Here is a 56,677-nt window from a genome sequence, read left to right as displayed (position 1 = left end):
CAGACAGAACCGGGACGATCAGAAACGCCTCATGCTCGTGTTCGCCTTCATCCCCCAGCAGAAACAATGTCGTGACGATGGCAATCATGACAACGCCGCCGGCCAGACCAAGCCCCCACGTTTTCAGAAAGGCATAAATCGTGACGGCGCGGTGCGGGCCAAATACCGCAGATAGAACGTTCAGCATGGCAAGTCCGTGAAAAAAGCCCCAGCCGTCATGGCCGAGGCTGTTTGCGCGTTACGGACGAAGATCGTCTTCGTCTTCGTCATCCGCCCCACCCTTGGGCAGGTTGAAAAAGCTGTCTGCGTCGATGATCGGCTCGTCTTCTTTCTCTTCCGACGGCTCGTCGGACAGCGAGAAGGTTTCCAGACCTTCAATTGCGGTCGGGATTTTCGGCGCTGCGTCCATTTCCAGCGACTGCTCGGTCGACACCAGCTTGCGACGTTCGTCATCGCTCATCACGCCGCCTTCAGCCGCTTTCTTGGCCGCCGCTTTCTGCACGGCGGTGTCCAGTTCGGACTGTTTGCACAGACCCAGAGCAACAGGATCAATCGGCTGCATGTTGGCGATGTTCCAGTGCGTGCGTTCGCGGATCGACTGGATGGTGGGCTTGGTGGTGCCCACCAGCTTGGCAATCTGGCCGTCGCTGAGTTCCGGGTGGAACTTGACCAGCCACAGGATCGAGTTCGGACGGTCCTGGCGTTTCGAAAGCGGCGTGTAGCGCGGGCCACGGCGCTTTTCCTCGCCGGCGGCCGATGGGTTGAACTTTAGCTTCAGCTTGTGAAGCGGGTTGTTCTGTGCCGCGTCGATTTCTTCTTGGGTCAGCTGGTTGTTGGCGATCGGGTCAAAGCCCTTGACGCCGGCGGCGACGTCACCATCAGCGATACCCTGCACTTCCAACTCGTGCATTCCTACGAAATCCGCGATCTGCTTGAAGCTGATCGTGGTGTTGTCCACCAGCCATACGGCGGTTGCCTTGGCCATAAGCGGTTTTGCCATCAGCCCGTCTCCTATACATACATCTGTCCCGTCGCCGGAATTCGGCGGCCCCTTGGTTTTGGGGCAGGTTTCCGTTGTCGGGGAACTTGGCCCGTATATAGTCGCGCAAAGGCAAGAAGGGAAGAGGCGAATGCGCCAAGGGATTACGGGGCTGGTTTTGTGGGTCTTGAGCGCGGTCGCTGCGCTGGCCGAGGGCGAAAAGGCGGGCGAGTTCGATTACTACGTGCTGTCGCTCAGCTGGTCGCCCAACTGGTGCGCCCGCGAAGGTGACGCGCGCGGCTCGGATCAATGTGACGATCGGCATGATCACGGCTGGATACTGCACGGGTTATGGCCACAGTTCCATCAGGGCTGGCCGTCCTACTGCCGTACCCCCGAAAGCCCACCTTCGCGACGCATGACGCGGGAAATGAAGGATATTCAGGGCAGCTCCGGCCTTGCGTGGCATCAATGGAAGAAACACGGCACATGCTCGGGATTGTCGGCATCCGACTACTTTGCCTTGTCCCGGCGGGCTTATGAAGCGGTCAAGAGCCCTGAGGTGTTCCGCAAGCTGGATTCATCCGTCAAACTGCCGGCTTCGGTGGTCGAGGAGGCATTCCTGAAGGCCAACCCGGAGTTGGAGCGCGACATGATCACGATCACCTGCAAACAGGGCTATATCGAAGAAGTCCGCCTGTGCCTGTCCCGCGATCTTGATCCCGTACCCTGTGGCCGCGACGTGATCCGTGACTGCACCGCCAAGGACGCGCTGTTCGATCCGATTCGTTAGAGCTTTTTGTTCTGGCAGTCCCGCGCATAGTCCAGCGCCTTGGCGGTGCCTTTCAGATCGATGGCCATCACCACTTCACCTGCCGGATTGTAGACGGTCATCGTTTTGTTCTGAGCGATGGCGTTCACAAAGCTCCGGTCGGTGAAAAACACGGTTGCGCCCGGCACGTCGCGTTCGTTGAACCCGATGGCCGTCGCATCATAGCTTTTGCCGTCCAGATCAAAGCGGATCGGATAACTCTCACCCTGTTTAATGTCGCCCCATGCCTTGTTGTACACGGCGAAATACCCACGGTTGCCCAACGCATCATAGCCCAGCCGCACCACCGAGAGATCCTGATACACCGTCTGGATCAGGCACCCGTTGCCAAGCGCTGGGTCCATCATGATGTTCCAACCTTCGACAAAGCCCTTGTCCACAAGGTCCTGCGACAGGGCGGCGGTTGCAGCGAACGTGGCGAAGGCGAGGGCGAGAAGGCGGGCCATAACGTATTCCAATCAAAGGGATCAAGTCCGAGGCATTCTACTACGCGCGCACGGAAGGCAAAGCCCCTTTTGCTTTGTAGCGAGTATTTTATCTCCGGGTCATGACCCATGCAGCGGGGTGAACCCTGCTATGAAGGCATGGGAAGCAACTTGAAAACTAAACGCTGTCCAATAGTTTTACGTCTTAGCAGATTAAGGAGCCTTCTATGTCTCAGTTTCCAAGGACTTTTTCACATATCGGGTTGTCCGTTCCAAACGTGGACGAAGCCGTGAAGTTCTATTCCGAGGTCTTTGGTTTTTACGTCATCATGCCGCCCACGGACGTGGTCGAGGATGACTCGGATATTGGCGTTATGTGCACGGATGTTTTTGGCCCGGACTGGAGGAAACTGCGTATCGCGCATCTCGCGACAGCGGACAGGATTGGAATTGAACTCTTCGAGTTTGACGGGAATTACGCGCCTGAAAACAACATCGATTTCCGCAGAAATGGCACGTTTCACTTTTGCATTCAGGACCCTGACGTCGAAGGTCTGGTCGAAAAGATTGTGCAGGCTGGTGGAAAGCAGAGGATGCCGATACGGCACTACTATCCCGGAGAAAAGCCTTACCGAATGGTCTATGTTGAAGACCCCTTTGGTATCGTATTCGAAATCTACAGCCACTCGTATGAGCTGACCTACTCGTCTGGCGCATATACCTGAAGCCCGTGAGCCCGCGTTGATACGTGCTGGGGCGATGGCGCAGTTATCGCCCCGATCCTCCGAGGTTAGCTAGATTTCCTTCCGCGCCCGCAGCGCGGCCGTGATCGTCCCGTCGTCCAGATAATCCAGTTCTCCGCCAATCGGCACACCTTGCGCCAGTGAGGTCAGGCGCACCTGCCCCTCCAACTGATCGGCGATGTAATGGGCTGTGGTCTGGCCATCTACGGTGGCGTTCAGCGCCAGGATGACTTCGGAAATCCCTTCGGACACAATCCGGTCCTTGAGGCGGGGAATGCGCAACTCGTCGGGGCCGATCCCGTCCAGCGCCGACAGCGTGCCGCCCAGAACGTGATAGCGCCCTTTGAACACTCCGGCACGCTCCATCGCCCAGAGGTCGGCGACGTCTTCGACCACGCACAGCTCGCCGGTTGCGCGGGCCTCATCGTTGCAGATGTCACAGATATCGGTGGTGCCCACGTTGCCGCAATTCAGGCATTCGCGGGCGGTCACGGCGACTTGCTGCATGGCATCAGACAGGGGCGTCAGCAGCAGGGCGCGTTTGCGGATCAGGTGCAGCACAGCGCGGCGGGCCGAGCGCGGGCCCAGGCCCGGCAGTTTGGCCATCAGGTCGATTAGGTTGTCTATATCGCTATTGGAACTCAACCCGGGCTCTCCTGCAAACAGGCCGGGCAGGGGTGCCCGGCCAATGATCCGTCAGGAGTATGTATCAGAACGGAAGCTTGATGTCTGCTGGCAAGCCCATGCTTTCGGTCAGCTTGGCCATTTCTTCCTGTGAACGTTCAGCGGCTTTGGTCTGCGCATCCTTGATGGCGGCCAGGATCAGGTCTTCGACCACTTCCTTGTCATCGCCGTTGAAGATCGACGGGTCGATATCCAGACCTTTGAGTTCACCCTTGGCTGTCGCCGTTGCCTTGACCAGGCCTGCACCGGATTCGCCGACAACCATCATGTTGTTCAGCTCTTCCTGCATTTCGGTCATCTTGGTTTGCAGGTCCTGCGCGGATTTCATCATCTTGGCCATGTCGCCCAGACCGCCAAGCCCGCCGAGTCCTTTCAGCATAGTATTCTCCTGTGTCTCCGTTTGCGCTCTAGATACGGGCAGCAGCCACATGGCACAAGGGTTCTCCCGCCGGTCGGAGGCTCTATCGTTCCGGCCGGCATGTTGATCGGCGCAGGCGTCAGCAGGATCGTGCCGCCCGTCTGCGACGCCATATTCGCCTGCAGGTCCGACACGCGCGGATCGTCCTTGGCGCGCATATGGCCTGCTGCCGAGACTGATCACACAGGGCAAAGAAAATCTGGGCGTGGTTCGAATGGCTACGCGGCATCCGGATCAGAATTGTCACGGGCCGCCTTCCGTTCGCCGGTGTTGCAACGAACGATCTGAGACATGCGGGCGGATGTGTTCGATCGAAACCTCGATCTGTTTCGTTTGAAACAGGGGGTGACGGGCGGTGAGGTCAGTCTTCCTCGAACGGGTCCCACTCGTCTTCAACCTCGGGAAGCGCTTCGGTCTCGACCTTGGCGGCGCGTTGCTCCGGCGTTTCGATCCTGGTGATTTTCGCCTTTGGGAATTGCGCCAGTACCGCCTGCACCAACGGGTGTTTTTCGGCCTCGGATTTCAGAGCCAGCTCGGCCTCGTCCCGTATTTCTGCAATTGTGGGGGCTTCACCGTCCGAGACGATCGAGACAGCCCACCGATTTCCTGTCCAGCGTTGCAGGGCAGAGCCCAGTCGTGGCGCCAGATCGGCCGGTGCCTCGGCGGCAGGCGTGAATTCGATTCGTCCGGGTTGATAGGAGACGAGGCGCACGCCGTTTTCCACCTCGACCAGCAACTTCACGTCGCGATTGGTCCGGATCAGTTCCACCACGTGGTCGAAGGTTGGGTACCGGGCAAGAGCCGTCTGGGCATCCTGCGCCAGGGCTGCAACCGGTGCGCCACCGGCACCGCGAGGGGACGGCGCATAGGCAGGTGGATGGGCCGCGCCAGCCGGCGCCGGACCGGTGCCCGGTCGGGATATCGAAACGCCGCCATTGGGCCCGCCCGGCGGCGGTGGCGGGGCATCTTGCAACCGTTTGATCAGCTCTTCGGGGCTGGGCAAATCCGCCACATGGGTCAGGCGAATAACGGCCATTTCAGCGGCCATCATGGCGTTGGGGGCAGCCGAGACTTCCTCGAGCGCCTTCAGCAGCATTTGCCACATCCGGGTCAGAACCCGCATCGGCAGAGCCTCGGCCATCTGTTGGCCCCGGGTCCGTTCGTCCGGAGAAACCGTCGGGTCCTGGGCCGCGTCAGGTGTGATCTTTACGACGGACACCCAGTGCGTGATCTCGGCCAGATCGCGCAGCACCGCCAGCGGGTCCGCGCCTTCGGCGTATTGGCCGCTCAACTCGGTAAGTGCTCCGGCGGCATCACCGCGCAGGATCATATCCATAAGGTCCAGAACCCGGCCACGGTCTGCCAGTCCAAGCATTGCACGGACCTGATCGGCGGTCGTCTCGCCAGCCCCGTGCGAAATCGCCTGATCCAGCAACGAGGTCGCATCCCGGGCCGATCCTTCTGCTGCTCGGGTGATCAGCGCCAGCGCGTCTTCGGCGATCTGGGCGTTTTCCGCTTCGGCGATCTTGCGAAGCAGGCCAATCATGTCTTCGGGTTCGATCCGGCGCAGGTCGAAACGCTGACAGCGGGACAGCACGGTGGCAGGGACTTTGCGGATTTCAGTGGTTGCGAAGATGAACTTCACATGCGCGGGCGGTTCTTCCAACGTCTTGAGCAGCGCGTTGAACGCGCTGGTCGAGAGCATATGAACCTCGTCGATGATATAAATCTTGTAACGCGCGCTGGCGGCGCGATAGCGAACACTGTCAATGATCTCGCGGATGTCGTTGACGCCCGTACGGCTGGCGGCGTCCATCTCCATCACGTCGACATGGCGGCCTTCCATGATGGCGACACAATGTTCACACTGACCGCAGGGTTCGGTCGTGGGGCCACCGGTTCCGTCGGGTCCGATGCAGTTCATGCCCTTGGCGATGATCCTTGCGGTCGTGGTTTTGCCGGTGCCGCGAATGCCGGTCATGATGAAGGCCTGCGCGATCCGGTCGGCCGCGAACGCGTTTTTCAGGGTGCGCACCATGGCATCCTGACCCACCAGATCGGCAAAGGTTTCCGGGCGATATTTGCGGGCGAGAACCTGATAGGCGGGGCTGGAGCTGTCTGTCATGTCTTCTCGTTGGGATTCGGTGCTTGGGCACAGCGTAGTGGCCACCGTTGCCCGCGTCCACAGCGGGGCGCGATGATTTTTGATTTAGAAACGAGTCGCTTTCGCACTAAACTGCATCAGCGGATTTAATGGCTCATTTTGTAAAGAGTTCTTTGGGGAGGACAGGATTCATGTCGCAGTTGGTGATCTACGCCCTGCAAGTCGGTGGCGGAACGCTGGCGCTGACCTCAATGCCCGGACGCGGCGGAGATTACTCCAGCGATCTGGATATGATCGCAGCCTGGCAGCCGGGGCTTGTTGTTTCGATGACGACGGATGTCGAAATGCTTCAGGACGGGGCGCAGGAATTTGGCAGCGATGTTCAAAGCCGCGCCAGCCGATGGGTTCACCTGCCGATCGAAGATTTCGGAGCGCCGACAAAAGCGATTGATGACGCGTGGCCGTCCGTCAGCGCCGCGGCCCGGCACGCGCTGTCAGGCGGAGGTCGCGTATTGGTGCACTGCCGCGGGGGATGTGGCAGGTCAGGTATGGTTGTCCTTCGGCTTATGGTCGAATGCGGCGAACGCGCGGACACGGCGCTGCAACGATTGCGGGCGGTGCGCCCTTGCGCCGTCGAAACGGATGCGCAACTGGCCTGGGCCTCTCGGCGCGCCCAGGCACAGGTCAGTCTGGATTCAGATTGAAATCTGCACGGGCGCGCAAGCAGGTTTCCGAGGCCGGATCGTGGAAACTTCGATCATCGCGCAGGGTGGGGTTTTCACGACGCCGGATGGCATCGCACTGAACGTGTTTCCGAAGATCAGGTCGGCATAGCCGTTCAGCGGCTCAATTGCGGTTTCGGGCTGCGTCCCGCAAAAGACACGAATGCTGTCTGATCGCGCGCGGAAAATTGCATGACATCCGTCGGTGCAATGTGACAGCTCGCTGCTGCCCTCAATCTCGAAATCGTCACTTGTGGCCGAGGTCGCCTGGGCCATGGCTTCGGAAATCGAGCGCGCCAGCCGCGCCAAAGCGGGGCAGGTTTTGCCTGTCCGCTGACATACTGTTGCACTGAATTCATGTGTTTTTGTCTTCCAGATCATCCTGCGCCCTCCGCGCTTGGTGGACAGGATATTTGGGACAGGTGGGACAGCGTGATGCCGTCAGGACCTGCCCGGACACCCCGCCCGAGTTTCGGTTTCGTTTCCGATGGCAGGTCTCCTGACTTGCGGGTCATCGCTTCGCCGACCTTCCCAGCCTTCGGGGCCAGTGGTGTTTCGGCATCGCTTACCGCTTACAGTTGCGGGGGCAGTCGCGGATTTGGTTGTTGCCTGCATGACCAGACATTACCGCACCGTGTTCCCTTTTCATCCCGACCCCTTGTGGAGGCCGGAAACCATCACACAACCGCTAGCGTTTGAGCACGCATCGAGTCAAGCCGATCTTTTGGCCGGACGCTTGGTCATGCTGGATACGATGTTGGTTCATGCATAGTGTCGAGGGCGTTGAGGTTCGGAAACCGGATTTACCAAGCGCAAAGCCAGAGATCATGTTGGACACAGAGCAAACGGTATTGACCGAAGAGTTTCGCTTTCCGTCCGGGCAGAAAACACTGTCTGCCCGGTTGTACAGCCCGCTGACCTCGCCCGAAATCGTCGTCGTGCTGAACAGTGCAACGGGTGTGCCGCGCGATTATTACCGTCATTTCGCACGATGGCTTGCTGCCAAGCAGGGTATGGCCTGCCTGACCTATGACTATCGCGATTACGGGCATTCCTTGACTGGCCGCCTGAAAGACTCGCGTGCGACGATGACGGATTGGGCCTTGATCGACATGCCCGCGGCAAGGGCGGAAATGCGCAGACGGTTTCCCGATTCGCAGCATTGGACCATCGGTCATTCGATCGGCGCGATGTTGGGGCCTGTGCAGCCGGATATCGATCTGATTGATCGCATGATCTGTGTGTGTTCGGGGCTGGTAACCCTAAGCGACCACCCGTGGCCCTATCGGGGTTTGGCAGGGTTGTTCTGGTATGGCCATGCGCCGCTTTTGGCCCGAGCCCTTGGCTACCTTCCCGGAAAGGCGATCGGGTTCGGCTCGGATCTGCCGGCATCGGTCTATTGGCAGTGGCGCAAATGGTGTACCGCGCCTTTGAATTATGTGCCTGAAATCGGGCATGAGTTACCTGCGGCGCAGTGGAAGGATTCTGGAACGCCCGTGGATTTGTTCACCTTCGAGGACGACCAGATGGTGCCGCCGGACGCGGTTTGGCGGCTTGCGGATCTTTACGGCCCCGATGCCAACCGCCACCTGCTGAGCCCCGCCGATTTCGGGTTGCCCGAAGTTGGTCATATCGGAGCATTTGCCCGGCGCAATGCAGCGGTTTGGCCGCGACTGATCGCTTGATCAGACGCGGCGCAGAACGGGCCAGGCCCCGACCCGCCATCACCGGTTGCGAAGTTTCTTTTCCTTCATGACGCCACGGACCATCTTGCCGAACGCTTTGTCCCGCGCCCGGGACTGCGCGACGGTCTCAGAATTGCGCTGATCTTCGCGCCAAAGCTTGCGCCACCGGTCCAATCGAGCCGGATCAAGCATGCCGTGGCTTATTGCCTTTTGCACGGCACATCCGGGCTCGGAGCTGTGCTGGCAATCCGAAAAACGGCAGTCCCGGCTCAACTCGGCAAGGTCCGAGAAAACGTCGTCGATCCCATCCTGAGCGTCCAGCAGGCGCAACGCGCGCATTCCAGGTGTATCGATCAACCAGCCGCCGTTGCGCATCCGGTGCAGTGCGCGTGCGGTCGTCGTGTGTCGGCCCCGCGCGTCATCCTCGCGAATGTCCGAGGTGGCAAGATCCTGATCGGTCATGTTATTGGCAAGTGTCGTCTTGCCAACGCCCGACGAACCAACCAGCACTCCGGTCTGGCTTTTGGGGCACCAGGACAGCACCTTTTCAACCTCTGCCGGGTCCAGTGCGTTGATCGTCAGAACCGTCAGGAACGGGTCCAGTGATTGCACCTGTCCCGAGAAACTGTCAGGGTCCGCCGATTTGTCGGCCTTTGTCAGAACGACGACCGGGTAACACCCGGCCTGATACGCAAGCGCCAGATATCGTTCCAGCCGGGGCAGGTTGAAATCGGCATTGCAGGAGCTGACGATGAACAGCACATCGACATTGGCTGCGATCAGTTGCATTGCGGCGCCTGTACCGGCGGCGCGTCGGTGCAGCAGGCTGCGCCGGTCGAGCAAATGGCGCACGCGTTTGTCGTCATCGGCGAGAACCCAATCGCCAACAGCATAGCTGCCGGTCGTTTGATCGGGGGTCAGCAACGGGACTTCGCCGTCAGGGTTCAGCCCGATCAGGCGGTCCCGATGAACGGAAGTGATGCGAAAAGGTGTGCAGGAAGGATAAGCCGCGTGTTGCGCAGCAAAGTGAGAGGACCATCCCAGGTCCGAAAGTGCAAGAAACATTGGTTTGCCTGTCGTCAGAAACAGCACTCCCGACGGATGGCAATCGCTCATCCCCGGGTCATGTGTTCAGGCAGTCAGTCGATACCGTGAGGTCAGAACCGTGCTGCCCGAAGGGTCTTTGCTACAATCATAAAGCCCTCCTGCGGCCAAGGTTCGTAAAGTGAGAGGTTGGACATCGACCCAAGCGGGGCTCGTTGTGGCTGCTTCCTTCCGGACCTGACCAGGTTGGCGAGGCGCTCGCCCGCGCCAACCTCTCGACTCTGGATATAGGGAAGGCTTCGGCAAAAGACAACCCGTCAGAGCGTCAGCCGAATGCGTGCAAAACCGTTTTCGTCAGGGTCCAGAATCTTGGGGGCAAACCTGTTCAATTCGTCGACATACTTCAAAGCACCGGGACCGGTCCGAAGAATGGTCGTCATCCCCGATTTCGGCATCAGAGAGAACGGGTAAGGTTGCCGGGCCAATGGGTCGGGTGGCAGGCGGTGCGTCATGTAGTCCCGCAAAATGTCCCGGATATCCAGCGGGGGCAGATCGATGGCCGGGGCCGATGACACATGCGGGAAATGTCCGCCCCCGCTTGCGCGATAATTATCGAGCGCAACGACAAATGCCTGATCGGGTTGCACGGCCTGGCCTGCGCAAGTCAGATGATGCACCCGCCTGTGGCCGGGATGGATCATTTGCCCCCCGACATCGTAACGCGCCGGTTGCGACGGGTCGATCTGATAGGACAGGCCAAAGATGACATCGAAATTGTATCCCGCCCGATCCCGGTCGAACAGCTCTGCCTCGGCGTCGGGGAATTGTTGGTTGAATGCGCTGGCTGACATCTCCAACCACTCCAGCAGCTGCGCGCCCGTGATCTGAACCGCGCGCAACTCGTTGGGAAAGACATGCAGGTCCGCCACGTGACGCAGACAGATTTCACCGGGCGGCACGTCCGTATAGTGCTTGGGGCCAGAGCGTCCGCCGCATTTGGCCGGTGACGCGGCTGACAACAGCGGCAGCTCTGCAAGCGTGGTGCCGTGTAAAAAAGGGCGCAACGCGGCTGCCTGTGCGGCTGCCACAAGCGTCAATCCACGATCCGGCGCACAGAAACTGAAATAGCTGTGCAATGTGTCCGAGACGCGCGCAACGGGCGCGGCCATGTCCTGACGGGTCTGCTGATGTGCGGGTTCAACCAGATGCGCGATTTCCAAATCTTCGCCAATCGCGGTGCCGCCCACCGAAACCGGGCGCAATTCGGCGTGGCTGTCGACAACACGCAGCCCCGACTGGGGCTGTAGGGTAACGGCCAGATCGATTACTCCAAGATATGCGCCTGCCGAGCCGGGCATGACAACCGGCGTTCCATGCACCAACCCTTTCACGTAATCCACATTCGGGGTTTGCGCGCCGATGCGTGCGGGAAGGTTCAGGTGAGTGTGCCCGGCGACAACAGCGTCGATGCCCTCAATCGCGGCCAGGGGAATAACGGCATTTTCAGTGTCGGTCGCTGCGTCCGGGTGTCCAAGCCCGGAATGAGCGAGCGCCACGATCAGATCGCACCCCTTTTCGCGCAAGATACGCGTCAGGGACCGTGCCGCGACAACGATGTCGTCCGCCGCTACGGTTTCGTTCAGATTGTGTTTTTCCCAACGCGTCGTCTGCGGCGGCAGAACCGAAAACACGCCGACGCGAATGGGCACATCCTTGTTTCCCACTCTCACGACACGGTCAAGGATCGTAAAACGCTGCCATGATTGTTGTTCTCCGGACCGATGAAGATTGCCGCACAGAACCGGGCACGGGGCTTGTGCAAGGGTCTTGTCCAATGTCGGCAGCCCGAACCCGAAATCATGGTTGCCCAGACCAATCGCATCATAGTCCAGCGCCTTGAATGCCTGCATCATCGGGTGGGGATTGTCGTTCCGAACGGCCCATTCGCCCATCGGCGTTCCCTGAAGCGAATCCCCGTTGTCGAACATCAGCACCAGCGCGTCTGTGGCCTCGTGTCGGGCCTTGCGGATCAGGCTGGCGGTGCGTGTCAGCCCAAGCGTCGGGTCCGGTGTGTCCGCGTAATAGTCAAAACCGGTCAGATGCATGTGCAGGTCGGAGGTGGCAAGAATACGAATACGCGCACGGTCTTTTGTGGGTTGAACCTGCGTCGATGGGTTTTGCTTCACTTTTTTTGTTCTGCTTTTGAATGTGGTAATGGGCTAAAATCATCAAAGCGCAGTCTAGATGATTTTTCCGAGGCCGCCATGCGGCTTTTCGGCGGCGCGTCTCTGCGTTTTGCGTCTTGAATTGCCATTGCAACAGGGCCTGAGACATGGCAGCCCTGTGCGCAAGACCAGAAGGAATTCCAATGAAAAACGCAGAGCAGGTGACTTTCGGTGGCTCGGGCCTGAATCGGGCAGCGCATCTTCGTGGGGATTCAGAGAAGCTGGCCGAGATGGCGCGCGACCCTGCTGCGCGATGCATATTGCTGTGGCGAGGCAAGCTTTTGGTCGTGGGCGCGGCGCTGGATCAGCTTGCCCTGACGCAGATGACCCACCCGCTGGTATGCGATGGCCCCGGCGGCGTGATCGAAGCACCGGTTTTTCTGGGCCTGAACGCAGAGGGCGCACCCCTGTTTGCCGCGGATATCTCGGCCTGGGGGGCAGAGGGATTGGATCTGACCGGCCTGGGAGAGTTCGTGGACAGATCCGAACAGCAGCACCCGGATTTGCCTGAAGGGCATGTTTTCGCCGAGCTTCGCCGGATCATGGCGCGATTGTCGCCTCGTGATGCCGAACTGGCCGCATCCGCCAAGGCGGTTGTCGGTTGGCACGAAACACATCGCTTCTGCGCTCGCTGCGGCGCCGCCAGCGATATGTCGCAAGCGGGATGGCAGCGCAGTTGCCCGTCATGCGGCGGGCAACATTTTCCGCGCACGGATCCGGTTGTGATCATGCTGATTACGCATGGGGACAATGTGCTTATGGGGCGGTCTCCGGGTTGGCCCGAGGGAATGTTTTCCTTGCTGGCGGGATTTGTCGAACCCGGCGAAACGCTCGAAGCGGCGGTGCGCCGCGAAGTGATGGAAGAGGCAGGCGTACCTGTTGGCGCGGTGTCTTACCTGTCCAGCCAGCCCTGGCCGTTCCCGGCATCCCTGATGTTCGGATGCGCCGGCGAGGCCCTGTCGCGCGACATAGTTATCGATCCGGTCGAGATCGAAGAGGCGATGTGGGTCAGCAAATCCGAAATGATGCAGGCATTTGCCGGCGAACATCCCCGGTTGTTGCCGGCTCGCAAGGGAGCTATCGCTCATTTTCTGCTTCAGAACTGGCTTGCGGATACGCTGGACTGAGGAAAAACTGGTGAAGCCATAAACAGCAAAGGTCATAATGCAGTTTTCAGCGCGCGAAGATATCGAAGCCCCGATCAATTCGGTGTTCGACATGGTGTCGGATTTCGAAAGGTTCGAACGTATGGCGATGCGTCGTGGTATCGACGTGCGGCGTCTGGAGGCTGATGCAATGGTGGTTGCCGGCACTGAATGGAAAACCGAATTCAAGTTGCGTGGAAAGCCGCGCAAGATGTCGGTGGTGATGACGGATTACGACAAGCCGTCGCAAATGCGGTTCGAGGCGGCCAGCAAAGGGATGACCGGCCTGACGACAGTTGATTTTCTGGCCCTGTCTCCGCGCCGGACACGCCTGAGCATCGAAATGTCCTTGGCCGCAAAGTCCTTGCCCGCGCGGTTGCTGTTGCAGTCCATGAAGCTTGGACAGTCAAAGTTCCGCAAGCAATTCCAGGTGCGGTTCAGCGAGTTTGCGCGTGAACTGGAGCAGCGTCACCTGCACGGGGCGTGAACGGCGTCTGCTGGGCTGATCGGGGCAAGGATTGGAAAAGAAACCGCAGATGTCGCACATCATTTTTCTGCATGGCGCATCAAGCAGTGGTAAATCGACGATCGCGCAGGCTTTGCAACAGAAGATAGCGAAGCCGTTCTGGCATATCTCGATCGACCACTTGCGAGATTGTGGTGTTCTGCCGCTGGATCGCTATCGCCGTGGCGAGTTCGATTGGTCCGACGACCGATCGGCAGTCTTTGATGGGTTTCATCAGTCGCTGGCTGCCTACGCGGCCTCGGGCAACAATCTGATTTTGGAACATATTCTGGATACGCCGGGGTGGGACAAAGATTTGCGCGACCTTTTCCGCCCGTTTGATGTTCTGTTCGTGGCTGTCCATTGCCCGGTTCCCGAGCTGAACGCGCGCGAACGATTGCGCGGCGACCGCCCGGTGGGAAGCGCCCAACGGGACCAATCCATGATCCATGCTGGTAGAGTTTACGATATCGAGATTGTTTCGATGGACGGCATTGAGGCCAACGTGAAGGCAATTCTTCAGGCATGGCGCAGTGACCTGCGCCAATCGGAATTCAGCCAGTCTTTCACGTGACCTGTCAGCCGCGAGGATGGGCCGCAGGGTAGACGCCAAGAACCTCGACATTGGTCGTGAAGTGTTCCAGTTCGTCCATTGCCAGCTGCACGTTGCGGTCTTCGGGATGTCCAACGATATCCGCATAAAACTGCGTTGCAGTGAAGGACCCGTCGACCATATAGCTTTCCAGCTTGGTCATGTTGATCCCGTTGGTGGCAAAGCCACCCATGGCCTTGTACAGCGCGGCCGGGATGTTGCGGACCTGAAACACGAAGCTGGTGATCATTCCATACTCACCCCGACGTGACAGATCCGCCTCTCGTGACATGACAAGAAAACGGGTCGTGTTGTCGTCATTGTCCTCGATATGGCGGGCCAGCACGTTCAGGTCGTAGATTTCAGCCGCAAGCTCGCTGGCCAGAGCGGCGGAATGCAAATCCCCGATTTCGGCCACTTCGCGCGCGGCGCGGGCATTGTCGGGACTGACACGGCCGCGAATACCGTGTTCTTTCAGAAAGCCGGAACATTGCGGCAGCAGCACCAGATGCGAATGCGCTTCGGTGATGTCTTCCAGTTTTGCGCCGGGTACACCAAGTAGGTTGATGTGAACACGCACGAACGCTTCATCGATGATGTGAAGCCCGCTATGGGGCAACAGCCGGTGAATATCGGCAACCCGACCATAGGTCGTATTTTCGACCGGCAGCATCGCCAGATCGGCCGCGCCCGAGCGAACTGATTCGATCACATCCTCGAATGTGCGGCAGGGCAGGGCCTCCATTTCGGGTCGTGCGTTGCGGCAGGCCTCGTGACTGTAGGCGCCGGGTTCGCCCTGAAAAGCAATGCGATTGGTCATTTGGTCGATTCCATGCAACAAGTTCGCGATTTGGTCGTTTCGTCGCGGTGTCTATACCTTGCCTCTCGCAAGTGGAAGCCTTAGACACCTGCGCAGACAGCTGAAATGGACACGCGATCAATGTTCGACACGATGACAGTTACGAAGGCCGCCGCAGGCCTGTTCGGCACTTTCCTGGTGCTGCTTCTGGCCAAATGGGGGGCTGACATCCTCTATTCTTCCGGTGGCCATGGCTCGGCTGAGGCCGCCTACATTATCGAAACCGAAAGCTCGGGCGAAAGCGCCGACGGCGAAGAAGTGGTCTTTGAAGATCTGCTGGCCGCCGCTGACGTTGAGAAGGGCGCGAAAGTATTCCGCAAGTGCACCGCGTGCCACAAGCTGGAAGACGGGGCGAATGGAACCGGCCCTTACCTGTATGGCGTAGTTGATCGCCCGGTTGCCTCGGCAAAAGGTTTCACCGGTTACTCAGCCAGCATGCAGGCCCATGGCGGCAACTGGACGCCCGAAGCGCTGGATGCCTTCCTGGAACGCCCAAGCGCCTATATCTCGGGAACATCGATGAGTTTTGCTGGCTTGAAAAAACCTCAGGACCGCGCGGACTTGATTGCTTATCTGCAGACAATTGGCAACTGATTGCCTGAGAGACCATTGAAGTTCAGAGCCGCTGCCCCGCGCAGCGGCTTTTTTTGTCTGAAGGGAACTTCACAAAGCGCTCACGCATTCTAAACTTGAAACTGTCAGCGTTGGCACTTTAGCTAGCGTATGCGACATAAAAGATTACAATAACCCAGAGGATGAGCCCCATGATATCCCTAATGCCTGCTGCACGTGATCTTAAGGTCAGGCCATTGGCTGGCATATTCGGGCTTTGTGCTGTTCTGCTCTCACCGCAAGCCGCTTTGGCATTGGATGAGGGGGTTACCCGCAGTCATGGATATTCGTATTTCGGCAATCTGGATTACACTGCTGACTATCCACATCTGAATTACGTGAATCCAGATGCGCCCAAAGGTGGTGAGTTGTCCTTGGCGGCTTCGGGGACGTTCGATTCCCTGAATCCCTATTCCCGCAAGGGGCGCGCAGGCGCCTTGACGACGCTGCAATATGATCGCCTGTTCGAAAGCTCTGATGACGGTGTCGGGCAGTATTACGGCGTGCTGGCGGAAAGTCTGGAATATGATGAAGGGCGCAACTACGTCATTTTCCATTTGCGACCCGAAGCAACCTTTTGGGATGGCACGCCGGTGACGGCCGAGGATGTTGTCTACAGCCACCGCCTGTTCATCGAACAGGGCCTGCCTTCGTACGCCCAGGCCGTGGGCCGCATGGTGACGGGGGCCGAAGCGCTGGATGATCACACGGTCAAGTTCACGTTCAATCCGGAAGTCACACGCCGCAGTTTGATCGAGACCGTTGGGTCGACCCCCGTCTTTTCGAAAGCATGGTTCGAGGCGGACGAGTCCCGGCGTCTGGATGAGCCGCGTCTGGAAGTTGCGGTCGGCTCGGGCCCCTACAAACTCGACAGCTATGACATCAATCGCCGTATCGTTTACAAGCGACGCGACGACTATTGGGGTAAAGATCTGCCATTCAATGTTGGTCGTAACAATTTCGATACCATTCGCGTCGAGTATTTCGCCGATCAGACAGCGGCGTTCGAGGGGTTCAAGGCCGGTGAGTACACGCTGCGGATTGAAAGTGATCCCAAGCTTTGGGCGACGGCGTATGATTTTCCGAAGCTGAACGAAGGAGTGATCGTACGGGACGAGATACCGGATGGCAGCCCGCCAACACCGTCAGGCTTCGTCTTCAACCTCGGAAAACCGCAGTTCTCCGACAAAAACGTACGCAAGGCCCTTGCCTTGGCCTTCAATTTCGAATGGGCAAATGAATCCCTGCTGTTTGGTCTGAATTCACCGCGCAATTCCTTTACACAAGGCACCCCGCTGGAAGCGCAAGGCCTGCCCGAGGGCGATGAACTGGCGTTTCTTCAAGCGCTGGGTGAGGTTGTGCCCGAGGACCTTCTTTCAGAACCTGCCGTGACGGTTCACGAGTCAAACCCCGCGCGCCTGAACGATCGCAGAAATCTGCGAAAAGCCGCGAAATTGCTGGACGAGGCCGGGTGGCCTGTCGGCGATGGCAACGTGCGGCGCAACGCGGAAGGACAGACGCTCAAGGTGGATTTCCCCTATCCTTCAAATCTGCCGACTTCGACGGCCACGATGATTGAAACCTATGTCCAGAACCTGCAAGCCATTGGCGTGGATGCGTCGGCGGAAAAGGTTGACCCGGCGCAATACACGCTGCGCAGCCGCGAGCGGGACTATGACATGGTCTATTCCACACGTTACGGGTCTTTTTTGTCGACCGGTGGCGGGTTGAGTCAGATGTACGGCTCGGAAGAGGCCGCATTCAGTCTTTTCAACCCGGCCGGATTGGCAAGCCCATTGGTTGACGCAATCATCGAAGCATCCTTTGATACCGACAATCAGGCGGATCAGGACACGGCGTTGAAGGCGTTGGATCGCGCTTTGCGGTACGAGTTCTTCGTGATCCCCGTAGGATACATCGCTGACCACTGGGTGGCATATTACGATATGTATGAATACCCGGAAAACCTGCCGCCTTATTCCTTGGGCTATCTGGATCTGTGGTGGATCAATCCGGAAAAAGAGGCCGCACTGAAAGCGAAAGGCGCGCTGCGATAACATGGGCGCCTATATTCTAAGACGTTTGTTGCTGATCATCCCGACCCTTCTGGGCATCATGATCGTCAACTTCACGCTAGTACAATTCGTGCCTGGCGGACCGGTCGAGCAGATCATTGCCCAGATCGAAGGTCAGGGGGATGTTTTCGCCGGTTTTGCGGGTGCGGGCGATGCCGGCGCGGGGGCAGAGCCGGCGGGCGGCGTTTTCGACGACAAATATGTCGGTGCGCGGGGCCTGCCGCCCGAGTTCATTGCTGAACTTGAAAAGGAGTTCGGCTTCGACAAACCGCCCTTGGAACGTTTTCTGATCATGATGGGCAACTATCTGACGCTGGACTTCGGCGAGAGCTATTTCCGCTCGATCAGCGTGATTGATCTGGTGCTCGAGAAAATGCCGGTCTCGATCTCGCTGGGCCTGTGGTCAACGCTGATTGCCTATCTGGTTTCGATCCCTCTGGGCATTCGCAAGGCGATCAGGGACGGTTCGCAGTTCGACACGTGGACCAGCGCAGCGATCATCGTGGCCTATGCGATCCCTGGCTTCCTGTTTGCCATTCTACTGCTGGTGCTTTTCGCCGGTGGATCCTATTGGCAGATCTTCCCGCTTCGGGGGCTGACATCCGACAACTGGGACAGCCTGAGTCTCTTTGGCAAGATCGCAGATTATTTCTGGCATATCGCGTTGCCGACCATTGCGCTGACGATCTCGGCCTTCGCGACACTGACGCTGCTGACCAAGAACTCTTTTCTTGATGAAATCAAAAAGCAATATGTCATGACCGCCCGCGCCAAAGGCCTGAGCGAACGCAAGGTGCTGTATGGCCATGTGTTCCGCAACGCGATGCTGATCGTCATAGCCGGATTTCCGGCTGTGTTCATCGGCGTGTTCTTCGGAGGTTCGATCATCATCGAAACGATCTTCTCACTTGATGGTTTGGGACGTCTGGGTTTTGAAGCCGCCGTGGCGCGGGATTACCCGGTGATTTTCGGCACGCTGTTCATCTTTGGCCTGATGGGGCTGGTGGTCGGCATCATCAGCGATCTGATGTATGTGCTGGTCGACCCGCGCATCGATTTTGAAAAGCGGGAGGGGTAAATGGCATTGTCCCCCCTGAACCAGCGCCGCTGGAGCAACTTTCGCCGAAACAAGCGCGCCTTCTGGTCGTTGATCATCTTCGCCGTGTTGTTCGGCCTGTCGCTGTTTGCCGAGTTCATCGCCAACGACAAACCGATTCTGGTGAAATACCGGGGCGAGTTTTACATGCCGGTCTTCAACTTCTACGCGGAAACCGAATTTGGCGGAGACTTCCAGACAGAGGCGATCTATCGCGACCCCGAGGTTCAGTGCCTGATAGACAGTGGCGGGCTTGAGCAGTGTTTTGACGATCCCGAAGGCATTATCGAACAGATCGACGCCGGCACGTTCCAGGCGGAGGGGTTCGAGCGTGGCTGGTCGCTTTGGCCGCTGATCCCTTATTCCTACAACACGTCTGTGGACCGCCCCGGGGCCGCACCTTTGCCGCCCAACGGCCAGAACCTGCTGGGCACCGATGACACCAAGCGCGATGTGCTGTCACGGGTGATTTACGGCTTCCGCTTGTCGATCCTGTTCACGCTGTTGGTGACGGGCGCTGCCAGCCTGATCGGTGTTTTTGCCGGTGCCATACAGGGTTTCTTCGGCGGTTGGCTGGATCTGATCTTTCAGCGGATCATCGAGATCTGGTCAGCGACACCATCGCTTTACGTCATCATCATCATGTTCGCGGTATTGGGGCGAAGTTTCTGGCTGCTGGTCGCGTTGATGATCCTGTTCAGCTGGACCGGGCTGGTTGGCGTGGTGCGCGCAGAATTCCTGCGGGCGCGAAACCTTGAATATGTGCGCGCTGCACGGGCACTGGGTGTGGGCAACATGACCATTATGTTCCGCCACATGCTGCCCAACGCAATGGTTGCCACGCTGACCTTCATGCCCTTCATCGTTACGGGCACCATTGGCGGGCTGGCTTCGCTGGATTATCTGGGTTTTGGTCTTCCGGCTTCGGCCCCTTCGCTGGGGGAGCTCACCTTGCAGGCAAAACAGAACCTTCAGGCCCCATGGCTGGCCTTTACGGCCTTTTTCACCTTTGCCATCATGCTGTCCCTGCTGGTCTTCATCTTTGAAGGCGTGCGGGATGCGTTCGATCCCAGAAAGACCTTCTCATGAGCCTGCTGGATGTAAACAACCTGAAGGTCTCGTTCCGGCAGGACGGTCAGATCAGTGCTGCGGTTCGGGGCGTGTCATTCCATGTCGATCGCGGGGAAACCGTGGCGCTGGTGGGCGAATCCGGATCGGGCAAATCTGTGACCGCGCTCAGCACCGTATCTTTGCTGGGCGACAGCGCGATCGTTGAAGGGTCCGTCACCTATGACGGGCAGGAGATGATCGGCGCCTCGGAGCAACGCCTGATGGATGTGCGCGGCAATGACATCAGCTTCATTTTCCAGGAGCCGATGACATCGCTGAACCCGCTGCACACGATCCAGAAGCAGATGGCGGAATCGCTGGCCCTGCATCAGGGGGTCACGGGTGATGTCGCGCGCGAGCGGATTCTTGAACTGTTGAACAAGGTCGGTATCCGCGACCCCGAAGACCGGCTGGACAGTTATCCGCACCAGTTGTCGGGCGGACAGCGGCAGCGCGTGATGATCGCCATGGCGCTGGCGAACAAGCCGGACATCCTGATCGCCGATGAACCGACAACGGCGTTGGATGTAACCATTCAGGCACAGATCCTCGAGTTGCTGGCCAGTTTGCAGAAATCCGAAAATATGGGGATGCTGTTCATCACCCACGATCTGGGCATCGTGCGGCGCATCGCCGACCGGGTTTGCGTGATGAAGGATGGTGAGATCGTCGAGACCGGCGCGACCGCCGAGATCTTCGACAACCCGCAGCACCCCTATACCCGCAAGCTCCTGGCCGCGGAACCTTCGGGTCAGCCAGATGCCGTTGCAACAGATGCCGAGGAAGTCGCGCGCACCGATCACCTGAAGGTCTGGTTCCCGATCCAGCGCGGGTTTCTGAAACGCACGGTCGGCTATGTGAAGGCGGTGAATGACGCCACGCTGAGCGTGCGCGCGGGTGAGACCTTGGGGATCGTGGGCGAAAGCGGGTCGGGCAAGACCACGCTGGCGCTGGCGATCATGCGTCTGATCGCGTCCGAAGGCGGCATCACCTTCCGCGATCAGGATGTTCGAAAATGGTCCACGCGAGAGCTGCGCCGGCTGCGCAAGGATATGCAGATCGTGTTTCAGGACCCGTTCGGCAGCCTCAGCCCACGCATGACCTGTCAGCAGATCATCGCGGAAGGTCTGGCCATTCACAACATTGATCCTCATCGCGCGCCGCGCGAGCTGGTCGCTGAGGTGATGACCGAAGTGGGCCTGGATCCTGCGGCGATGGACCGGTATCCGCACGAGTTTTCGGGCGGTCAGCGTCAGCGCATCGCGATTGCGCGCGCGATGGTCTTGCGCCCCAAGCTGCTGGTTCTGGACGAACCGACCAGCGCGCTGGACATGACGGTTCAGGTTCAGATCGTCGATCTGCTGCGCGATCTGCAAAAGAAATACGGGCTGGCGTATCTGTTCATCAGCCATGACCTGAAAGTTGTGCGGGCGATGTCGCACAAGGTGATCGTCATGCGAAACGGAGATGTGGTTGAAATGGGCACGGCCGAGGATTTGTTCGAAAATGCCCAGACCGACTATACCCGCGAATTGATTGCTGCGGCGGGCTGAAATCAGCCCGCCACCGTCAGTCCATCAGGCGCTGGCTTTCTCTTTGGCCGCCGTTTTCGGCACCGGCCCGCGCAGTTCTTCATAGTGATCAAAGCTCAGCTTGACCCACCCGGTTCCGCGCGTGGCACTGGCAAGAGTGCGATGCAACTCATCCTCGGCCACGGCGGGAATCAGGGCGTTGAAAATCTCCCAGCCTGATGCGTTTGGGTTGCCCTCAAATCCCAGAACCTGCCCTTGCAGAGAGCTGATCGTCGGCACGAGGTCGCCGACAAAATCAGAAGGCAGGTGGATTTCGGCGTTCAGGATTGGCTGCAAAACAACGGGCTTGGCCTGTGGCAGCGCTTCGCGCACGGCGTTCTTGCCCGCGGTGCGGAAGGCATAATCGGAACTGTCCACGTTGTGATGTTTGCCGTCATGCAGCGTGACCTTCACATCCACCACCGGAAAGCCCTCGGGGCCTTGCTCCAGCGCGTCTCTGGCGCCCTGTTCCACGGATGGGATGTAATTCTTGGGCACCGCGCCGCCCTTGACCACCTCTTCGAACTGGAACCCTGATCCGCGCGGCAGCGGCGCGACCGAGATCACGACATCCGCGAACTGCCCAGCCCCGCCGGATTGTTTGCGGTGTCTGTGGCGATGTTCGACAGGTGTTCGGATGGTTTCGCGATAGGCGGTTTCGACCGGGTCGGCTTCAATCTCGATCCCGAAATCCTCGGCCAGCTTGGCGGTCATGCGTCGCATGTGCTGCGGACCTTGAGACCCAAGAACGGCGTGGCCGGTAAGCTCATCCTGTTGCAGGTGAAGGCCGGGGTCGATCTCGGCCAGGCGGCTCAGGGCGTTTGACAGGCGCACATCGTCCCGCTCATGCGCGGGCGAGACGATCTGACGATGCGCCACCGGATGCGAGGCTGCCCATTCCGGCAGTTCCGTCGCCGAATTGCTGTCGTAGATGTAGCCGGGGTTTAGGTGATCGGATTTCACCGCCAGACCAATCTGCCCGGCCTCCAGCGTGGCGATCTGGGTTTTGGCATCCAGCGTTGTCAGATTGCCGACGGTCTCACCGCCCAAGGCCTCATGGGCTTGCACGCCGTCCCCCAGGCCGCGCAGAACCACGATTTTTCCGATGTGCTTTTTGACATCCGCAAAACCGGCAATGGCGCGGGCGCTGTCTGCGGCCTCGTCGCGCCCGGCGGCGATGTCAAATTCGGGGGCTTCGTGCCGCAGCGCCTTCATCAGACGCGTCAGCCCGTTGCCGTGACTTGCGGCACCCAGACAGGCGGGAATCAACTGATGGTTCTGCAAAACCTGTGCCGCCAGATCATAGACCTCGTCACTTGGCGGCTGTTTGTCTTCGATCAGCTGTTCCAACAGGTTGTCATCGAAATCGGACAGGGTTTCGAGCAGCTCGGTTCGCGCTTCCTGCTCGCGGTCTTCGACGGATTGAGGCAGTTCGATCAGGGCCGAGGGCTGGCCCTCCTGATATTTCCAGGCCCGTTCCGAGATCAGATCAACCGCCCCGATGATCGTATCCCCTTCGCGGATCGGCACCTGACGCAGGGCAATGTGGTGGGTGCAGTATGTTTGCAGAGCGGCGATGATATCGCGGACGCGGCCATTGGGGTTGTCCATCCGGTTGATGAACAGAAAACAGGGGATGCCGGCCTCTTCGACCAATCGCAGGTAGGGCGCGCACAGAACGGCGGCATTCGGGTCGGGGGGCACCACGACCACGGCGGCGTCCGAAATCGCCATTGCAGGGCCGACATAGGCCAGTGCATCGCCGCCCCCATCGACGTCGATCGCGCACCAGGGCTCGTCCAGGTAAGAAAAACCGTGCAAATGCACGGTTCCGGAAACATCGAATGTGGTGGGGCGCCCGTCGAGGCGGCTGATGGCCTCGACAAGCGTAGATTTGCCCGATTGGCTGGGCCCGAGGACGGTGAAAACGCGCATGAGTGTTGTCCCTCTTTCAGGTTGCAGATTGGCTACACGAAAGGGACCGACCGACGCGTTGGCGCCGACAAGGATTGTCTGTATTTTGCCCGCCTCAGACCGCAGAGCGAGACGCCGCCCTACAACATGAGTGTGGGAAAAACCGCAGGCGTGCGTCAAGCCCCTGATGTGTTTTGCGCGTCACGGGCCGAATGTTGCCCGCCGAAAAAGGGTCAGATGGCCGAGCTGTGCCCGGCTTTGCTGAGGTCATAGGCGTCAAAGCTGCGGGCGATCATCCGGGTCAGCGCCCGCGCTTCGGGCGGTATGAAAAGCCCGGCTTCGGTGATTTGCAGCATTCCGTCGAAAGATGCGTTGGCTGCGCGGTACATCTCGTCCAAGTCAGAGGCCGAAATATCGTGATCCCGCAGGATTTCCGCCGAGTCGATCTTGAAATCGCACATCAATGCCTCGATCAGGCGGGCACGCAGAATGTCCTGACCTTTGAAGAGGTGACCTCGGGATGTCGAAAACTGCCCATCGCGAATGGCTTTGGTATGGGCAGAGGTGGCCGGAGCGTTCTGCGCGTAGCCTTGCGGGAAACGAGAGATCGAGCTGGCCCCGACACCAATCAGAAAATCGGCCTGATCGTCGGTGTAACCCTGGAAGTTCCGCTTGAGGCGGCCCGCGCGCAAAGCGTGTGTCAGACCGTCATCCACAGTGGCGAAATGGTCGATACCGATCTCGGCATAATTGTCCCAAAGGAACAAACGTCGGGCCGTGTCGAACAGTTCAAGACGCTGTTCCGGTGTGGGCAGGGCGTCCGACGGAATCAGCTGCTGCCGCTTGGCCATCCAAGGCACGTGGGCATAACCGTAAAGTGCCACGCGATCCGGGTTGAGCGACAGGAGTTTCTGCACGCTTTCCGTCATGCGCGCCTTGGTCTGATGTGGCAGACCGTAAAGGATATCCGCATTCAGGCTGGTGATGCCACGTTCACGGATCATGTCGATGGCGTCGCGCGTGGTGTCGTAGCTTTGAATACGGCCTATTGTTTTTTGGATTTCGTCATCGAAATCCTGCACCCCAATCGAGGCGCGGTTCATGCCCGCGTCTGCCAGCGCATCCAAACGCGCCTCGTCAATCTCGTTCGGGTCGATCTCGACCGAGAATTCGGCATTCGGCCCCATGGGCACGATACCCAGGATGTGTTGTGCCAATTCGCGCATCAATTGGGCGTTCAGCAATGTTGGTGTGCCGCCGCCCCAGTGCAGGCGCGACAGAACCACTCCTTCAGGTAGACGTGCCGCCAGAAGGTCCAGTTCGGCCTTCAGAACATCGACATAGGCGATTACCGGATTATCGGTTTGTGTCCCTTGTGTTCGGCAGGCACAGAACCAGCATAGCCTGCGGCAGAATGGGACATGAATGTACAGCGAAATTGCACTGCCGGGTTTGATCCCGGAAATCCAGTCGCCGAACATATCTGCTCCCACGTCGTTGCTGAAGTGGGGGGCGGTGGGGTAGCTTGTGTAACGCGGTACTTTCGCGTCAAAAAGTCCAAGCTTTGCCAATTGTGGTTTCACTATCATGGCGATACCCTTATGCGACAGGCGACACAGGTGCTTTGATGGAGATCAAGTGGGAACGCGCATGACAGTAAAAGCACAATTTGACCATTCAAATTGCGGAGATTGCCCGATTCGTCATCGCGCCGTCTGTGCCCGTTGTGATGCCGATGAGCTGGAAGAGCTTGAAAGCATTAAATATTACCGAAGTTTCGAGGCTGGTCAGACGATCATCTGGTCTGGGGATCAGATGAGTTTTGTCGGCTCGGTTGTGGCCGGAATCGCATCGTTGACCCAGACAATGGAAGATGGCCGCACCCAAATGGTTGGTCTGCTGCTGCCAAGCGACTTCGTTGGCCGCCCGGGTCGCGATACTGCGCCTTATGATGTTCAGGCCACGACGGATGTCGTGATGTGCTGTTTCCGCAAGAAACCGTTCGAAGAGTTGATGGACCACACCCCGCATATCGCCCATCGTCTTTTGCAGATGACTTTGGACGAGCTTGATGCCGCCCGCGAGTGGATGCTGGTTCTGGGGCGCAAGACGGCGCGTGAGAAGATTGCCAGCCTGCTGTCGATCATTGCGCGCCGGGACGCTTCGGTCAGCCAAAAGGGTCTGACTGGATCTATCGTGTTCGACCTGCCCCTGACCCGAGAAGCAATGGCGGATTACCTGGGTTTGACATTGGAAACGGTCAGTCGCCAGATATCAGCTTTGAAAAAAGACGGGGTGATCACACTTGAAGGAAAGCGACACGTGACCATCCCCGATCTGGGCCGCCTGATGGAAGAGGCAGGTGACGATTCGGATGGCGGCTTTCCGGTCTGACGCGAACGGTTTTTGACCGCCAACAGCCGTCGCGGTCTTGTTCGCAGGAATGTCTGATTCAGGAGATCGACATGGAATTTACCAGTTTTTTGGCAATGCTTTTGGTCGGCGCAATCGCCGGTTGGCTTTCCGGAAAGATTATGGAGGGCAGGGGTTTTGGTCTTTTCGGAAACATAGTTGTCGGAATCGTAGGTGCGTTTCTGGCGGGGTTGATTTTTCCGGCGCTTGGATTCGCCGTTGGCGGCGGCCTGCTGTCATCTATTCTCTTCGCAACAGCAGGTGCCGTAATCTTGTTGTTCCTGATAGGCCTGATCCGCAGAGGATGACAAAAGCCGCCAAGTCGGGCGGCTTTTGAAGGGCGGATCAATGAGCCAGGAATACCGGTACGGTAGACTGCTCCAGCATGTTGCGTGTTGCGCCGCCCAGAATGGCCTCGCGAAAACGGGAATGACCGTAAGCGCCCATGACGATCAGATCTGATTCTGTATCGGATGCGTGGCGGTTGAGAATATCCGACACGCGCGTCATGCTTTTGCTCAGCACATCAATCTCACATTTGACCCCGTGTCGCGCCAGCATCTGTGACAGCATTCCGCCTGGATCAGACCGGTCCGGCCCATGGCGGGGCGGATCGATGACCACGATTCGGACCAGCTCGGCCTGTTTCAGGAAGGGCAGGGCGTGACGAATGGCGCACATGGCCTCTACGCTTTCGTTCCAACCTATCATGATATTGCGCGGCACCGTCAGGGGCTCGGCGTCGTCCGGTACGACCAGAACCGGGCAATGCCCCTCGAACATGGCGGCTTCGATGATCGGCTCGGCCTCGGCAGCGCGGTCTTTGCCATAAGGGTGCGGCAGGACCACCAGATCGGAAAACCGTGCCCGATGCGCAACATGGCGTCCGATATCGGCAATCTGCGCGACGCCGTGCTCGGCGGACCAGCGAACGCCGGACTTGCCAAGGTAGTCATTGGCAAAGTTCAACAGCTCCTGGGCCTCGGCATTGGCCCGGCTCAGTGTTTCCTGAACGATAAGCGCATTGGCACCAGCATAGTAATAACCTGTCTGACTGCGATCGACGCCAAGGCACAGGGCTTCGGCATGTGCATCCTGCGATTCTGCCAGGGCCACCATCTGCGCCAGAGCGGCGGGTGCCGTCTGCGTTTCGGTCATGACAGTGAGTAGTGATTTGTAAGTCATTGCGACCTCATGATTCGGGCATTTGGTCTCATGTGACCAGTCGGCCTATTTCCTCTACAATGCGTGTCACAGAAAACGCAGAACTGTCTTGATACAGATCAAAGCAGTAACAGCTGCCGTGCTTCAGAACGGCAGCCAGTCAAATGGGTTTCGCGCGTACAAGAATCAAAAACGCGCGGGGCATGGCAAAGGGACGCAATATGTCGAATTACATCAAGCTGATCGTGCTTGGTCTGATCGCGCTGTTTGCAGCGATCGGAACCAATTATGCACGCGATTTGGCGTATCAGGTACATGCACTGCTGGTGATGCTTATCGCCAGTGGCCTGTTTATCTGGACGCTTCGAAACACTGACGAGCCAGATATTCTAGTCGATCGCTCGGGCGAATACATGGATGACGTGATCCGCTATGGCGTGATCGCAACCGCCTTCTGGGGCGTGGTCGGGTTTCTGGCCGGGACCTTCATCGCGTTTCAGCTCGCCTTTCCGGTGCTGAACTTTGAATGGGCACAGGGGTATCTGAATTTCGGTCGTTTGCGTCCGCTGCATACGTCGGCAGTGATTTTTGCCTTTGGTGGCAACGCGCTGATCGCAACGTCGTTCTACGTCGTTCAACGTACCAGCGCCGCGCGTCTTTGGGGCGGCAATCTGGCCTGGTTCGTTTTCTGGGGCTATCAGCTGTTCATCGTGCTGGCGGCGACGGGCTATGTTCTGGGCGGAACGCAGTCCAAGGAATATGCCGAGCCTGAATGGTATGTCGATCTGTGGCTGACCATTGTCTGGGTCGCCTACCTGGCCGTGTTCCTGGGCACGATCGTCAGGCGGAAAGAGCCGCATATCTATGTGGCCAACTGGTTCTACCTGGCCTTTATCGTCACCGTTGCGATGCTGCACCTGGTCAACAACATGACCGTTCCTGTCAGCATCTGGGGTTCGAAATCGGTCATCGTCTGGTCGGGCGTACAAGACGCCATGATCCAGTGGTGGTACGGCCACAACGCGGTGGGATTCTTCCTGACTGCCGGCTTCCTGGGCATGATGTACTATTTCATCCCGAAACAGGCCGAACGCCCTGTATTCTCGTACAAGCTGTCGATCATCCACTTCTGGGCACTGATCTTCCTGTATATCTGGGCCGGTCCGCACCACCTGCACTATACCGCGCTGCCTGACTGGGCTTCGACGCTGGGCATGGTGTTCTCGGTGGTCCTGTGGATGCCGTCCTGGGGTGGTATGATCAACGGTCTGATGACTCTGTCGGGCGCATGGGACAAGCTGCGCACTGACCCGGTGATCCGGATGATGGTGATCTCGGTCGGCTTCTACGGCATGTCCACCTTCGAAGGCCCGATGATGTCGATCCGCGCGGTGAACTCGCTGTCGCACTACACAGACTGGACCATTGGTCACGTGCACTCGGGCGCGCTGGGCTGGAACGGCATGATCACCTTCGGTGCGCTGTACTTCCTGGTGCCCGTCCTGTGGAAGCGTGAGCGTCTGTACTCGCTGCAGATGGTCAGCTGGCACTTCTGGCTCGCCACCATCGGCATCGTGCTTTACGCCGCGTCGATGTGGGTCACCGGTATCATGGAAGGCCTGATGTGGCGCGAAGTGGATGCCAACGGCTTCCTGGTGAACTCGTTCGCCGACACCGTGGCTGCCAAGTTCCCGATGTATGTGGTGCGTGCTCTGGGTGGCGTGATGTTCGTCGCCGGTTCGCTGATCATGTGCTACAACCTGTGGATGACTGTGCGGAAAGCGCCGGCCAAAGAGGCCAGCCTGACCGTCGCGGTCCCGGCTGAATAAGGAGGGCCGGAGCAATGGCAATTCTCGACAAACACAAGATCCTCGAGACCAACGCGACCCTCCTGCTGATCTTCAGCTTTCTGGTCGTGACCATCGGCGGCATCGTTCAGATCACCCCGCTGTTCTATCTTGAGAACACAATCGAAAAGGTGGAGGGCATGCGCCCTTATACCCCTCTCGAAATGGCGGGGCGCGAGATCTATATCCGCGAAGGCTGCTATGTCTGCCACAGCCAGATGATCCGCCCGATGCGGGATGAGGTCGAACGCTATGGCCACTACTCGCTGGCGGCGGAATCGATGTACGATCACCCGTTCCAGTGGGGGTCCAAACGGACCGGACCGGATCTGGCGCGTGTCGGTGGCCGCTATTCTGACCAATGGCATGTCGACCACCTGCGGGATCCGCAATCCGTTGTGCCGGAATCCGTGATGCCGAAATACGGCTTCCTCGAACACCGCAAAATTGACGGCAAGTACATCGGTGATGTGATGGCCGCCAATGCCCTGGTCGGGACGCCCTATTCCGAAGAGATGCTGGAAAACGCACAAGCCGACTTCCTCGCTCAGGCTGACCCGGACAGCGACTATGACGGGCTGCTGGAGCGCTATGGCGACAAGGTCAACGTGCGCAACTTCGACGGCCAGCCCGAGTTGACCGAAGCTGATGCGTTGGTTGCCTATCTTCAGATGCTGGGCACGTTGGTCGATTTCTCGACCTTCACCCCGGACGCAAGCCGCTAAAGGAGGATCGTGATGGAAGAATACACAATTCTCAGGCAGTTCGCGGATAGCTGGATGCTGCTGCTGTTGTTCGCCTTCTTCGTTGGTATCGTCATCTGGGTTTTCCGCCCCGGTGCCAGCAAGGAATACAAGGACACCGCCAACATCCCCTTCCGGCATCAAGATAAACCCGCCACATCCAAGGAGGCGCGGCAATGAGCAAGACACCTGAAAAACAGCCGGGTGATCCGAATACAACCGGGCACAGCTGGGACGGGATCGAAGAGTTCGACAACCCGATGCCGCGCTGGTGGCTGTGGACCTTCTACGCCACTATCTTCTGGGGCGTGATCTACACGATCATGTATCCAGCATGGCCCCTGGTGCAGTCGGCAACCGCCGGCGTCATGGGATGGTCTTCACGGGCTTTGGTCCAGCAGGAGATGGTCGCATTCGAAGAGGCAAATGCACCCTGGAACGCCAAACTGGTAGAAACACCATTGGAAGACATCGCGAAGGACGCTGAGCTTCAGCAATATGCCGTGAACTCTGGCGGTGCCGTGTTCCGTACCTGGTGCGCACAGTGCCACGGTTCCGGTGCGCAGGGCGCGCCGGGTTTCCCGAACCTGCTGGATGACGCCTGGCTGTGGGGTGGTACGATGGAGGATATCGTCTACACCGTCAGCTATGGTATCCGGAACGAAGAAAGTGACGATGCGCGCTATTCCGAGATGCCTGCCTTCGGTGAAATCCTGGAGCATGACGAAATCACGCAGGTGGTTCAGTATGTCATGTCGCTGAGCAACGCTCAGACCGATGACGCGGCGGCACAGGCGGGCAAGATAGTCTTCGAAGACAACTGCGCGGCCTGCCATGGTGAAGATGGCAAAGGTGACATCTTCCAGGGGGCGCCGAACCTCACCGACGCGATCTGGCTTTATGGCGGTAGCGAAGAAGCTCTGACCGAAACTGTGACTTACAGCCGCTTTGGTGTCATGCCGCCCTGGGATACCCGACTGACCGAGGCGCAGATCCGTGCGGTTTCCGCCTATGTCCACCAGTTGGGTGGTGGACAGTAAGACCTAGAGGGCACCTTCGGGCGGTTGGCCGCCCGAAGGCTGTAGCACCGGCTGTTCCATCTGTTCGCGCGTTTCCTGAACAGCCGGTGCTTTTTTACACTGAATTCCTGTTGTTTTGCCATTCCGTTCTTTGCAACGACGGCCGATCACCCGCGTTCGGGCAGGGCTGACCCGGGGCTGCGACAATTGGTCGGCACTTGGAAAACTGCATGTACCACGTGCAGCTGGTATCGCGCCACAAGTAGATTTTCCGCCAAAATAGGCTGAAAATCGGCTAAAATACCTGATCTCCGGTGCCGGCAAGATGGGCTGATCTTCAAAAGATGTTTGCTCGATGCGCTTTTTGACCCATGTCAAAGTTCGCCTAGGCATGATCTGGAACAAGACGTCTTCAGAAGACCCATTTGTGGAGCCAGCCAGTGAGCGATTCCGATCCCGCCCCCAGCCTTTACGCCGCGCGTGAGCCGATTTTTCCAAGACGTGTTTCGGGGCCGTTTCGAAACCTGAAATGGATCATCCTCATCGTGACACTGGGCATCTACTATGTGACACCCTGGATCAGATGGGATCGCGGCCCCAGCCTGCCTGATCAGGCTGTCCTGCTGGATCTTGCAAATCGACGTTTTTATTTCTTCTGGATCGAGATCTGGCCGCACGAATTCTACTTTGTCGCTGGTCTGCTGATCATGGCAGGTTTGGGTCTGTTCCTGTTTACGTCCGCTCTGGGTCGCGTTTGGTGCGGATACGCATGCCCGCAAACCGTCTGGACGGACCTGTTCATTCTGGTCGAGCGGTGGATTGAAGGTGACAGAAACGCCCGCCTGCGCCTGCACCGTCAGGAAAAGCTTGATTTCCGAAAGGCTCGCTTGCGGGTCACCAAATGGGCGGTCTGGTTTCTGATCGGTTTGGCGACAGGTGGTGCCTGGGTGTTCTATTTCGCGGATGCACCTACGCTGGCCCGTGATCTTGTGACGGGCAACGCGCATCCCGTTGCCTACACGACGATGTTGATCCTGACGGGTACAACCTTCTTCTTCGGCGGGTTCGCCCGCGAGCAGATCTGTATCTATGCCTGCCCATGGCCGCGCATTCAGGCGGCGATGATGGATGAGGACACGCTGGTTGTCGGCTATCGCGAATGGCGGGGTGAACCGCGCGGCAAAGGCAAGCGGACGGCCGATTCTGAATTGGGGGATTGCATCGACTGTATGGCCTGCGTGAATGTCTGCCCTGTCGGAATCGATATTCGGGATGGCCAGCAGCTGGAATGCATCACCTGTGCCCTTTGCATCGACGCGTGTGATGACATGATGGCCAAGATCGGAAAGCCACGTGGGCTGATCGACTACATGGCGCTGAGCGATGAAGAGCATGAGCGATCCGGCGAGCCCGCCAAGAATGTCTGGAAGCACATTCTGAGGCCGCGTACGATCATGTACACCGCATTGTGGGCGCTGGTCGGGTTCGGGCTGTTGTTTGCACTCTTCATCCGTTCTGACATCGATCTGACTGTTGCACCGGTCCGCAACCCTACTTTCGTCACCCTGTCGGACGGTACAATCCGCAACACCTATGACGTTCGACTGCGCAATAAGCACGGTGAGGACCGTCTGTTCAAACTGTCTTTGGCGGGCGATCCGGCGATGCGACTGGAAATCGAGGGAACCAAAATCGATACTGTGAATGTCACGGCGGATACGGCACAATTGACCCGTGTATATATCGTGGCCTCCCGCGATAGCGATCCGGCCGCAGCAGAGGCGACGCCAGTACGGATCTGGGTCGAAGACCTCAGCAGCGGCGAACGCGCCTACAAGGACACCACGTTTAACGGACGAGGGAACTGATCATGGCCGAACGTAAATTCACCGGAAAGCACGCTTTGGCCGTGTTTGTCGGCGCTTTTGGCGTGATCATCGCGGTGAACCTCGTGCTGGCGTATAATGCGGTGAAAACCTTTCCGGGGTTGGAGGTCAAGAACTCCTACGTCGCCAGCCAGGAGTTCAACGAGCGCCTGAAAGAGCAGCAGGCGCTGGGCTGGACAGTTCGGGCGGAAACCAAAGGCGGCCTTCTGATCCTGCACATCACCGACGAAAGCGGTGCGCCAGTTGAGGTGAGCGAATTGCAGGCCGTGGTCGGCCGGGCAACCCATTTGCGCGACGACTTCGTGCCGGATTTTACGTTCGACGGTACAGCCTATGCCACGCCTGCTACACTGGGTAAGGGCAACTGGAACATCCGATTGGTGGCGCGTGACGGAAAAGGCGCCGAATTCTCGCAGCGCGTCCCGCTTTACGTGAAGGGGTAAGCATGACGGCTCAGCTTTCATCCGGCACAGCAGCTTGCCCGGGCTGCCTTGCGGCCCCGGCAGAACCGGCCCGGCCCATACCGGAAGATGTACAGATCGCCTTGTCGCTGCCGGGCATTCATTGCTCGGCCTGTATCGCGACGGTCGAGCGTGAGCTGAACGCGCATCCCGGCGTCGAAGACGCCCGGGTGAACCTGACGCTCAAACGCGCGATGATCAAAGCCACGCCGGAAACGCGTGCAAGCGATCTGATCCCGGTGCTTGAACAGGCAGGATTCGAAGCACATGAGCTTGATCCGGGGGCTTTGTCCGCAACGCAGACAGACAAGGCCGGGCGTGATCTTCTGATGCGGCTGGCCGTGGCCGGGTTTGCATCCATGAACGTGATGTTGCTGTCGGTGTCGGTATGGTCCGGTGCGACGGATGCAACGCGGGACATGTTCCACTGGATTTCAGCGGCCATTGCGCTGCCGGCCATTGCGTTCTCGGCCCAGCCGTTCTTTGCCAATGCCTGGAGCGCCCTGCGCGTGCGACGGCTGAATATGGATGTGCCGATTGTGCTGGCGATCCTGTTGGCGCTGGTCACGTCGCTGTGGGAAACCGCGTTGAGCGGCGAGCATGCCTATTTCGACGCAGCCCTGACATTGACCTTCTTTCTGCTGGCCGGACGGTATCTTGATTACCGCACCCGTGCCGCGGCGCGATCTGCGGCCGAGGAATTGACCGCGTTGGAAGTTCCCCGCGCCATTCGTGTCGCCGATGGGGTTGAAGATGAAGTTCCCGTTGCCGAGTTGCGCGTCGGAGACCTGATCCTTGTGCGACCGGGTGGGCGCATGCCCGTGGACGGCCAGATCATGTCGGGTCAGTCAGAACTGGATCGATCCCTTCTGACGGGTGAGACGGTGCCAGTCTTTGCCGAAGCCGGACAGACTGTGAGCGCGGGCGAAGTCAACCTGACGGGTCCGTTGACAATCCGGGCAACGGCGGTCGGGGAAGACACGTCGCTCCATCGTATGGCTGATCTGGTCGCCATCGCCGAGTCTGGCCGGTCCCGTTATACCTCGTTGGCCGACAAGGCCGCCAAGCTGTATGCGCCGGGTGTTCACATTCTGTCGGCGCTCAGCTTTGTTGGGTGGTACATCTATTCCGGTGACTTGCGCACGGCGCTGAATATCGCGGCGGCTGTTCTGATTATTACCTGCCCCTGTGCGTTGGGTCTGGCCGTGCCAGCAGTAACCACGGCCGCGTCGGGCCGGTTGTTCCGCAAGGGAATGCTGATCAAGCACGCCACGGCACTGGAGCGGCTGTCCGAAGCCGACACGGTTGTATTCGACAAGACAGGCACGCTGACATCCGGCGCGCCGGAACTGGTCAATCTGGCAGACCATGCACGCGCCAAGATCGAGGTCGCTCTGGCGCTGGCCGAGGCTTCTGCACATCCATTGTCCGTATCACTAGCAAAAGCGGCACGTGCGGCAGGGATCAAACCAGCAAATGTGCGGGGAATAGCCGAGGTTCCCGGCTATGGCACTGAGGGCGAATTCCGTGGTCAACGTGTTCGTCTGGGGCGGGCGGCCTGGGTCGGCGCGGATCAGGGTACCGATACTTCGGCCTGGCTTGCAATCGGCGAGGACGCACCCGTGGCCTTCCGATTCTCGGACGCGTTGCGCCCCGGCGCTGCTGAGGCGGTGGATGCCCTGCGTACTTCGGGCAAACGTGTACTTTTGATTTCAGGGGATTCGCAGGGGGCGGTGCGCGCCTTGGCGGAAAAACTGGGAATTGCGGACTGGATCGCCGAGGCTTTACCGCAGGACAAGGCAAGACGCATTCAGGATCTCAGCGATGAAGGCCACAAAGTTCTGATGGTTGGCGACGGGCTGAACGATACCGCCGCTTTGGCCGCGGCGCATGTGTCGATCTCTCCGGCCTCTGCGCTGGATGCGGCGCGGGTCGCGTCGGATATCGTGCTGTTGGGCAATGATCTTTCGCCCATTGCGGATGCGTGTGACACGGCCGTCAAAGCCACCAGACGCATTCGCGAAAACTTCCAGATCGCAACCGTTTACAACGTGATCGCCGTTCCTCTGGCCGTGATCGGATTGGCGACACCGCTGATCGCGGCCTTGGCGATGTCGACCTCGTCCATTACCGTGTCCCTGAACGCCCTGCGGCTGAGGTAACCTGAATGGAAGTGCTTGCTTATCTGATCCCGATTTCCCTGTTCCTGGGGGGCGTTGGTCTGGCTGCCTTCGTATATACCGTTCGTACGAACCAGTACGAAGACCCCGAAGGTGATGCGCGCCGGATCCTGAGCGACGAATGGGATGACAAACCCAAACCCTGAACGAATGCCCTATAGAGGCAGAGTTGAACCAACTGCCCTTGAAATTGCCGCAATGCCCGGCTATGTCCGGCCCATCCGCTAGCAGAGAGAACACGCCAAATGGCCACCACCAATCCGATCCAGTTCATTCAGCAAGTCCGTGCCGAAGTCTCCAAGGTCGTCTGGCCGACCCGGCGCGAGGTGCTGTTGACCACGGTAATGGTCTTCATCATGGCGGCGCTGACGGCTGTATTTTTCGCTTTGGTCGATTTGGGTATTCGGGGTGGTCTTCAACTGATCCTGGGTGCTTTCAGCTAGACGGGATCAGCGCGCTGAAACGTCTCTGCCCCCTTGCGCTGCGGGCAATGTCAGAGTAGGTGACGCGGTACTATTCGGAATGGGCGTGTGGCGATTCGGGCTGCGCGCCGCTTTTTATTCCGGATGGCGTGACAAGATTTTAATGACGGGTGTGTCCGGTACGCTTGATGCCCCGAAGACAAACAAGGACGACAGGTTCATGGCGAAACGGTGGTACTCGGTCAGCGTTCTTTCGAATTTCGAAAAGAAGATCGCAGAACAGATCCGCACGTCGGTGGCTGAACAGGGCCTTGAGGACGATATCGACGAAGTTCTGGTGCCCACCGAAGAGGTGATCGAAGTGCGCCGGGGCAAGAAGGTCACGACCGAACGCCGCTTTATGCCTGGTTACGTTCTGGTGCATATGGAAATGTCGGATCAGGGGTATCACCTGATCAACTCGATCAACCGCGTCACTGGTTTCCTGGGCCCGCAAGGCCGCCCGATGCCGATGCGCGACGCCGAAGTGAATCAGATCCTGAACCGTGTTCAGGAAGGTGAAGAAGCACCCAAGCTGATGATCAGCTTCGAGGTCGGCGAGAAGGTCAAAGTCAACGACGGCCCGTTCGAGGATTTCGACGGCATGGTCGAAGGTGTGGACGACGAAAACCAGAAGCTGAAGGTTTCGGTTTCGATCTTCGGCCGGGAAACTCCGGTCGAGCTGGACTTCACGCAGGTTACCAAGCAGAGCTGAGGAAACGTTCCTCGAGAATTGAAGCGCCGCGATGCCAAGGGCAACGCGGCGCTTTTTGTTTGGGTATTCGCTGAAAACGGATCGACCTATTGCGCCTGAACCATGGCCGCGCGCAAGAGTTGCGGGCGGTCGGTCTGGGAAGGCAGGAACACAGCCTGCGATCCGGCATCCAGTGCCGACAGGCTCGCGTCATACCACTGCATCGCAAGATCGCGACGTTTCTGCACACCGAAGCCTTCGCGCAGATGGTGGCCAATCAGCTCGCCATAGGCGGGCTCACCCATTGCGACCAGCATCAGGGCAGACCCAAGCGCGGCATCCATGTTGTCCTGACGATAGCCAATCGCAAGGCAAACCTTACTTGTCGCGGCAAGATCTTGGGGGCTGAGGCCCGAGTCCAGCGCCAGCTTGCGCATCTGGGTTTCAGCCTCAGTTTTCGAGTTGATAGACAGAGCATCAACCTGAGGCGCCACCATTTCACCATACGAGTCGCATTGAGCACTCACCTGATCCGGCGTGAGCCCCTGGATATCCTGAATCAGATCTTCACCGCGCGCCATCGCGTAGCTGCGGGCAAGACAGAACTGTTCGCTGAGCGCAAAGTCGGGATCCGACATGTTCGCCAGGGTCGTATAACCGCCATTGGTAGATGTTTGCAGCATGACCCCGCTACAGCGATTGGCCAGCGACGGGCCTCCGGTGCCGCCGGAAAACAGGCTCGGCAGGCTGGCAGACGTTGTTTCGGTTGTCTCCGGCTCAGGTTCTTGCGGTGTCGCAACCGGAACAGGTTGTGCCGGGGCGGTTTGTGCCGGAGCTTGCGGGGCAGTAGCCAAAGCAGATCCCGTCTGCACCTGACGGCGATACGCCATCAGAAGCGGTTGGCCCGCAAGTTGAGTCGTCGCCTGTCCACCGCTTGTGGCCCAATAGTAGGCTTGCATCAGAAAGTCATACTGATACGGCTGAAAATCATAGCCGTTTACAGGATAACCCATCGAGGCCTGATAGCGCTCGATTGCGGACCGGGTGCCGCGACCGACCTGACCATCGACGCGTCCTGCATTGTACCCGAAGTAATTGAGCGCGGTCTGAGTTTGCGCGCCTTGCGCGGTCGATGGAATACCTGACCGATAGGTGCGGTTCGATGTAGTTGTTCTCTGAGATTTTTTCTTTTGTTGGTCCTTGCCGATTGCGTAACCAACGATCCCGCCGACGACCGCACCACCAAGAAACTCTCCAGCGTCGGCCCGTGCCGTTTGAGGGATGGCAGCAGCAAGAGAAAAGGCGATGCCAAGAGTTAAAGCTAAACGAAGTATCATAATTAACCTCCACCAATAATCACAATTTTTAAGGAGTATAGCACGGTCATCTGCGTTATGGCGAAGCAAGCGCCAATGTCGCGTTCAATTGGCGGCAAACTGGCGGTTTTACATGTCTTTGCAGATTGTTAGAGGAATTTGAAACTGTACGGACATTCGCGTGCGATCATGCAGGCAGCAAGAATCCTCTCAGGGTTTGATTCAGGGTTTGATTCGGTACAACCCGAATGGTGCGCCAACCACTTGTCATCTCTCCTGATCCCATGTAAACGCCGCCTTTATCGTCTTCGGGCGAGATTCTCTCGTGGGAGGTTGCTGGGGTCGCGATCCCGGACCGGACCACGCAACATAATCTGGGTGGGACGCGTTTCACCCAAGTTGAAAGGAAAACCAAATGGCCAAGAAGCTTGCTGGTACAATGAAGCTGCAGGTTCCTGCAGGTCAGGCGAACCCGTCGCCGCCAGTTGGTCCGGCGCTGGGTCAGCGCGGCATCAACATCATGGAATTCTGCAAGGCGTTCAACGCCAAGACTGCAGACATGGAGCAGGGCGCCCCTTGTCCGACCGTGATCACCTATTATCAGGACAAGTCCTTCACCATGGACATCAAGACGCCACCCGCGTCTTACTACCTGAAAAAAGCAGCTGGTCTGAAGCCGGTTGGCAAGCGTAACCGCCCCCGTGGCGCGGAAAACCCAGGTCGTGAGACCGTGGCAACCGTGACCTCGAAGCAGGTTCGCGAAATCGCCGAAGCCAAAATGAAAGATCTGAACGCCAACGACGTCGAAGGCGCAATGCAGATCATCCTGGGCTCGGCCCGCTCTATGGGCATCGAGGTGAAGTAAGATGGCAAAACTCGGTAAACGTACGCGCGCCGCGCGCGAAGCTGTCGCTGGCAAGGAAAACCTGTCGGTAGACGAAGCAGTTGCCCTGGTCAAAGCCAATGCAACGTCGAAATTCGACGAAACCATCGAGATCGCTCTGAACCTGGGCGTTGACACCCGTCACGCGGACCAGATGGTTCGAGGTGTTGTCGGCCTGCCGAACGGCACCGGTAAAGCGATGCGCGTTGCTGTTTTCGCTCGTGGCCCCAAGGCAGACGAAGCGAAAGAAGCAGGCGCGGATATCGTTGGTGCAGAAGACCTGATGGAAACCATCCAGGGCGGCACCATCGAATTCGATCGCTGCATTGCCACCCCGGACATGATGCCGATCGTCGGTCGTCTGGGTAAAGTTCTGGGCCCCCGCAACCTGATGCCGAACCCCAAGGTTGGCACCGTGACCATGGACGTGAAAGCGGCCGTGGAAGCAGCCAAGGGCGGTGAAGTTCAGTTCAAGGCGGAAAAAGGCGGCGTTGTGCATGCCGGTGTTGGCAAAGCGTCGTTCGACGAAGCCAAACTGGCTGAAAACGTCCGCGCGTTTGTCTCGGCTGTAGCCAAGGCGAAACCGTCGGGCGCCAAAGGCACCTATATGAAGAAAATCGCGCTGAGCTCGACCATGGGCCCCGGTGTGACCGTTGATGTAGCAGAGGCCTCGGGCGAGTAAGCCAGACAAATCTGATGCAAAGAATTGATCCCGGGTGGTGCAAACTGCCCGGGATTTTCATTTTGCCGGGTTCGGTGCGAAGATAAATCGCATGCATTTCAGTTCTGGCAATCGAACGGACCATGGCTATGGAAACTAAGCGCGAACTGCTCCAAAGATTTCTTAAGGGTTTGGAAACCGGTGACGCCATGGCGGCAGCGGTTGTGAATGAAGAGAAGTACATCCAGCACAACCCTCAAACTCACGAAGGCAGCGAAGGTATTGCCGACCTGTTCGCAAGGCTGTCCAAAACCTCACCCAAGGTTACATTCAAAAGGGTTTTCGAGGATGGCGACTTTGCCTTTGCGCATATCGAGTACGATTTCAGTAGCCTGCGCGCCGCGTTTGAGGTGTTTCGGTTCGAAGATGGCAAAGCCGTAGAGCATTGGGACAACATTCAGCCTTTGCGCGGTCCAAACCTTTCTGGGCGTGGAATGCTGGATGGTCACACCGAAGTAACGGACCTGGAGAAGACGGAAGAAAACCGGGCCGCTAGCAGCATGTTTGTAACAGACGTTCTGATAAAGCGCAGGTTTGACAGATTGGCGGACTTTGTTGCAGAGGATCTAAAACAGCACAATCCGGACATGGCCGACGGAATCGTAGCGCTCAAGAACGTGTTGGAAGGAACAAGCGAAAGCGGGGCAAAATTTGTCTACAAGCATTTGCATCGGGTTTTGGCAGAGGGAAATTTCGTCCTTTGCGTGTGTGAAGGGGAAAGAATTGGGGTGCATTCCAGCTTTTATGATTTGTATCGCTGGGACGCTGATCGGATCGTCGAACATTGGAGCACCATCGAAGCGGTTCCGCCGCGCGAGGAATGGAAAAACGACAACGGGAAGTTCTGAAAACATGCCCTTGGAATTTGGGTGCTGTATGATCTGAATTGGGTGCAATTTACCCCTTGGAAACCCCCTCCATCTGCCCTAAGAAGACCTGCGGAACAAAGCGTGCGATTCGTCGTGCGCTTTGTTTCGTTTCGTCCAAGACGGTGGGTGGGCCCATTCGGTCCCTTAATTCCCTGCCTGAGACGGGTAAGACCAAAGAATTCTGGGGGTCCCACCCTCGGGCGCATTTTGGCCAATCCCGTAACAAGGACCTGAACGCCGGAGCGAAAGCTGCGGCAAATATGAGCCGGGGTGAGATTTCGCCCCTAACTTGGAGAGAACTGTGGATAGAGCCCAGAAAGAGAAAGTGGTCGAGGAACTCGGCCAAATCTTCGAAAGCTCTGGCGTCGTAGTGGTTGCCCACTACGCCGGTCTGACAGTTGCCGAGATGCAGGACCTGCGCGCGCGTGCACGCGAAGCGGGCGGTTCCGTGCGTGTTGCCAAAAACAGGCTCGCCAAAATCGCCCTTGAGGGTAAGCCGTGTGCAAACATGGCCGACCTGCTGACAGGGATGACCGTTCTGACCTATTCCGAGGACCCCGTGGCAGCAGCCAAGGTGGCCGAGGACTTCGCCAAGGAGAACAAAAAGTTCGAAATCCTTGGCGGTGCAATGGGCGAGAACGCTCTGGACCGCAAAGGCGTCGAAGCTGTTTCGAAAATGCCGTCTCGCGAGGAGCTTATTGCTTCGATCGTTGGCTGCATTGGCGCACCTGCTTCGAACATCGCCGGCGCGATTGGCGCACCTGCAAGCAATATCGCAAGCATCCTTTCCACCATCGAAGAGAAGGCGGAAGCTGCGTAAGCGGTTGGCACTGAATGATCTGCGTGGGGCATGTGCCCTGACGTTGGAACACACACTGTAAACGGAAAGAGCTGATAAAATGGCTGATCTGAAAGCACTCGCAGAAAGCATCGTGGGTCTGACCCTGCTGGAAGCACAAGAACTGAAAACCATCCTCAAAGACGAATACGGCATCGAGCCCGCAGCTGGTGGCGCCGTAATGGTCGCAGGTGCAGCTGGCGACGCCGGCGGCGCAGCTGAGGAAGAAAAAACCGAATTCGACGTCGTTCTGAAGAACGCCGGCGCATCGAAAATCAACGTCATCAAAGAAGTTCGCGGCATCACCGGCCTGGGCCTGAAAGAAGCCAAGGAACTGGTCGAAGCCGGCGGCAAGATCAAAGAAGGCGTGGACAAAGCAGAAGCAGAAGACGTCAAAGCCAAGCTGGAAGCAGCTGGCGCCGAAGTCGAACTGGCCTAAGCTTATCCTCAGGTGCATCGCTGATGTGCCGAAAAATTTGGCTGGGTCCGGAGAAATCCGGGTCCAGCCGAACCTGTCTTAGAAAGGGCCTCAAGACGCGAGGCGTTTTCTAAGACACGGTTTTCGGATCGGGAGGCCGCCTTCGGGACGGTGGCCATGAATTGATCCGGACGTGTTGTCTCGATTGTGCAAGATGCCGGGGCCCGACGGTGTCTTTGCCCGCTGAGAACATCGAAAGGTGACATCTGACATGGCTCAAACGTTCCTTGGCCAGAAACGTCTTCGTAAATATTACGGCAAAATCCGCGAAGTGCTGGAGATGCCGAACCTTATTGAGGTCCAGAAATCTTCTTATGATCTTTTCCTGCGCTCCGGCGATGCAGAGCAGCCCACTGACGGCGAAGGCATCAAGGGCGTGTTCCAGTCGGTTTTCCCGATCAAGGATTTCAACGAAACCTCCGTTCTGGAATTCGTGAAATACGATCTGGAAAAACCCAAATACGACGTTGAAGAATGTATGCAACGCGACATGACCTACAGCGCGCCGCTGAAGGTAACGCTGCGTTTGATCGTTTTTGATGTCGATGAGGACACCGGCGCAAAATCGGTAAAGGACATCAAGGAACAGGATGTCTTCATGGGCGATATGCCTTTGATGACGCCGAACGGCACATTTGTCGTGAACGGGACCGAGCGTGTGATCGTATCCCAGATGCACCGTTCGCCCGGCGTGTTCTTTGACCACGACAAGGGCAAGACTCATTCCTCGGGCAAGCTGCTGTTTGCCTGCCGCATCATCCCGTATCGCGGCAGCTGGCTGGACTTCGAGTTTGACGCCAAGGACATCGTGTTCGCCCGGATCGACCGTCGCCGCAAACTGCCTGTGACAACCCTGCTTTATGCATTGGGTCTGGATCAGGAAGCGATCATGGACGCGTATTACAACACCGTGTCCTACAAGCTGGACAAGAATAAGGGTTGGGTGACACCGTTCTTCCCCGAGCGCGTACGCGGCACCCGCCCGACCTATGATCTGGTTGACGCCAAATCCGGTGAAGTGATTGCCGAAGCGGGCAAGAAAGTTACCCCGCGCGCGGTCAAGAAGCTGATCGACGAAGGCACCGTCACTGATCTGCTGGTTCCGTTTGATCACATCGTCGGCAAGTTTGTCGCCAAGGACATCATCAACGAAGAAACTGGCGCGATCTATGTCGAAGCCGGTGATGAGCTGACCCTGGAATATGACAAAGACGGTGACCTGATTGGCGGCACCGTGAAAGAGCTGATCGATGCGGGTATCACCGACATCCCGGTTCTGGACATCGACAACGTCAATGTTGGTCCGTACATGCGCAATACCATGGCTCAGGACAAGAACATGAGCCGCGAAACCGCGCTGATGGATATCTACCGCGTCATGCGTCCGGGTGAGCCGCCCACCGTCGAAGCGGCGTCGGCCCTGTTCGACACGCTGTTCTTCGACAGCGAGCGTTATGACCTGTCCGCCGTTGGCCGCGTGAAGATGAACATGCGCCTGGCTCTGGATGCGCCGGACACCCTGCGCACTCTGCGCCGCGAAGACATCGTGGCCTGCATCAAGGCGCTTGTTGAACTGCGTGACGGCAAAGGCGACGTGGACGACATCGACCACCTCGGCAACCGTCGCGTGCGTTCGGTTGGCGAACTGATGGAAAACCAGTACCGCGTCGGTCTGCTGCGCATGGAGCGCGCGATCAAAGAGCGTATGTCGTCGGTTGAAATCGACACCGTCATGCCTCAGGACCTGATCAACGCGAAACCTGCTGCGGCTGCTGTCCGCGAATTCTTCGGCTCGTCGCAGCTGTCGCAGTTCATGGACCAGACCAACCCGCTGTCGGAAGTCACTCACAAACGCCGTCTCTCGGCGCTTGGCCCCGGTGGTCTGACACGTGAGCGTGCGGGCTTTGAGGTGCGTGACGTACACCCGACCCACTATGGCCGGATGTGTCCGATTGAAACGCCGGAAGGTCCGAACATCGGTCTGATCAACTCGCTGGCCACCTTTGCCCGCGTGAACAAGTATGGCTTCATCGAAACACCGTACCGCGTCGTCAAAGACGCCGAGGTGACCGATGAGGTTCACTACATGTCCGCGACCGAGGAGATGCGTCACACTGTGGCGCAGGCGAACGCGACCTTGGATGCCGATGGCAAGTTCATCAATGATCTGGTTTCGACACGTCAGGCCGGTGACTACACGCTTGCCCCGCGCGAGAATGTGGACCTGATCGACGTGTCGCCGAAACAGCTGGTCTCGGTCGCTGCATCGCTGATCCCGTTCCTTGAAAATGACGACGCTAACCGCGCTCTGATGGGCTCGAACATGCAACGTCAGGCGGTTCCGCTGCTGCGGGCCGAGGCGCCGCTGGTCGGTACCGGTATCGAGGAAAAGGTTGCGATTGACTCGGGTGCTGCGATTCAGGCGAAACGCGCCGGTATCATCGACCAGGTCGATGCCCAGCGTATCGTTATCCGCGCCACCGAGGATTTGGAACTGGGCGACGCTGGCGTTGACATCTATCGTCTGCGCAAATTCCAGCGTTCGAACCAGAATACCTGCATCAACCAGCGTCCGCTGATCAAGGTGGGTGACACCGTCCAGAAGGGCGAGGTTATTGCCGACGGTCCGTCGACCGATATGGGTGAACTGGCTCTGGGTAAGAACGTGGTCGTCGCGTTCATGCCGTGGAACGGTTACAACTACGAAGACTCGATCCTGATCAGCGAACGTATCGCGCGCGATGACGTCTTTACCTCGGTCCATATCGAGGAGTTTGAAGTCGCCGCCCGTGACACCAAGCTGGGCCCGGAAGAGATCACCCGCGACATCCCGAACGTCGGTGAAGAAGCGCTGCGCAACCTCGACGAGGCGGGCATCGTTTACATCGGTGCGGACGTCGAGCCGGGCGATATCCTGGTCGGCAAGATCACTCCGAAGGGCGAAAGCCCGATGACCCCGGAAGAAAAGCTGCTGCGCGCCATCTTTGGTGAAAAAGCATCCGACGTGCGCGACACCTCGCTGCGCGTGAAGCCGGGCGATTACGGTACGGTCGTCGAAGTCCGCGTGTTCAACCGTCACGGCGTCGAAAAAGACGAACGTGCGTTGCAGATCGAGCGTGAGGAAGTCGAACGTCTGGCCCGTGACCGGGACGACGAGCTGGCGATCCTTGACCGCAACATCTATGCGCGTCTGCAAGGTCTGATCCTGGGCAAAACCGCTGTCAAAGGCCCGAAAGGCGTCAAGGCAGGGTCGGTGATCACCGAGGAGCTGCTGGAAACCCTGACCCGTGGTCAGTGGTGGCAGCTGGCGCTGGAAGACGAGCAGGATGCACAGATCGTCGAAGCTCTGAACGAGCAGTACGAAGTGCAAAAGCGTGCTCTGGACGCCCGTTTCGAGGACAAGGTCGAGAAAGTCCGTCGTGGCGACGATCTGCCGCCGGGTGTGATGAAGATGGTCAAAGTCTTCATCGCCGTGAAGCGCAAGTTGCAGCCGGGCGACAAGATGGCTGGTCGCCACGGGAACAAAGGTGTGATCTCCAAGGTTGTTCCGATGGAAGACATGCCGTTCCTGGCCGATGGTACGCCGGTTGACTTCTGTCTGAACCCGCTGGGTGTGCCGTCGCGTATGAACGTCGGTCAGATCCTTGAAACCCACATGGGGTGGGCCGCACGCGGTCTGGGTCTGAACATCGATGAGGCGCTACAGGAATACCGCCGTTCGGGCGACCTGACGCCGGTACGTGACGCGATGAAACACGCCTATGGCGAGGATGTCTATGAAGAGGGCATCAGCGGCATGGACGAGGACCAGCTGATCGAAGCGGCCAGCAACGTCACCCGCGGTGTTCCGATTGCTACCCCGGTCTTTGACGGCGCCAAAGAGGCTGACGTCAACGACGCGCTGGTGCGCGCGGGCTTCTCGGAAAGCGGTCAGTCGATCCTGTTCGACGGTCGTACCGGTGAGCAATTCGCGCGTCCGGTGACCGTGGGCATCAAGTACCTGCTGAAACTGCACCACCTTGTGGACGACAAAATCCACGCGCGTTCGACCGGGCCGTACAGCCTGGTTACCCAGCAGCCGCTGGGTGGTAAGGCGCAGTTCGGTGGTCAGCGCTTTGGTGAGATGGAAGTCTGGGCTCTGGAAGCTTACGGCGCCGCCTACACCCTGCAGGAGATGCTCACCGTGAAATCGGATGACGTCGCCGGCCGGACCAAGGTCTATGAGTCGATCGTCAAGGGCGAGGATAACTTTGAAGCGGGCGTACCGGAATCGTTCAATGTTCTGGTTAAAGAAGTCCGTGGCCTCGGCCTGAATATGGAACTCCTGGATGCGGAGGAAGAGTAGGGGCGGCAACGCCCCAAACTCATCCCATCCCAATTTGTAAGGACGCAAAATGAACCAGGAAATCACCAATAACCCGTTCAACCCGCTGACGCCGCCGAAAGTCTTTGACGAGATCAAAGTCTCCCTGGCGTCGCCCGAGCGGATTCTGTCTTGGTCCTATGGCGAGATCAAGAAACCCGAAACCATCAACTATCGGACGTTCAAGCCCGAGCGTGACGGTCTGTTCTGTGCGCGTATCTTTGGCCCGATCAAAGACTACGAATGTCTGTGCGGCAAATATAAGCGGATGAAGTATCGCGGCGTTGTCTGCGAGAAATGCGGTGTGGAAGTCACCCTGCAGAAAGTCCGCCGCGAGCGTATGGGCCACATCGAACTGGCAGCACCCGTTGCGCACATCTGGTTCCTGAAATCGCTGCCGTCCCGCATCGGTCTGATGCTGGACATGACGCTGCGCGATCTGGAACGTGTTCTGTACTTTGAAAACTATGTCGTCATTGAGCCCGGTCTGACCGACCTGTCTTATGGCCAGATGCTGACCGAAGAAGAGTACATGGACGCGCAGGATGCCTATGGCATGGACGCGTTCACCGCGAACATCGGTGCCGAAGCTATCCGTGAGATGTTGGCCCAGATCGATCTGGAAGCCGAAGCCGAGCAGCTGCGCGCTGATCTGGCCGAAGCAACCGGTGAACTGAAGCCCAAGAAGATCATCAAACGTCTGAAGGTTGTTGAATCTTTCCTCGAGTCGGGCAACCGGCCTGAGTGGATGGTGATGACCGTGATCCCGGTCATTCCGCCGGAACTGCGTCCGCTGGTTCCGCTGGATGGTGGCCGTTTCGCGACTTCGGATCTGAACGATCTGTATCGCCGCGTCATCAACCGGAACAACCGTCTGAAGCGTCTGATCGAACTGCGCGCACCTGACATCATCGTCCGCAACGAAAAGCGGATGTTGCAGGAATCCGTGGATGCTCTGTTCGACAATGGCCGTCGTGGCCGCGTGATCACCGGCGCCAACAAGCGTCCGCTGAAATCGCTGTCGGACATGCTGAAAGGTAAGCAGGGTCGCTTCCGTCAGAACCTTCTGGGCAAGCGCGTCGACTTCTCGGGCCGTTCGGTCATTGTGACCGGTCCGGAGCTGAAGCTGCACCAGTGTGGTCTGCCCAAGAAGATGGCGCTGGAGCTGTTCAAGCCGTTCATCTACTCGCGCCTTGAAGCCAAGGGTCTGTCTTCGACTGTCAAGCAGGCGAAGAAACTGGTCGAGAAAGAGCGTCCCGAAGTGTGGGATATCCTCGACGAGGTGATCCGCGAACATCCTGTCATGCTGAACCGTGCGCCGACGCTGCACCGTCTTGGCATTCAGGCGTTCGAACCGGTGCTGATCGAAGGTAAAGCCATCCAGCTGCACCCGCTGGTCTGTTCGGCCTTTAACGCCGACTTCGACGGCGACCAGATGGCCGTTCACGTCCCGCTGAGCCTTGAGGCCCAGCTGGAAGCCCGTGTTCTGATGATGTCGACGAACAACGTTCTGTCGCCTGCAAACGGCGCGCCGATCATCGTTCCGTCGCAGGATATGATCCTGGGTCTGTACTATGTGACCCTGGAGCGTGAAGGCATGCCCGGCGAAGGCAAGGTCTTTGGGTCTATCGAAGAAGTTCAGCACGCACTGGATGCGGGCGAGGTGCATCTGCACTCGAAAATCACGGCCCGGATCACGCAGATCGACGAGGAAGGCAACGAAGTTCAGAAGCGATATGAAACCACCCCGGGCCGTCTGCGTCTGGGTGCGTTGCTGCCGATGAACAACAAGGCACCGTTCGAACTGGTCAACCGTCTGCTGCGGAAGAAAGAAGTGCAGCAGGTGATCGACACCGTCTACCGTTACTGCGGTCAGAAAGAGTCGGTGATCTTCTGTGACCAGATCATGTCGATGGGCTTCAAGGAAGCGTTCAAGGCGGGCATCTCGTTCGGCAAGGATGACATGGTCATTCCGAAGGACAAGTGGAGCATCGTCGATGACACCCGCAGCCAGGTGAAAGACTTTGAACAACAGTACATGGACGGCCTGATCACTCAGGGCGAAAAGTACAACAAGGTTGTTGATGCCTGGTCGAAGTGTAACGACCGCGTGACCGAGGCAATGATGAGCACGATCTCGGACGTTGCCAAGGCCGAAGACGGGTCGGACATGGAGCCGAACTCGGTCTACATGATGGCCCACTCGGGTGCGCGTGGCTCGGTCACTCAGATGAAACAGCTGGGCGGTATGCGGGGCCTGATGGCCAAACCGAACGGTGACATCATCGAGACGCCGATCATCTCGAACTTTAAAGAAGGTCTGACCGTTCTCGAGTACTTCAACTCGACCCACGGTGCCCGTAAGGGTCTGTCGGATACCGCTCTGAAGACGGCGAACTCGGGTTACCTGACCCGTCGTCTGGTGGACGTGGCGCAAGACTGTATCGTTCGTGAGATCGACTGCGGCACCGAGCGTGCGATCACAGCCGAAGCAGCCGTGAACGACGGTGAGGTTGTCGCCTCGCTGGCCGAACGCGTGCTGGGCCGTGTGGCCGCTGACGATGTTCTGCGTCCGGGCACCGATGAGGTGATCGTCGCAGCCGGTCAACTGATCGACGAACGTATGGCAGACACCATCGACGAAGCCGGCGTTCAGTCGATGCGCATCCGCTCGCCTCTGACCTGTGAGTCCGAAGAAGGCGTCTGTGCGACCTGCTATGGTCGTGACCTTGCACGCGGTACGATGGTGAACACAGGTGAAGCTGTCGGCATTATCGCGGCTCAGTCGATCGGTGAACCCGGTACACAGCTGACCATGCGGACCTTCCACATCGGTGGTGTTGCGCAAGGTGGTCAGCAGTCGTTCCAGGAAGCCAGCCAGGAAGGTATCGTTTCCTTCGAGAACCCGCAGATCCTGGTCAACGCAGCCGGCGAAAGCCTGGTCATGGGCCGGAACATGAAGCTGGTGATCAAGGACGAACACGGCGAAGAGCGTGCCAGCCACAAGCTGGGCTACGGCTCCAAGCTGTTCGTCAAGGACGGCACCAAGGTGGCCCGTGGCGACAAGCTGTTCGAGTGGGACCCGTACACCTTGCCGATCATCGCCGAGAAAGCCGGTACTGCGAAATATGTCGATCTGGTTTCGGGCCTCGCTGTCCGCGACGAGACCGACGAAGCAACCGGTATGACGCAGAAGATCGTGATCGACTGGCGCGCCGCCCCCAAAGGCAGCGACCTCAAGCCCGAGATCATTCTGGTTGGCGAAGATGGCGAGCCGGTCCGCAACGATGCGGGCAACCCGGTTCACTATCCGATGTCGGTGGATGCGATCCTGTCGGTCGAAGACGGTCAGAAGGTCGAAGCCGGTGACGTCGTCGCGCGTATCCCGCGCGAAGGTGCCAAGACCAAGGACATCACCGGTGGTCTGCCGCGTGTGGCCGAACTGTTCGAAGCGCGCCGTCCCAAGGATCACGCGATCATCGCCGAGGCCGATGGTTATGTGCGCTTTGGCCGCGACTACAAGAACAAGCGCCGCATCAGCATCGAGCCGGCTGACGAGTCCATGGAGACCATCGAGTACATGGTACCCAAGGGCAAGCACATCCCGGTCGCCGAAGGGGACTTCATCCAGAAGGGTGAATACCTGATGGACGGTAACCCTGCGCCGCATGACATCCTGTCCATCATGGGTGTCGAAGCGCTGGCGGATTACATGATCGACGAGGTGCAGGACGTGTATCGTCTGCAGGGCGTGAAGATCAACGACAAGCACATCGAGGTCATCGTGCGCCAGATGCTGCAGAAGTGGGAGATCCTGGATTCGGGCGACACCACCCTGCTGAAGGGCGAACATGTCGACAAGCAGGAGTTCGACGCGGCCAACGAGAAGACCATCGCCCGCGGTGGTCGTCCGGCACAGGGTGAGCCGATCCTGTTGGGGATCACCAAGGCCTCGTTGCAGACGCGCTCGTTCATCTCGGCGGCGTCGTTCCAGGAAACTACTCGCGTGCTGACCGAAGCTTCGGTTCAGGGCAAGAAGGACAAGCTGGTCGGCCTGAAAGAGAACGTCATCGTCGGTCGTCTGATCCCCGCCGGTACCGGTGGTGCAACGCAGGCTGTCCGCCACATCGCGCAGTCGCGTGACAACGTGGTGATCGAAGCCCGCCGGGAAGAGGCCGAGGCCGCCGCCGCCCTGGCCGCGCCGATCATGGATGACGATATGGTCGGGGATGAGCTGGACGTTCTGGTCGAAACACCGGAAAGCCGCGAATAAACCGCGTCATTCAGAACCAAAAAAGGCCCTGCGATTTCGTGGGGCCTTTTTTCGTCGCCTCTCCTGCTACGCAATTGTGAACCGTCGTGACAGAGCACAGCCTTTGACGCGATTGCATCAGGCTTGTGGTTCTTCAATCGGTGGTTTAGCGATATTCTGTGTTTTCGGATTATTTTGAGCTGAACAATGGACACCAAAAGCAACTCTTTCGAGGACCGTGTGGCGCGGATCAAAAAGCGTTCGGCAGAAAACACACACAAGTCGCCTATGCCTCGAACCGAGAGTATCTGGCAACGTCTGGGGTATCCCGCTGCGTTTATGGGGGCTTTTTTACTGGGTGTTTTTGCGGTCTTCCTGTCCCGCCTGATTCAATACCAATCGGTTGGCATTCCGGTGCCCGGCAAGGTAGGAACGCAGGATTTCGTAAGCCTCGGCCTCGCAGGCGGGGCCTGCATCATGGTTATGCTGTTTTTGAAAGGTAAACTGCGAGAGTTCGCTGGGGCGCTCACGGTTGGTGCGTTGGTGACGACCTTTTCCTTTCATAATTTCGTGTGGAAATATCCTGTGTTTTTCGAACTTGTATACGGGGAAGACTGGGTGGAGTTTGTAAAAGACACGACAGAGCCTTCCAGCCTGAATCTGTTCGGGACCATCCTTCCATTCGGTTGATGATCTCTGCACCCCTTGTGCGTTGTTGACATCCAGCCCGTCTCGGCGGCCAATGCGGGGCGATCAATAGCCCCGGAGCCCGAAGCAGCATGACTCCAAACACCAAAGGTGCTTTGCTGATGATGGGCAGCATGGCTGCCTTTACCCTGAACGACACGCTGGTGAAGGTTGCCTTGCAGGATCTGCCATTGTTTCAGCTGGTGGCCATGCGCGGGTTTCTGGCGGTATTTCTGATCTATGTGCTTGCCCGGTCACTGGGCACGTTGCATCTGAATTTTTCGCGCCATGACAAGTGGCTGGTTGCACTGCGCTGCCTTGCAGAGCTTGCGGCGACATTCTTTTTCCTGACGGCGCTGAAGAACATGCCGCTTGCCAATGTTACGGCCATTCTTCAGGCATTGCCTCTTACGGTAACATTGGGTGCTGCTCTGGTTTTTTCCGAACAGGTTGGTTGGCGACGCGCTTTGGCAATCGCCGTGGGTTTCGTCGGAATGCTGCTGATCGTAAGACCCGGCCCAGGGGGGTTCAGCGTGTATTCCATCTATGCGCTGGTTGCAGTGGTTTCGATTACAGTTCGGGACCTCATCACGCGACGCATGTCAGCCGACGTGCCGTCAATGCTGGTTACCCTTGCCACCTCGGTTTCCATAGCGGGGGCTGCGGCAATAGCCTCGGTTTTCGAAGGATGGGTTGCGGTTTCGGCAACGGCGGGTTCTCTGGTCGCGGCGGCGGCCGTGTTTGTGCTGCTTGGCTATTTGTTCAGCGTCATGGTCATGCGTCAGGGAGATGTCGGATTCGTTGCACCGTTCAGATATTCCAGCCTGATCTGGGCGCTCGGGTTGGGTTGGGTCGTGTTTGACGAATGGCCTGACAGCCTGACGATGCTGGGTGCTGTCCTGATCGTGGGTGCCGGTCTGTTCACCTTGTTCCGGGCACGTGCGCGTCAGGGCTTGGCGTGACGCCGTCTGACCACGTCCGGATCAATGGCGAAACGGGTTTGAAACTCGAGCTCCTGCTGCCGGGTAAGAGGGTTGAGCGCTACATCCATGTTTCTGGTTCGCGGTGAGTCATTGAACCGGTTCAATCCCCGTACCCACATCGGACTATCGGGTCGGGTCACAACGGGCATCGCGCGGTTGATCCTGTTATGGGCAAAATTCATGATCGATTTCCGCTGCCCGCCCCGCACGTACATTCCCAGACCGGCAGTGATCAACGGGCGATGCACGCGCGTGGCCTGTATCCCCTCGGAATTGGCGCGGGCCAGATAACCGCAGTTGAAGTCAACGGCGACCATCGCGTGCCTTTCGAACAAGCCAACGCATTCCCTGACACAGCCCCGGAACCGCTCGACAAAATCCACGGCCACTGCATCATCATCGTCATGGCGAAACTGAAGGCAGGGTTGATCGGGATCGTTCCGCGCCGAATTCAGGACATCCTGCATGATTTTTCTGTGCCGCCCCGGAGGTTTCGCGACAATGCGCACCTGTTTCAGCCCACCGGTCAGATCGTTGAGGCGGTCAAATGCCGGCTTGGGCAGGCAGTCGCCGACCACGATCACCAACTGGAAATCTTCGTCGGACTGTTTTTTGAAACCGGGCAGGGCGACCGTCTCGAACAGGCGAAACCGTTCTTCCAACCTGTCGTGCTGGTACAGGAATTGCCGTCTTTCTTCGACACTCTCGTGCGTTGTCTGAAAGCCGCCAATTGCGGGATAGGAAAACCGACAAAGGCCAATCACTTGCATTTTCTCAGCGCGCCGCATATCTGGCCTCGAACGCGTCAGGGTCGATCGAGAACCGTACCCGCAAGTCTTCTGCCTGTTCAGGCGTGAAAGGCGATAGCTCGCTGGTATCTTTGCGCGCGTGGTCCGAGTCGTTGAAATCGTGCAGCATCCTTACCCACATAGGCGTGTCCGGATAGCTGACCACGGGCATGAACCGGGCGAGCCTGTTGTGCAACCGGTCAAAGATCGTCCGCGTGCTGCCGGCTTGAACATACATGCCCAGGCCAACGCCCAGCAGCGATCGATAGACCCGAGCGGCCCGAATTCCGTGGGCCTCGCGCCGGGCGATGTACCCTTGATTGAAGTCTATACCGACGGACTCGCTCTGCTGCATCAGCCCTGTGTTTTCGACAACAGCAGCGCGAAGGCGTTCCATGAAATCAACGGAAACGGCGTCATCGTCATCATGCCGAAACTGTAGGCAGGGCTGATGCGGGTCCGCGCGGGCGGTGTTCAGCACCTCTCGCACAATCTGCTTATGATCCCCTGGTTCTTTTGCAATGATACGGATCTGTTTGATCCCGGCGGTCAGGTCGCGCAGCCGGTCCGCATGGATCTGAGGCAGGCACGTCCCGGTCAAAACATACAACTCGAACGTCTCATCGGTCTGGGTGCCAAAACCGGGCAGGGTGATTGCCTCGAAAAGACGAAGGCGTTCTTCCAGCCGGTCGGGGGCATACAGAAATTGCCGTTGTTCTTCAATCGTATCCCGGTTCAGCCGAAAACTGCCGGTTGCGGGATAGGAAAACCGGCAAAGGCCAATCACTTGCATCTGTAATCCATCAGCAGATATTCGACCCGACTATGCCCTTGCCGCGGTTCAGCCGCAACCGGGACAGCGGCGCGCAGGAATGGCAATCCTACAGGCTGCATTCAACGCGCGCGCCTGGGCGCCGGGATAGGGCTGTTGACACTTGGGACGACTCCCCCTATACGCGCGTCATCTCGGTACCGGGGGCCGCCCCGTAGCCGATTCCAGTAATGAACTGGTCAAGGCCCGGACAATTTTGCAGTTCGCGCCCTCTGAGAACCAACCGCGACGTTCACCTCGGAATGGGAACGCTCGTGGGTTTTGCGCTTGTGGACGCATAAGTGCAGCGAATTTAGCCGCACGCAACGCGCGTGCATGTCATGTGTGTTGCAAAACGGGGAAAGAACCGGAATGCCAACTATTCAACAGCTGATCCGCAAGCCGCGGCAGCCCAAAGTCAAACGCTCGAAGTCCATGCACCTGGAGCAGTGCCCGCAGAAGCGCGGTGTCTGCACACGTGTCTATACCACAACGCCTAAAAAGCCGAACTCGGCGATGCGTAAGGTTGCCAAGGTGCGCCTGACCAACGGGTTCGAGGTCATCTCGTACATCCCCGGTGAAAGCCACAACCTGCAGGAACACTCGGTTGTTCTGATCCGTGGCGGCCGTGTGAAAGACCTTCCCGGTGTGCGTTACCACATCCTGCGCGGTGTTCTGGATACTCAGGGCGTCAAAGACCGTAAGCAACGTCGTTCGAAATACGGCGCGAAGCGTCCCAAGTAAGAAGGAGAGGCTGATATGTCACGTCGTCACGCCGCCGAAAAACGCGAAGTCCTGCCTGACGCCAAATTCGGCGACAAGGTACTGACCAAATTCATGAACAACCTGATGATCGACGGCAAGAAGTCGGTCGCAGAGCGCATCGTCTACAACGCATTTGACCGCGTTGAGAACAAGGTAAAGCGCGCTCCGGTCGAAGTGTTCCACGAAGCGCTCGACAACATCAAACCTTCGGTCGAGGTTCGCTCGCGCCGGGTTGGTGGTGCAACCTACCAGGTTCCGGTCGAAGTGCGCCCCGAGCGCCGCGAAGCACTGGCCATCCGCTGGCTGATCACCGCTGCGCGCGGCCGCAACGAAAACACCATGGAAGAACGCCTCGCCGGCGAACTGCTGGACGCCGTACAGTCCCGCGGTACTGCCGTTAAGAAGCGCGAAGACACCCACAAGATGGCCGAGGCGAACAAAGCCTTCAGCCACTACCGCTGGTAATTCTAGAGGCTTATCCAAATGGCACGCGAATATCCGCTCGAACTATACCGTAACTTCGGTATCATGGCGCACATCGATGCAGGCAAGACGACCTGCTCGGAACGCATCCTGTATTATACTGGTAAATCCCACAACATCGGTGAGGTGCACGATGGTGCCGCCACCATGGACTGGATGGAGCAGGAGCAGGAACGCGGCATCACCATCACTTCGGCTGCGACCACCACTTTCTGGGAACGCACCGAGGACGGTAAAACCGCCGATACCCCCAAGCACCGCCTGAACATCATCGACACCCCCGGCCACGTTGACTTCACCATCGAAGTCGAACGCTCGCTGGCGGTTCTCGATGGTGCCGTCTGCGTTCTGGACGCAAACGCCGGTGTTGAGCCCCAGACCGAAACCGTGTGGCGTCAGGCTGACCGCTACAAGGTTCCGCGTATGGTTTTCGTCAACAAGATGGACAAGATCGGCGCAGATTTCTTCAACTGCGTTCGCATGATCGAAGACCGCACCGGCGCACGTGCTGTTCCGGTTGGTATCCCGATCGGCGCCGAATCCGAGCTGGAAGGTCTGATCGACCTGGTCACCATGGAAGAATGGCTGTGGCAGGGTGAAGACCTGGGCGCAAGCTGGATCAAAGCTCCGATCCGCGACAGCCTGAAAGACATGGCTGAAGAATGGCGCGGCAAGATGATCGAAGCGGCCGTCGAAATGGACGACGACGCGATGATGGAATACCTGGAAGGCAATGAGCCCGACGTTCCGACCCTGCGTAAACTGCTGCGCAAGGGCACACTGGAAATCGCGTTCGTTCCGGTGCTGGGTGGTTCTGCGTTCAAGAACAAAGGCGTTCAGCCGCTGCTCAACGCTGTGATCGACTATCTGCCCAGCCCGCTGGACGTTGTCGATTACATGGGCTTCAAACCCGGTGACGAGGACGAAGTTCGGGACATCGCCCGTCGTGCTGACGACAACATGGCGTTCTCGGGTCTGGCGTTCAAAATCATGAACGACCCCTTCGTCGGTTCGCTGACCTTCACCCGGATTTATTCGGGCGTGCTGAACAAGGGTGACTCGATCCTGAACTCGACCAAAGGCAAGAAAGAGCGCATCGGTCGTATGATGATGATGCACTCGAACAACCGGGAAGAGATCGAAGAAGCGTTTGCAGGCGACATCATCGCGCTGGCGGGTCTGAAAGACACCACCACCGGTGACACCCTGTGTGACGCGAAGGATCCGGTGGTTCTGGAAACCATGACCTTCCCCGATCCGGTGATCGAGATCGCGGTCGAGCCCAAAACCAAGGGCGACCAGGAGAAAATGTCTCAGGGTCTGGCGCGTCTGGCAGCCGAAGACCCGTCCTTCCGTGTGGAAACCGATCTGGAATCGGGTCAGACCATCATGAAGGGCATGGGCGAACTTCACCTGGACATCCTGGTTGACCGCCTCAAGCGCGAGTTCAAGGTCGAGGCCAACATCGGTGCGCCGCAGGTGGCCTATCGTGAAACCATCTCGATGCCGGTCGAGCACACCTACACCCACAAGAAACAGTCTGGTGGTTCGGGTCAGTTCGCCGAGGTCAAGCTTGAGATCACTCCGACCGAGCCGGGCGAAGGTTATTCGTTCGAAAGCCGCATCGTTGGTGGTGCTGTTCCGAAGGAATACATCCCGGGTGTCGAAAAAGGCATCCAGTCTGTCATGGACAGCGGCCCTCTGGCTGGCTTCCCCGTGATCGACTTCAAGGTTGCCCTGCTGGACGGTAAGTTCCACGACGTTGACTCGAGCGTTCTGGCGTTCGAAATCGCTGCCCGTATGTGCATGCGTGAAGGCATGCGCAAAGCCGGCGCGAAACTGCTGGAACCGATCATGAAGGTCGAAGTGATCACCCCGGAAGAATACACCGGCGGTATCATCGGCGACCTGACCTCGCGTCGTGGCCAGGTGTCTGGTCAGGAACCGCGCGGCAACGCAATCGCGATCGACGCGTTCGTTCCGCTGGCGAACATGTTCGGCTACATCAACACTCTGCGTTCGATGTCGTCGGGCCGTGCCCAGTTCACCATGCAGTTCGACCACTACGATCCGGTTCCGCAGAACATCTCGGACGAGATCCAGGCGAAATACGCATAAGCGAAGATTTGAGGGAGCGTGGGTATCACGCTCCCTTCATTACCGAAAAAGGAGGCCATCATGGCAAAGGAAAAGTTTGAGCGTACAAAACCGCACGTCAACATCGGCACGATTG

The 56,677-nt window shown here is 58.3% G+C and carries 52 protein-coding genes, 1 other RNA gene and 1 riboswitch (1 of these 54 cut by a window edge); of the genes, 36 read left to right on the top strand and 17 right to left on the bottom strand.

Annotation, left to right across the window (positions count from 1 at the left end; all coding sequences use genetic code 11):
* Positions 1-187 carry the start of a hypothetical protein gene (locus tag GS614_RS20850; RefSeq protein ID WP_152459212.1) on the bottom strand. Its footprint begins 203 nt before the window's first position, so 187 of the gene's 390 nt are visible here — the first part of the coding sequence; it begins with the start codon at positions 185-187; its stop codon lies beyond the left edge, outside the window.
* Positions 188-238: 51 nt separating this feature from the next.
* Positions 239-1,000 (bottom strand): DUF1013 domain-containing protein, encoded by a 762-nt coding sequence (locus GS614_RS20845; protein WP_152459211.1) that lies wholly within the window; start codon positions 998-1,000, stop codon positions 239-241.
* Between the two features lie 130 nt (positions 1,001-1,130).
* Between GS614_RS20845 and GS614_RS20840 the strand changes: the two genes are divergently transcribed.
* Positions 1,131-1,772: a ribonuclease T2 gene (locus tag GS614_RS20840; protein ID WP_171727234.1), complete on the top strand. Its 642-nt coding sequence runs from the start codon at positions 1,131-1,133 to the stop codon at positions 1,770-1,772.
* On the opposite strand, the gene GS614_RS20835 is transcribed toward GS614_RS20840, so the two are convergent.
* Positions 1,769-2,257 (bottom strand): hypothetical protein, encoded by a 489-nt coding sequence (locus tag GS614_RS20835; protein WP_171727233.1) that lies wholly within the window; start codon positions 2,255-2,257, stop codon positions 1,769-1,771. The genes GS614_RS20840 and GS614_RS20835 overlap by 4 nt on opposite strands.
* A 206-nt stretch (positions 2,258-2,463) precedes the next feature.
* Between GS614_RS20835 and GS614_RS20830 the strand changes: the two genes are divergently transcribed.
* Positions 2,464-2,961 (top strand): lactoylglutathione lyase family protein, encoded by a 498-nt coding sequence (locus tag GS614_RS20830; protein ID WP_171727232.1) that lies wholly within the window; start codon positions 2,464-2,466, stop codon positions 2,959-2,961.
* Positions 2,962-3,030: 69 nt separating this feature from the next.
* Here GS614_RS20830 and recR read toward each other — a convergent pair whose 3' ends face one another.
* The 3 genes from recR to GS614_RS20815 form a co-directional block, all read right to left on the bottom strand.
* Positions 3,031-3,624, bottom strand: coding sequence for a recombination mediator RecR (recR, locus tag GS614_RS20825; protein ID WP_171727231.1), 594 nt, complete (start codon positions 3,622-3,624; stop codon positions 3,031-3,033).
* A 64-nt stretch (positions 3,625-3,688) separates the two neighbouring features.
* Positions 3,689-4,042 (bottom strand): YbaB/EbfC family nucleoid-associated protein, encoded by a 354-nt coding sequence (locus GS614_RS20820; protein ID WP_170347293.1) that lies wholly within the window; start codon positions 4,040-4,042, stop codon positions 3,689-3,691.
* 400 nt (positions 4,043-4,442) lie between these two features.
* A complete protein-coding gene (locus GS614_RS20815; protein ID WP_171727230.1) occupies positions 4,443-6,206 on the bottom strand; it encodes a DNA polymerase III subunit gamma/tau in 1,764 nt (587 codons plus the stop codon).
* 170 nt (positions 6,207-6,376) lie between these two features.
* Between GS614_RS20815 and GS614_RS20810 the strand changes: the two genes are divergently transcribed.
* Positions 6,377-6,889, top strand: coding sequence for a dual specificity protein phosphatase family protein (locus GS614_RS20810; RefSeq protein ID WP_171727229.1), 513 nt, complete (start codon positions 6,377-6,379; stop codon positions 6,887-6,889).
* Here GS614_RS20810 and GS614_RS20805 read toward each other — a convergent pair.
* The gene (locus tag GS614_RS20805; protein WP_171207024.1) at positions 6,881-7,288 is read right to left on the bottom strand and encodes a hypothetical protein; all 408 of its coding nucleotides are present in this window, start codon (positions 7,286-7,288) and stop codon (positions 6,881-6,883) included. The genes GS614_RS20810 and GS614_RS20805 overlap by 9 nt on opposite strands.
* A 90-nt stretch (positions 7,289-7,378) precedes the next feature.
* Positions 7,379-7,601, bottom strand: a riboswitch (cobalamin riboswitch).
* 70 nt (positions 7,602-7,671) lie between these two features.
* Here GS614_RS20805 and GS614_RS20800 point away from each other — a divergent pair.
* Positions 7,672-8,592: a hypothetical protein gene (locus GS614_RS20800; protein WP_371809426.1), complete on the top strand. Its 921-nt coding sequence runs from the start codon at positions 7,672-7,674 to the stop codon at positions 8,590-8,592.
* Positions 8,593-8,631: 39 nt separating this feature from the next.
* Here the strand turns inward: GS614_RS20800 and rsgA are convergent, their stop codons facing one another.
* The 3 genes from rsgA to GS614_RS20785 form a co-directional block, all read right to left on the bottom strand.
* Positions 8,632-9,708, bottom strand: a complete 1,077-nt coding sequence (gene rsgA / locus GS614_RS20795) for a ribosome small subunit-dependent GTPase A (protein WP_253285483.1) — start codon at positions 9,706-9,708, stop codon at positions 8,632-8,634.
* A 107-nt stretch (positions 9,709-9,815) separates the two neighbouring features.
* Positions 9,816-9,914: signal recognition particle sRNA small type (gene ffs / locus GS614_RS20790), an RNA gene on the bottom strand.
* A 39-nt stretch (positions 9,915-9,953) separates the two neighbouring features.
* On the bottom strand, positions 9,954-11,822 hold the full coding sequence (locus GS614_RS20785) for a bifunctional 2',3'-cyclic-nucleotide 2'-phosphodiesterase/3'-nucleotidase (RefSeq protein ID WP_171727226.1): 1,869 nt from the start codon (positions 11,820-11,822) through the stop codon (positions 9,954-9,956).
* Positions 11,823-12,004: 182 nt separating this feature from the next.
* Between GS614_RS20785 and nudC the strand changes: the two genes are divergently transcribed.
* The 3 genes from nudC to GS614_RS20770 are packed head-to-tail and all read left to right on the top strand — an operon-like array spanning position 12,005 to position 14,085.
* Positions 12,005-12,988 carry an NAD(+) diphosphatase gene (gene nudC / locus GS614_RS20780; protein ID WP_171331854.1) on the top strand — a complete coding sequence of 328 codons (984 nt, stop codon included), beginning with the start codon at positions 12,005-12,007 and terminating at the stop codon, positions 12,986-12,988.
* A gap of 37 nt (positions 12,989-13,025) precedes the next feature.
* Positions 13,026-13,493 (top strand): SRPBCC family protein, encoded by a 468-nt coding sequence (locus tag GS614_RS20775; protein ID WP_171727225.1) that lies wholly within the window; start codon positions 13,026-13,028, stop codon positions 13,491-13,493.
* Between the two features lie 49 nt (positions 13,494-13,542).
* Entirely contained in the window at positions 13,543-14,085 is a 543-nt protein-coding gene (locus tag GS614_RS20770; RefSeq protein WP_171727224.1) for a chloramphenicol phosphotransferase CPT family protein, read from the top strand.
* A gap of 4 nt (positions 14,086-14,089) precedes the next feature.
* Here the strand turns inward: GS614_RS20770 and GS614_RS20765 are convergent, their stop codons facing one another.
* Positions 14,090-14,923 carry a prephenate dehydratase gene (locus GS614_RS20765; RefSeq protein ID WP_171230657.1) on the bottom strand — a complete coding sequence of 278 codons (834 nt, stop codon included), beginning with the start codon at positions 14,921-14,923 and terminating at the stop codon, positions 14,090-14,092.
* Positions 14,924-15,043: 120 nt separating this feature from the next.
* Between GS614_RS20765 and GS614_RS20760 the strand changes: the two genes are divergently transcribed.
* From GS614_RS20760 to GS614_RS20740, 5 genes are all read left to right on the top strand, one after another.
* Positions 15,044-15,556, top strand: a complete 513-nt coding sequence (locus GS614_RS20760; RefSeq protein WP_152459925.1) for a cytochrome c family protein — start codon at positions 15,044-15,046, stop codon at positions 15,554-15,556.
* 170 nt (positions 15,557-15,726) lie between these two features.
* Complete coding sequence (locus GS614_RS20755) at positions 15,727-17,631, top strand: extracellular solute-binding protein (protein ID WP_171727223.1); 1,905 nt, start codon at positions 15,727-15,729, stop codon at positions 17,629-17,631.
* 1 nt (position 17,632) lies between these two features.
* On the top strand, positions 17,633-18,727 hold the full coding sequence (locus GS614_RS20750) for a microcin C ABC transporter permease YejB (protein ID WP_171119857.1): 1,095 nt from the start codon (positions 17,633-17,635) through the stop codon (positions 18,725-18,727).
* Positions 18,728-19,834 carry an ABC transporter permease gene (locus GS614_RS20745; protein ID WP_171727222.1) on the top strand — a complete coding sequence of 369 codons (1,107 nt, stop codon included), beginning with the start codon at positions 18,728-18,730 and terminating at the stop codon, positions 19,832-19,834.
* The gene (locus GS614_RS20740; RefSeq protein WP_171119855.1) at positions 19,831-21,408 is read left to right on the top strand and encodes an ABC transporter ATP-binding protein; all 1,578 of its coding nucleotides are present in this window, start codon (positions 19,831-19,833) and stop codon (positions 21,406-21,408) included. Before GS614_RS20745 ends, GS614_RS20740 begins: the two co-directional genes overlap by 4 nt.
* A 24-nt stretch (positions 21,409-21,432) precedes the next feature.
* Here the strand turns inward: GS614_RS20740 and GS614_RS20735 are convergent, their stop codons facing one another.
* Together GS614_RS20735 and hemN are read right to left on the bottom strand one after the other, a co-directional pair.
* Positions 21,433-23,361: an elongation factor G gene (locus GS614_RS20735; protein WP_171727221.1), complete on the bottom strand. Its 1,929-nt coding sequence runs from the start codon at positions 23,359-23,361 to the stop codon at positions 21,433-21,435.
* A gap of 212 nt (positions 23,362-23,573) precedes the next feature.
* Entirely contained in the window at positions 23,574-24,929 is a 1,356-nt protein-coding gene (gene hemN / locus GS614_RS20730; protein WP_171727220.1) for an oxygen-independent coproporphyrinogen III oxidase, read from the bottom strand.
* A gap of 61 nt (positions 24,930-24,990) precedes the next feature.
* Here hemN and fnrL point away from each other — a divergent pair, with 61 nt between their 5' ends.
* On the top strand, positions 24,991-25,734 hold the full coding sequence (fnrL, locus tag GS614_RS20725) for a transcriptional regulator FnrL (RefSeq protein WP_152459193.1): 744 nt from the start codon (positions 24,991-24,993) through the stop codon (positions 25,732-25,734).
* A gap of 71 nt (positions 25,735-25,805) precedes the next feature.
* Positions 25,806-26,060, top strand: a complete 255-nt coding sequence (locus GS614_RS20720; protein ID WP_171207014.1) for a GlsB/YeaQ/YmgE family stress response membrane protein — start codon at positions 25,806-25,808, stop codon at positions 26,058-26,060.
* Positions 26,061-26,097: 37 nt separating this feature from the next.
* Here GS614_RS20720 and GS614_RS20715 read toward each other — a convergent pair whose 3' ends face one another.
* Positions 26,098-26,937 (bottom strand): universal stress protein, encoded by an 840-nt coding sequence (locus GS614_RS20715; RefSeq protein WP_152459191.1) that lies wholly within the window; start codon positions 26,935-26,937, stop codon positions 26,098-26,100.
* Between the two features lie 200 nt (positions 26,938-27,137).
* Between GS614_RS20715 and ccoN the strand changes: the two genes are divergently transcribed.
* The 10 genes from ccoN to nusG all read left to right on the top strand — a co-directional run bounded on the left by ccoN (position 27,138) and on the right by nusG (position 36,228).
* Positions 27,138-28,745 (top strand): cytochrome-c oxidase, cbb3-type subunit I, encoded by a 1,608-nt coding sequence (gene ccoN, locus GS614_RS20710; RefSeq protein ID WP_171364683.1) that lies wholly within the window; start codon positions 27,138-27,140, stop codon positions 28,743-28,745.
* A 14-nt stretch (positions 28,746-28,759) separates the two neighbouring features.
* Positions 28,760-29,488, top strand: a complete 729-nt coding sequence (ccoO, locus tag GS614_RS20705; RefSeq protein WP_152459189.1) for a cytochrome-c oxidase, cbb3-type subunit II — start codon at positions 28,760-28,762, stop codon at positions 29,486-29,488.
* Positions 29,489-29,500: 12 nt separating this feature from the next.
* Positions 29,501-29,686, top strand: a complete 186-nt coding sequence (locus tag GS614_RS20700) for a CcoQ/FixQ family Cbb3-type cytochrome c oxidase assembly chaperone (protein ID WP_050605006.1) — start codon at positions 29,501-29,503, stop codon at positions 29,684-29,686.
* Positions 29,683-30,546, top strand: coding sequence for a cytochrome-c oxidase, cbb3-type subunit III (ccoP, locus tag GS614_RS20695; RefSeq protein WP_171727219.1), 864 nt, complete (start codon positions 29,683-29,685; stop codon positions 30,544-30,546). Before GS614_RS20700 ends, ccoP begins: the two co-directional genes overlap by 4 nt.
* Before the next feature lie 419 nt (positions 30,547-30,965).
* Positions 30,966-32,393 carry a cytochrome c oxidase accessory protein CcoG gene (ccoG, locus tag GS614_RS20685; protein ID WP_171727217.1) on the top strand — a complete coding sequence of 476 codons (1,428 nt, stop codon included), beginning with the start codon at positions 30,966-30,968 and terminating at the stop codon, positions 32,391-32,393.
* A gap of 2 nt (positions 32,394-32,395) precedes the next feature.
* Positions 32,396-32,854 (top strand): FixH family protein, encoded by a 459-nt coding sequence (locus GS614_RS20680; RefSeq protein WP_171172548.1) that lies wholly within the window; start codon positions 32,396-32,398, stop codon positions 32,852-32,854.
* 2 nt (positions 32,855-32,856) lie between these two features.
* Positions 32,857-35,034 carry a heavy metal translocating P-type ATPase gene (locus tag GS614_RS20675; protein ID WP_171727216.1) on the top strand — a complete coding sequence of 726 codons (2,178 nt, stop codon included), beginning with the start codon at positions 32,857-32,859 and terminating at the stop codon, positions 35,032-35,034.
* A 5-nt stretch (positions 35,035-35,039) separates the two neighbouring features.
* On the top strand, positions 35,040-35,198 hold the full coding sequence (gene ccoS, locus GS614_RS20670) for a cbb3-type cytochrome oxidase assembly protein CcoS (RefSeq protein ID WP_152459183.1): 159 nt from the start codon (positions 35,040-35,042) through the stop codon (positions 35,196-35,198).
* Positions 35,199-35,297: 99 nt separating this feature from the next.
* Entirely contained in the window at positions 35,298-35,495 is a 198-nt protein-coding gene (gene secE / locus GS614_RS20665) for a preprotein translocase subunit SecE (RefSeq protein ID WP_050605011.1), read from the top strand.
* A 199-nt stretch (positions 35,496-35,694) separates the two neighbouring features.
* Complete coding sequence (gene nusG, locus GS614_RS20660) at positions 35,695-36,228, top strand: transcription termination/antitermination protein NusG (protein WP_152459924.1); 534 nt, start codon at positions 35,695-35,697, stop codon at positions 36,226-36,228.
* A gap of 86 nt (positions 36,229-36,314) precedes the next feature.
* On the opposite strand, the gene GS614_RS20655 is transcribed toward nusG, so the two are convergent.
* Positions 36,315-37,544 carry a peptidoglycan-binding domain-containing protein gene (locus GS614_RS20655; RefSeq protein ID WP_171727215.1) on the bottom strand — a complete coding sequence of 410 codons (1,230 nt, stop codon included), beginning with the start codon at positions 37,542-37,544 and terminating at the stop codon, positions 36,315-36,317.
* 394 nt (positions 37,545-37,938) lie between these two features.
* Here GS614_RS20655 and rplK point away from each other — a divergent pair, with 394 nt between their 5' ends.
* From rplK to GS614_RS20610, 9 genes are all read left to right on the top strand, one after another.
* Positions 37,939-38,388 carry a 50S ribosomal protein L11 gene (gene rplK / locus GS614_RS20650; RefSeq protein WP_037314971.1) on the top strand — a complete coding sequence of 150 codons (450 nt, stop codon included), beginning with the start codon at positions 37,939-37,941 and terminating at the stop codon, positions 38,386-38,388.
* A gap of 1 nt (position 38,389) precedes the next feature.
* Positions 38,390-39,088: a 50S ribosomal protein L1 gene (gene rplA, locus GS614_RS20645; RefSeq protein WP_171119843.1), complete on the top strand. Its 699-nt coding sequence runs from the start codon at positions 38,390-38,392 to the stop codon at positions 39,086-39,088.
* Positions 39,089-39,216: 128 nt separating this feature from the next.
* Positions 39,217-39,975 carry a nuclear transport factor 2 family protein gene (locus tag GS614_RS20640; RefSeq protein WP_171172582.1) on the top strand — a complete coding sequence of 253 codons (759 nt, stop codon included), beginning with the start codon at positions 39,217-39,219 and terminating at the stop codon, positions 39,973-39,975.
* A gap of 322 nt (positions 39,976-40,297) precedes the next feature.
* Positions 40,298-40,816 carry a 50S ribosomal protein L10 gene (gene rplJ, locus GS614_RS20635; protein ID WP_152459179.1) on the top strand — a complete coding sequence of 173 codons (519 nt, stop codon included), beginning with the start codon at positions 40,298-40,300 and terminating at the stop codon, positions 40,814-40,816.
* 79 nt (positions 40,817-40,895) lie between these two features.
* On the top strand, positions 40,896-41,273 hold the full coding sequence (rplL, locus tag GS614_RS20630; RefSeq protein ID WP_152459178.1) for a 50S ribosomal protein L7/L12: 378 nt from the start codon (positions 40,896-40,898) through the stop codon (positions 41,271-41,273).
* A 250-nt stretch (positions 41,274-41,523) separates the two neighbouring features.
* The gene (gene rpoB, locus GS614_RS20625) at positions 41,524-45,657 is read left to right on the top strand and encodes a DNA-directed RNA polymerase subunit beta (protein ID WP_171727214.1); all 4,134 of its coding nucleotides are present in this window, start codon (positions 41,524-41,526) and stop codon (positions 45,655-45,657) included.
* A 49-nt stretch (positions 45,658-45,706) separates the two neighbouring features.
* Positions 45,707-49,948: a DNA-directed RNA polymerase subunit beta' gene (gene rpoC / locus GS614_RS20620; RefSeq protein WP_171727213.1), complete on the top strand. Its 4,242-nt coding sequence runs from the start codon at positions 45,707-45,709 to the stop codon at positions 49,946-49,948.
* Between the two features lie 186 nt (positions 49,949-50,134).
* Positions 50,135-50,617, top strand: coding sequence for a hypothetical protein (locus GS614_RS20615; protein WP_171172539.1), 483 nt, complete (start codon positions 50,135-50,137; stop codon positions 50,615-50,617).
* A gap of 89 nt (positions 50,618-50,706) precedes the next feature.
* Complete coding sequence (locus tag GS614_RS20610; protein WP_171119838.1) at positions 50,707-51,576, top strand: DMT family transporter; 870 nt, start codon at positions 50,707-50,709, stop codon at positions 51,574-51,576.
* On the opposite strand, the gene GS614_RS20605 is transcribed toward GS614_RS20610, so the two are convergent.
* Together GS614_RS20605 and GS614_RS20600 are read right to left on the bottom strand one after the other, a co-directional pair.
* Positions 51,561-52,367 carry a putative rhamnosyl transferase gene (locus tag GS614_RS20605; RefSeq protein ID WP_171727212.1) on the bottom strand — a complete coding sequence of 269 codons (807 nt, stop codon included), beginning with the start codon at positions 52,365-52,367 and terminating at the stop codon, positions 51,561-51,563. The two genes, GS614_RS20610 and GS614_RS20605, sit on opposite strands and share 16 nt — an antisense overlap.
* 4 nt (positions 52,368-52,371) lie before the next feature.
* Positions 52,372-53,178, bottom strand: a complete 807-nt coding sequence (locus tag GS614_RS20600) for a putative rhamnosyl transferase (RefSeq protein WP_171172535.1) — start codon at positions 53,176-53,178, stop codon at positions 52,372-52,374.
* A 390-nt stretch (positions 53,179-53,568) separates the two neighbouring features.
* Between GS614_RS20600 and rpsL the strand changes: the two genes are divergently transcribed.
* From rpsL to fusA, 3 genes are read left to right on the top strand one after another with little or no spacing between them, the layout of a single operon-like run.
* Entirely contained in the window at positions 53,569-53,940 is a 372-nt protein-coding gene (rpsL, locus tag GS614_RS20595; protein WP_005621086.1) for a 30S ribosomal protein S12, read from the top strand.
* A 15-nt stretch (positions 53,941-53,955) separates the two neighbouring features.
* The gene (gene rpsG / locus GS614_RS20590) at positions 53,956-54,426 is read left to right on the top strand and encodes a 30S ribosomal protein S7 (RefSeq protein WP_010441203.1); all 471 of its coding nucleotides are present in this window, start codon (positions 53,956-53,958) and stop codon (positions 54,424-54,426) included.
* An 18-nt stretch (positions 54,427-54,444) separates the two neighbouring features.
* Positions 54,445-56,562 (top strand): elongation factor G, encoded by a 2,118-nt coding sequence (fusA, locus tag GS614_RS20585; protein WP_152459172.1) that lies wholly within the window; start codon positions 54,445-54,447, stop codon positions 56,560-56,562.
* The last annotated feature ends 115 nt before the right edge of the window (positions 56,563-56,677 follow it).

The organism is Ruegeria sp. HKCCD6604 (assembly GCF_013110635.1).
Classification (GTDB): domain Bacteria; phylum Pseudomonadota; class Alphaproteobacteria; order Rhodobacterales; family Rhodobacteraceae; genus Ruegeria.
Note: the sequence above shows the minus strand (reverse complement) of the source record. Positions and strands in the feature narration are given on the sequence as shown.

Excerpts from the sequence above, each read along its gene's own strand:
- rpsL (WP_005621086.1), top strand. The coding sequence starts at position 53,569 with ATGCCAACTATTCAACAGCTGATCCGCAAGCCGCGGCAGCCCAAAGTC.
- nudC (WP_171331854.1), top strand. The coding sequence starts at position 12,005 with ATGAAAAACGCAGAGCAGGTGACTTTCGGTGGCTCGGGCCTGAATCGG.
- GS614_RS20680 (WP_171172548.1), top strand. The coding sequence starts at position 32,396 with ATGGCCGAACGTAAATTCACCGGAAAGCACGCTTTGGCCGTGTTTGTC.
- GS614_RS20640 (WP_171172582.1), top strand. The coding sequence starts at position 39,217 with ATGGAAACTAAGCGCGAACTGCTCCAAAGATTTCTTAAGGGTTTGGAA.
- GS614_RS20750 (WP_171119857.1), top strand. The coding sequence starts at position 17,633 with ATGGGCGCCTATATTCTAAGACGTTTGTTGCTGATCATCCCGACCCTT.
- rsgA (WP_253285483.1), bottom strand. The coding sequence starts at position 9,708 with ATGAGCGATTGCCATCCGTCGGGAGTGCTGTTTCTGACGACAGGCAAA.
- GS614_RS20840 (WP_171727234.1), top strand. The coding sequence starts at position 1,131 with ATGCGCCAAGGGATTACGGGGCTGGTTTTGTGGGTCTTGAGCGCGGTC.
- GS614_RS20715 (WP_152459191.1), bottom strand. The coding sequence starts at position 26,937 with ATGACTTACAAATCACTACTCACTGTCATGACCGAAACGCAGACGGCA.
- GS614_RS20600 (WP_171172535.1), bottom strand. The coding sequence starts at position 53,178 with ATGCAAGTGATTGGCCTTTGCCGGTTTTCCTATCCCGCAACCGGCAGT.
- GS614_RS20605 (WP_171727212.1), bottom strand. The coding sequence starts at position 52,367 with ATGCAAGTGATTGGCCTTTGTCGGTTTTCCTATCCCGCAATTGGCGGC.
- rpsG (WP_010441203.1), top strand. The coding sequence starts at position 53,956 with ATGTCACGTCGTCACGCCGCCGAAAAACGCGAAGTCCTGCCTGACGCC.
- GS614_RS20845 (WP_152459211.1), bottom strand. The coding sequence starts at position 1,000 with ATGGCAAAACCGCTTATGGCCAAGGCAACCGCCGTATGGCTGGTGGAC.
- rpoB (WP_171727214.1), top strand. The coding sequence starts at position 41,524 with ATGGCTCAAACGTTCCTTGGCCAGAAACGTCTTCGTAAATATTACGGC.
- GS614_RS20615 (WP_171172539.1), top strand. The coding sequence starts at position 50,135 with ATGGACACCAAAAGCAACTCTTTCGAGGACCGTGTGGCGCGGATCAAA.
- nusG (WP_152459924.1), top strand. The coding sequence starts at position 35,695 with ATGGCGAAACGGTGGTACTCGGTCAGCGTTCTTTCGAATTTCGAAAAG.
- GS614_RS20770 (WP_171727224.1), top strand. The coding sequence starts at position 13,543 with ATGTCGCACATCATTTTTCTGCATGGCGCATCAAGCAGTGGTAAATCG.
- ccoP (WP_171727219.1), top strand. The coding sequence starts at position 29,683 with ATGAGCAAGACACCTGAAAAACAGCCGGGTGATCCGAATACAACCGGG.
- hemN (WP_171727220.1), bottom strand. The coding sequence starts at position 24,929 with ATGATAGTGAAACCACAATTGGCAAAGCTTGGACTTTTTGACGCGAAA.
- GS614_RS20745 (WP_171727222.1), top strand. The coding sequence starts at position 18,728 with ATGGCATTGTCCCCCCTGAACCAGCGCCGCTGGAGCAACTTTCGCCGA.
- rpoC (WP_171727213.1), top strand. The coding sequence starts at position 45,707 with ATGAACCAGGAAATCACCAATAACCCGTTCAACCCGCTGACGCCGCCG.
- GS614_RS20735 (WP_171727221.1), bottom strand. The coding sequence starts at position 23,361 with ATGCGCGTTTTCACCGTCCTCGGGCCCAGCCAATCGGGCAAATCTACG.
- GS614_RS20805 (WP_171207024.1), bottom strand. The coding sequence starts at position 7,288 with ATGATCTGGAAGACAAAAACACATGAATTCAGTGCAACAGTATGTCAG.
- GS614_RS20740 (WP_171119855.1), top strand. The coding sequence starts at position 19,831 with ATGAGCCTGCTGGATGTAAACAACCTGAAGGTCTCGTTCCGGCAGGAC.
- fnrL (WP_152459193.1), top strand. The coding sequence starts at position 24,991 with ATGACAGTAAAAGCACAATTTGACCATTCAAATTGCGGAGATTGCCCG.
- fusA (WP_152459172.1), top strand. The coding sequence starts at position 54,445 with ATGGCACGCGAATATCCGCTCGAACTATACCGTAACTTCGGTATCATG.
- GS614_RS20810 (WP_171727229.1), top strand. The coding sequence starts at position 6,377 with ATGTCGCAGTTGGTGATCTACGCCCTGCAAGTCGGTGGCGGAACGCTG.
- GS614_RS20675 (WP_171727216.1), top strand. The coding sequence starts at position 32,857 with ATGACGGCTCAGCTTTCATCCGGCACAGCAGCTTGCCCGGGCTGCCTT.
- GS614_RS20655 (WP_171727215.1), bottom strand. The coding sequence starts at position 37,544 with ATGATACTTCGTTTAGCTTTAACTCTTGGCATCGCCTTTTCTCTTGCT.
- ccoO (WP_152459189.1), top strand. The coding sequence starts at position 28,760 with ATGGCAATTCTCGACAAACACAAGATCCTCGAGACCAACGCGACCCTC.
- ccoN (WP_171364683.1), top strand. The coding sequence starts at position 27,138 with ATGTCGAATTACATCAAGCTGATCGTGCTTGGTCTGATCGCGCTGTTT.
- GS614_RS20760 (WP_152459925.1), top strand. The coding sequence starts at position 15,044 with ATGTTCGACACGATGACAGTTACGAAGGCCGCCGCAGGCCTGTTCGGC.
- GS614_RS20775 (WP_171727225.1), top strand. The coding sequence starts at position 13,026 with ATGCAGTTTTCAGCGCGCGAAGATATCGAAGCCCCGATCAATTCGGTG.
- GS614_RS20720 (WP_171207014.1), top strand. The coding sequence starts at position 25,806 with ATGGAATTTACCAGTTTTTTGGCAATGCTTTTGGTCGGCGCAATCGCC.
- GS614_RS20800 (WP_371809426.1), top strand. The coding sequence starts at position 7,672 with ATGCATAGTGTCGAGGGCGTTGAGGTTCGGAAACCGGATTTACCAAGC.
- rplL (WP_152459178.1), top strand. The coding sequence starts at position 40,896 with ATGGCTGATCTGAAAGCACTCGCAGAAAGCATCGTGGGTCTGACCCTG.
- GS614_RS20755 (WP_171727223.1), top strand. The coding sequence starts at position 15,727 with ATGATATCCCTAATGCCTGCTGCACGTGATCTTAAGGTCAGGCCATTG.
- rplK (WP_037314971.1), top strand. The coding sequence starts at position 37,939 with ATGGCCAAGAAGCTTGCTGGTACAATGAAGCTGCAGGTTCCTGCAGGT.
- GS614_RS20610 (WP_171119838.1), top strand. The coding sequence starts at position 50,707 with ATGACTCCAAACACCAAAGGTGCTTTGCTGATGATGGGCAGCATGGCT.
- rplA (WP_171119843.1), top strand. The coding sequence starts at position 38,390 with ATGGCAAAACTCGGTAAACGTACGCGCGCCGCGCGCGAAGCTGTCGCT.
- GS614_RS20815 (WP_171727230.1), bottom strand. The coding sequence starts at position 6,206 with ATGACAGACAGCTCCAGCCCCGCCTATCAGGTTCTCGCCCGCAAATAT.
- secE (WP_050605011.1), top strand. The coding sequence starts at position 35,298 with ATGGCCACCACCAATCCGATCCAGTTCATTCAGCAAGTCCGTGCCGAA.
- GS614_RS20820 (WP_170347293.1), bottom strand. The coding sequence starts at position 4,042 with ATGCTGAAAGGACTCGGCGGGCTTGGCGGTCTGGGCGACATGGCCAAG.
- GS614_RS20830 (WP_171727232.1), top strand. The coding sequence starts at position 2,464 with ATGTCTCAGTTTCCAAGGACTTTTTCACATATCGGGTTGTCCGTTCCA.
- ccoS (WP_152459183.1), top strand. The coding sequence starts at position 35,040 with ATGGAAGTGCTTGCTTATCTGATCCCGATTTCCCTGTTCCTGGGGGGC.
- GS614_RS20835 (WP_171727233.1), bottom strand. The coding sequence starts at position 2,257 with ATGGCCCGCCTTCTCGCCCTCGCCTTCGCCACGTTCGCTGCAACCGCC.
- GS614_RS20765 (WP_171230657.1), bottom strand. The coding sequence starts at position 14,923 with ATGACCAATCGCATTGCTTTTCAGGGCGAACCCGGCGCCTACAGTCAC.
- GS614_RS20700 (WP_050605006.1), top strand. The coding sequence starts at position 29,501 with ATGGAAGAATACACAATTCTCAGGCAGTTCGCGGATAGCTGGATGCTG.